The following is a 52,846-nucleotide window of genomic DNA, read 5'->3' as shown; positions in this document are numbered from 1 at the left end:
TTCTGGAGCGACTGGATCGACAGGCCGGGACGGCCGCCGATCGATCCGCGGATTGCGCTGGCGGCTGCGTCGCTCGATGCACGCCTGGCCGGCGGCGCCGTCCGGCTTGCGGATATCGCTGGGCCGACCGGCCTGTCCGAAGGGCGGCTGCGGCATCTTTTTGCCGCCGAGATCGGCGCGCCCTTCCGGCGCTATGTGCTGTGGCGACGCCTTCGCGCGGCGATCATGGCGCTGCAGACCGGCGAGGGATTGACCGGCGCGGCACATGATGCGGGGTTCGCCGACGCCGCGCATCTGGCGCGCACGATCAAGCGAATGTTCGGGATCCGGGCCGGCGACGCCTTTTAGCGATATCCACAGCCGCTTCGTTCAATCGCCGCTCGCCTTGTGCCGCTAGATCGAATCCATGACGACAACTTCGAAGGATTTCGTGCCCGCGCTTGGCAGGGCTGGCAATATCGATCGCTATGATCGGGTCATCGCGCTGATGACGCGGGAGAGGCGGTGGCGCGGCGCGTTGATCGATCTGATAGACCCGCAGCCCGGCGAGCGGATCGTCGATATCGGCTGCGGAACGGGGACGCTGGCGATCGCGCTCTGGCAGAAGATGCCCGACGCGGTGGTGACCGGCGTCGACCCTGACCCCGCCGTGCTGGCGATCGCCCGGGCAAAGGCCGCGGCGGAGGCCGCGCCGATCAGTTGGGTCCATGCGATGGGCGATGCACTCGACGATATTCCACATCTCGCCGGGTGCGACCGCATCACGTCCAGTCTTGTGCTCCATCAGTGTCCGGTCGCAGTGAAAGCATCGATCCTTCGCCAGAAATGGCGACTGCTTCGGCCCGGCGGGCAAATGTTCATTGCCGATTATGGCGAGCAGCGCTCCGTCCTGATGCGCGTCCTGTTCCGTCAGGTGCAGATGATCGACGGCTTCGATCTGACCGAGCCCAATGCGAAGGGCTGTTTGCCGGGGCTGATCGAAGCAGCAGGCTTCGATACGGTCACCGAACGGGCGGTGATCGCGACGCCGACAGGCTCGATTTCGCTCTACAGCGCCGTAAAGCCCGGCTGACGAAGAAATAGCTTGGCAAGATGCGGCGCTTCGCCTTAGGGGAAGCGCCGCGCTTTTCGCGCCTGTGATTATGTGCCCCTGTGGTGAAATTGGTAGACGCGCTCGACTCAAAATCGAGTTCCGCAAGGAGTGCTGGTTCGAGTCCGGCCAGGGGCACCACCCACCCTGAGACAATCGTGAGCCCGCGCGGCTAGCGCGATATTTTCTGATATCGCGGGTCGAGGTTGATCGCGCGGCTTTCGTCGGCGTTCGCGCGTCGAAGGTCGCCATTCTCGCGCAGGATGAGGCTGCGGTTATAATAAGCGCGCGCCGATTTCGGGGCATGTTTCACCGCCTGGTCGAGGTCCGCGATTGCGCGTGCACGGTCGCCCTGCCGTTCGTAGGCGATCCCGCGGTTGAGATAGGCGGCCGACAAATCGGGCGCGACGGCGATCGCGCGATCGAATGCGGCGATCGCTTCGTCGAGATTGCCGGCCCACGCCTGCTTCAGGCCGTCGGCAAGATGGGCGTCGGCGCGGCTTCGGACATCCTTTGTGCCCTTGTTCGCCATCTTCCGGCACCGCGTCAGCGTCTGGCTGGGGTCATTGACGGTACAGGCGTTCCAGTCGCCGCGCGCCGGTTTGCCCCGCGGCGCCATCATGGCGCCGGTAACGACGATGGACCCAGCTTCGTCGCGCGGCGCCTCTTCGGCCGAGAAGGCGGTAACGGGGGAGGCCTGTTCGAGCGCTGGGCGCGCGACACGGGCGCCGGTCACCACCAGTTCGCCGTCGGACCGGGCCGCGCGCCCGGCGACCATCGGCGAAGGCGGAGGGGGCGGCGGCGCGGGCGGGGCGAGCCGGGCGGGTTTCGCGGGACCGGGTGCGGGGGCGGTTCCTGCCTCGGGCGCCGCGGCGGGCGTCGAAACCGCGCGGGCGACAGCGGGCGGCGGTGAAGGCGCCGTCGCGGTATCGGCTCGGGCGGTCGCTTCGGCGGTAGCGGGACGCACGACATCGCGCGCGGCAGGGGCGGCCTGTTCGGCGGGGGCGTCGGGCCGGAAATCGATCGTCCACGCGACGGGAAGGCCAATCGCGGCGACGAGCGCGGCGGTGACCAGCGCGGTCGCCTGCGGACGGCGTATGTTCGCCCACCAGCCGCTGGGCCGCGCGGCCGGCTGTGCCGTGCGACCGGGCGCGGCCTCGCCGATGCCGCCGAAACGCGCCATCGCTTCGCCGATCGCCGCCTCGCGGCGCTTCGGCGACGGCGGAGGCGGATGCGGCAGCGCAGCCATGATATCGTCGTCGGGCATCGGCATGTCTTATACGCACAAAATCGAGCCGGTCGAATGGCACGATGATGTCCTGCGATATTGAGCGGCGGGACGGCTGCGCGGTGTTGGCGCACCGCCGTCCCGCCGCGCGGGTTCAGCGGTTCAGCCGGGCCATCGCACCCGCGCTTTTCGCGGCGCGGACAAGTTGCACCAGTTCGTTGCGATAGCCGAAATCGTCGGAGCCGCGCGATGCGCCGACGATCGTCAGCACATCGTCATAGGTCATCGACCCGTTGTAGCGTCCGCCGCGAAGCAGCTCGGCAAAGGCCGCGACCCCGGTCGCGAAGCGCGCATCCTGCGGCGCGTCGGCAAAGCGCGCGAACTCGACGCGGCGGTCGATCAGCGTCGAGATCAGTTCGCTGCGATCCGATTTCGGCAATTTGTACCGGATCTTCACAAAGCCATATTCGCTCGACAGCGCCGCTCCGCCCGCGCGCGGCGTCGGGGTGCTGTAGCGGAGGTCGCCCATCGTGCGAGCGCCGCCGACCGGGACGATCTCGTACAATGCCGTGACGGTCTGTCCCGATCCGACATCGCCCGCATCGACCTTGTCATTGTCGAAGTCGTCGCGGTTGAGCATCCGCGTTTCATAGCCGATCAGCCGGTATTCGGCGACCGTCGCGGGGTTGAACTCGACCTGGATCTTCACGTCCTTCGCGATCGGGAACAGCGTCGAGGTCGCTTCGGTGACCAGCGTCTTGCGCGCCTCGCCCAGCGTGTCGATGTACGCTGCGGCGCCATTGCCATTCTGCGCCAGCGTCTGCATCAGCGCGTCATTGTAATTGCCCATGCCGAAGCCGAGGACCGAGAGGAAAATGCCCTTGCCGCGCTGGCGCTCGATATAGCCCTTGAGCTCGTCCTGGTTGGTGATGCCGACGTTGAAGTCGCCGTCGGTCGCCAGCACGACGCGGTTGACGCCGTTCGGGTCGAGATTCTGCTCGGCCAGCGCATAGGCCTGACGAATGCCCTCGGCGCCCGCGGTGCTGCCGCCCGCGCCGAGCTGGTCGATCACCGATAAAATCTTGCTCTTCTGGCTGGCCGGCGTCGGTTCGAGCGCGGTGCCGGCGCTGCCCGCGTAGGTCACGATCGCCACCCGGTCGTTGCCGTCGAGTTGGTCGAGCAGCAGCGCCAGCGACTGCTTGACCAGCGGCAGCTTGTTCGGCGCGTCCATCGAACCCGACGTGTCGATCAGGAAAACGAGGTTGGCGCGCGACCGCGCCGCACGCTCGACCGAATAGCCCTTGATCCCGACGCGGACGAGCTTGCGCCCCGCCGACCAGGGGCTGGGGAAGACCGCGACGTTCGATGTGAAAGGCTGTTGCGCGGTACGCGGCGCCGCATAGTCATAGGGGAAATAGTTGATCAGCTCTTCGGTCCGTACCGCGGCAGGTTGCGGCAGGACATTGCGGTTCAGCGAAGCGCGGACGAAGGAATAGGAGGCGGTGTCGACGTCGATCGAAAAGGTCGAAACCGGCTCGTCGCGCGCGATCCGGAACGGGTTTTCCTGCGTCGCGGTAAATTTGTCGCGGCCGACATCCTGATAATAGGGGCGCTGGAGGTCGGGGTGCGGCGCGCGAACGAGGGTTCCCGTGACGACCCTCGGCGAGGGCGGCGGCGGCGGTGCGGCGATCTCGTCCGAGCTGAACGCGGTGATCGCCAGCGGCGTGTCATACTGCGGCTGGGGAACGCGTGTTGCGGTGACAACGATCGACGAATCCGCCTCGGCGGCTTCGGCGCGTTGCCCGGTCGCACCGGTTTCGGACGATGGCGATGCAACATCGGGGCTGGCCGGCTGCGAACAGGCGGCGACGAGGGTGATCGACAGCCCTGTGGTGAGCGTCAGGCAGAAACGGGACATGGAGGCCTCCTTGGAAAACAGCGGTGCAAGATCGCCCGCATGTTACTGGGATGCGCGTCGCGGGATTTTCCTTGGCGGCCTTGCGAAAAAAAGTTCACGCAGGCCGATCGTCAATCGCCTGTCGCCGTTCTGGAGCCGAGCAAGCGGCGCACCTCGTACATCCGCCACGACACGGTCGCTTCGGCGATGCCCAATATTTCGGCGGCTTCGGCGTGGGTCAGCTGCTGGCCCGCGACGAGGATCGCGGTGTCGCGCAGGTCGGGCTTCAGCCGCGATATCGCGCTCCTGATCCAGACTTCGTCGTAAAGGTCGCGGCCGTCGGGTACCCGCATCAGTCCCGCCATCACCGCCAGCCGGTCGGTGAAGCCCGAAAAGGCGCGGCGACGGCGACGGGTAGCGCGGCAGGCGTTGAAGACGATGCTGCAAAGCCAGGTTGAGAATTTGGCGTCGCCGCGAAAGTCTGCGAGCCTTTCGGCAAGGATACAGCAGACATCCTGCGCGATGTCGTCGGCGTCGGTCCGCGATCCCGTCATCTGCCAGGCCAGACCGTGGATGCGATCATAGTGCCGCCTCAAAAGCCGTTCGAATGCGCCGCGATCGCCGGCGAGCGCTGCCCGAATATCGGCTTGGTCATCGTCGGCCATCGGTCAGGATCGGGCGCGCGTGGTATCGGGAAACTCTTGCGGCCGGGGCGTGCGCAGAATGTCCTTCCCCCGACAAGCCGATCCTCCATATCCCGCCATTGCGATGGTTTGTGCCTCATTTGATCGGGGAACACCATCGCATAGTGCCGCGGATCGCGGGCGGCAGTGCCCGCTTTCCGGCACCCTCTGCCATCGGTTCGATTTCATCCTTAATGCCGGCGCTACGACGTCGTTAAATTACGCAAAATACGAAACTTGTCCGCGCTTCGCCCGAAGCTGGCCGAGGGTTCGCGAAGCGACGGTTGAGGCCATGTTAACGATCGCGTGCGACATGATTGAATAATAAGCATAATTCTGCTATCCGGTTTGAATAGATTTTGAGTATTTTGCAGTATTTTTCGGGACATACTGCTCCGTACGACGCTGCTTCGATAAGGTAGACGACATGAACCAACATCGCCTCTCCGATCCGGCAGGGGAGCAGGGAGCCGCCGCCGATCGCCGCGGCGGTGATCGGTATCGGACCGTATGGCGGATCGCCAAGGTCGTGCGGAACGGCGATGCGGGCCTGTGGCGCGTACGCAATATGTCCGACCGCGGCATGATGCTTGCGGCCGATGTCCCGATCACCGTCGGCGAAAAGCTGGAGATCGCGCTGTCCGATACCGTGGTGATCCGCGGCGAGGTCGTGTGGTCCGAGGCGGGACGGTGCGGCGTGGCGTTCGAAGAGGAAGTCGATGTCGCCGATGTTCTGAAGCAGCTTGCGGCCGAGCAGCGCGCTACGGGTTATCGCCAGCCGCGGCTGCCCGTCCGGACGCAGGCGCAGGCGGTGACGGACGAAAGCACGAGCAATATCGAACTCGTCGACATGTCACAGAACGGCGCGGGCTTCATTCACGACGGCCATCTGGAAGTCGGGAAAGAATTCGACCTTGTCCTCGCGGGCGGGATCAAGCGCCGGGCGATCGTACGCTGGTCGCGTGCCGGGCGCGGCGGCCTGTGGCTGACCCAGCCGCTCGATCGTGCCGACCTCGAAAGCATCCACCGCTTCGAAAGCTGACCCTTATGATGCGCCGCGGACGATCTTTGCCCAGGGGTTGAGATCGGGTTCGGCGATTTTCGTCAGCCGGTTGTGGTCGCGGTGTTGGAACAATTCGTCGCGGCCCTTCACCATCAGCATGGTGTCGGAGACATAGCTCCACGATCCGTCGTCGTGGAAGTCGACCGTCAATTCGTAACTGTCGGTGCGGAAGGCGAGGTCGAGGAAGGTCGTCGAGCAGATGCCATATTCGGTTTGCCCGCGCTCCGCCTTCACGACGAGCTGTTTGTCGCCGGGTTTCGCGTGCCCTGCCGCAATCGCGATCTGTCCGCGCGGGATCGCCAGCGTTTGCAGGATCAGTCCGGTCGCGGCTTCATAGAGCCAGTAGCCGACCTGGTCGTGGAAGGTGATATCTTCCTCGCGCGTGTTGATGTGGACGTGATAGCGCAGCCCGTAGAATAGCTGCGGCCCGTTCGCTTGCGGGTCGATCGGCTGCATTTCGATCCGCTCGTAATATTTGCGCGTTTCGGGGCCGTCGGCCTTCGGGTTCACATCGACGCCGCGCGTCCCTTCCCAAACACCGGCGAGGCGCAGCAGCGGGCCGAGGTTGGCGAGCGTTTCGGGATCGACGTCTTCGGGTTCGGTGAAGATGTCGTCGGGTAGTTCCATGTTTCGCCCCCAGTTTCCTGTCAGATGTCCTCGACCAGCCGCCCGTATAGCTGCGGCCGGCGATCGCGAAAGAAGCCCATGCCGGCGCGGTGCTTGGCCGCGCGATCGAGGTCGATCGTCGCGACGAGCACCCCCGTTTCGCCTGCGCCGAACGCCTGCGTCATATCGCCCCATTCGTCCGTGATGAAGCTGTGGCCATAGAAATTGGCGTCGCCCTCGATCCCGATGCGGTTCGCGGCGATCACCGGCATGCAGTTCGACACGGCATGTCCCTGCATCGCGCGGCGCCACATGCGGCTCGTGTCGAGGTCGGCATCATAGGGCTCGCTGCCGATCGCGGTCGGGTAGAAAAGCAGTTCGGCGCCCATCAGCGCCATCGCGCGCGCGCATTCGGGATACCATTGATCCCAGCAGACGCCGACGCCGATCCGCGTCCCGAACATATCCCAGACCTTGAAGCCGGTGTTGCCGGGGCGGAAATAATATTTCTCTTCATAGCCGGGGCCGTCGGGAATGTGGCTCTTGCGATACGTCCCCATGATCGCCCCGTCGGGGCCGATCATCGCAAGCGTGTTATAATAATGCGGCCCGTCCTTCTCGAAATAGCTCGTCGGGATCGCGACTTTCAGCTTCGCGGCGAGCGCCTGCATCGCGATGACACTCGGATGCTCAACAGTCGGGCGCGCCGACGCGAACAATTCCTCATCCTCGACCTGACAGAAATAGGGGCCTTCGAAGAGTTCGGGAGGCAGGATGACCTGCGCGCCCTTCGAGGCGGCTTCCTCGACGAGCGCGGTGACGGCATCGATATTCGGCTGAACAGGGCCGGGCAGGGGAAGCTGCAACGCGGCGACGGTGATGGTGCGGGTCATGGCGCGCCTCATGCCACGCGCATTGCGCCGAGAAAAGGCGCTATCGGCATAGCGCCGAAGTCCAGCCGGCGCTTTCGGGGTGTAGCGGGCCTATTCGCTTCCGCTTTTGCTCGTCTTGTCTTTGGATGTCCGCCGAGGAATTTCCCACCTTACCGATTGTACCGATATGAGCGGCCTGACGATGCCGTCCGTATCTGCCTTGGGCCGAAATCCGACCATCCCCATCAGGAGGTTGCACGTCGCTTGATCGAGGTCGGGATGGCCTGCCGACTGAAGCAGTTTGCAGGATTTTGGCGTGCCCGCTGCGTCGATTGCCAGTTCGACCTTTGATACGCCCTCGATCCCGAGCGCCAACGCCGCCGGCGGATATTCATCGTCCTGCCGATATCGGGTTTGCGGGGTCGGGGCTGTCGACGAATCCAGGCGCCATTGCGCGGTATCCGAATAGGCAAATTCTTTCGGATCGCCTTCGGGCGTTCTCATCGGTCGCCATTTCCCTTTGGCCATCATCAGCTTGCAGGTTTCGGCATCGAGGGCGGGGTGTCCCGATGACGAGGTTATTTTGCAGCTTACGGGTCGCCCTTCCTTATCGACCCATATTTCGAATTTTGCATCGCCTTCGGCATTGGCCTGCAAGGCGGTAAGCGGATAGGCGAGACGGAAATAATGCTCGGGCTCTTGCGAGGATTCCATCCGGACAATGTAAGCGTTGCTGCCCGAAAACAGGAAAGACAGGGCGAAAAGACTCGCGATCATCGTGGCACTTGCTGGCTCGAGCAATGGAAGCTGCCGCCGCCGACGATGATCCCGCGCGCGGGCACGCTGACCGCCCGGCGATCGGGGAAGAGCGCGGCGAGCGTATCGACCGCCGCCTGATCGTTCGCGGCGCCATAGGTCGGGACGACGATCGTGCTGTTGCCGATATAGAAGTTCATATAGCTCGCGGCCGCGATCTCTCCGTCGATTTCCACCCGGCCGGGCGAGGGCAGGTCGACGATCTCGACCCCGCCGAACGCCGCGGTGCGCGCGCGGGCGTCGGCATAGATATGCGCATTGGGATCGTCCGGACCATCTGCGACGGGAAGCGCAAGGCGGCCTTCGCCGACGAAGCGCGCGAGATTGTCGACATGGCCGTCGGTATGGTCGCCGACGAGCCCGTTGCCGAGCCACAGCAGCCGGTCGATGCCGAGCGACTGGTGGAGCCGCACCGCGATATCCTCGCGCGTCAGCGTCGGATTGCGGTTCGTGTTGAGCAGGCACTCTTCGGTGGTGACGCAGAGGCCGGTGCCGTCGACGTCGATGCCGCCGCCTTCGAGTACCCAGTCCTGGTCGTCGACCGGCAGGCCGCTGCTCCGCGCGAGTGCGGCGCCGACTTCCTGATCGCCCGGCATGACGAATTTCTCGCCCCACCAGTTGAATTCGAAATTGCGCGCGCGGCGGGCGGCGCCCGTCCCGGCGATGATCGGTCCGGTATCGCGCAGCCAGATATCGCCGAACGGCTGGACGAGGATGCGCACGCCGGGGTCGACGAGCTTCGCGGCGACGTCGGCCTGCCGTTCATCGTTGACGACAAGCCGCACTTCTTCGCCGCGACCGCCGTCATGGACGGCGTTGGCGAAAGCGGCGACGTCGCGCCGTCCGGCATCGATCTGTCCCGACCATTCCTCGGCGAGGTGCGGGAAACCGATCCAGACGGCGTCGTGCGGCGCCCATTCTGCGGGCATTCTAAGCGTCATGGGCGCCGTTCCGGTTACTTTGCGGCGCGCGACTTGTCGCGGGCGGCGCGGAATTCGTCGCCCTCGTTCCAGTTCGGCCACGCGTCGGTCATCGCGAGCATGCGGCCCGCGGCGTAATAGAGGCGCAGGTCGGACATCATGCCGCCCCAGTTGGTGATCGCCTCATATTCGTCGCCGGGCGCGTGATAGCGGTTCTTTTCATAGTCTTCGGCCGCCTTCTTGCCCGCTTCGACGCCGCCCTCGACCAGGTCGTCGCCGCTGCCGAAGTTGAACATCGGGACGCCGAGCTTGGCGAAGCTGAAGTGATCCGAGCGATAGTAGAAACCCTTTTCGGGGGTCGGTTCGTCCTTGATCACGCGCTTTTCCATCTGGGCGAGCTTCGCGACATAGGCGTCGAGTTCGGACTTGCCGCGGCCGACGACGACGATGTCCTTCGCCGGACCGATCGCGTTCAGCGCGTCCATGTTCACGCCGCCGACCGTCTGCGCGAGCGGGAAGACCGGGTTTTCGGCGTAATATTTCGAACCGAGCAGGCCCGATTCCTCGGCGGTGACGGCGAGGAAGACGATGCTGCGGTCGGGGGCGCCCGCCTTGTGGAAGGCTTGCGCCAGCGTCACGAGACCGGCGATGCCGCTCGCATTGTCAACCGCGCCGTTGCAGATGTCGTCGCCAGCAACGGGCGTGCAGCGGCCGAGGTGATCCCAGTGGCCGGTGTAGAGCACATATTCGTCGGGACGCTTGGCGCCCGGCAGAACGCCGATGACGTTGCGCGACATCTTCTTCGAGATTTCATTGTCGAAGCCGAAATTCGCCTTCACGCCGGCCAGCGCGACGGGCTTGAAACCCTTCTTTTTCGCGGCATCGCGGAGCTTGTCGAAATCCTGACCCGCGCTGGCGAAAAGTTCCTTTGCCTTGGGAAGCTGGATCCAGCCGTTGGCGACGGTTTCCTTGGCACCGCCATCCTTGGTTTCGGCGAGGTAATTGGTGCCGGTGTTGCTCGATTCGACGACGTTCCAGCCATAGGCGGCGGGTTCGGTGTCGTGGACGATCAGCACGGCGGCAGCGCCCTGGCGCGCGGCTTCCTCATATTTATACGACCAGCGGCCATAATAGGTCATCGCACGGCCGTTGAATTCGCCCTTGGCTTCCTTCGTCTGCCAGTCGGGGTCGTTGACGAGGACGACGACGGTCTTCCCCTTCACATCGAGCCCGGCATAGTCGTTCCAGCCCTTTTCGGGGGCGTTGATGCCGTAACCGACGAAGACGACGTCGCTGTCCTTGACCTCGGTCTTCGGCTGGACGCGGTAGCTGAACGCGACATAGTCCTTCGCATATTGCGCGGTGACCGGCGTCTTGCCGCCGGTGAAGGTGAGCGGCGTCGCATTCTTCGCGGTGATTTCGACCAGCGGCACGTCCTGCGTCCACTTGCCGTTGTTGCCGGGCTTCAGCCCCGCTTCCTCGTACTTCTTGATGATATAGGCGACGGTCTTTTCCTCGCCCGGGGTGCCGGGCGCGCGACCCTCATAGGCGTCCGACGACAGTTCCTTCGTGACTTCCTGAAGCGTCGCGAGCGACAGTTCGGGGATCTGGACGTCGGGAATGGCGGTCGCGGACGTCGCGGCCTTGTCGGACGTGTTGCACGCGGCAACGGTCAAAAGGACCGCAAGGGCTGCGGTAGTGCGGGGGAAACGAAGCATGGGAATTCCTCGGATTATCGTATTCGACCGCGGGCTTGTGCCAGCCGCGGCGGGCCGATGCAAGAAGGGCGGCCCTTGCGGACCGCCCTTCTGAAATCGTTTCGGTGGAAACCGGATCAGCGCGAATAGAATTCGACGACCAGGTTCGGTTCCATCTTCACCGGATAGGGGACTTCGTCGAGCGTGGGCACGCGGACGTAGGTCGTCTTGGTGCCGTCGACCGCGAGATATTCGGGCAGGTCGCGCTCGGGCAGGCTCTGCGCTTCGGCGACCAGCGCCATTTCCTGCGCCTTCTTGCCGAGGGTGATTTCGTCGCCCGGCTTTACGAGGCGGCTGGCGACGTTGCACTTCACGCCGTTCACATAGACGTGACCGTGGCTGACGAGCTGGCGTGCCGAGAAGATCGTCGGGGTGAATTTCGAGCGGTAGACGACGGCGTCGAGGCGGCGCTCGAGCAGGCCGATCAGGTTCTGGCCGGTGTCACCCTTCATGCGCGACGCTTCGAAATAGTTCTTCTTGAACTGCTTTTCGGTGATGTCGCCGTAATAGCCCTTCAGCTTCTGCTTCGCGCGGAGCTGGATGCCGAAGTCCGACATCTTGCCCTTGCGGCGCTGGCCGTGCTGGCCGGGGCCATATTCGCGGCGGTTGACCGGGCTCTTCGGGCGACCCCAGATGTTTTCGCCCATCCGGCGGTCGAGTTTATACTTGGCGCTCTGGCGCTTCGACATATGTCGTCTCCAATATGCTGTGTGCCGAAGGATTTCGGCTTGTTCCCGGGTCGCACCATATGGAGATTTCCATATGCGACCGCCGCTTCACCGGGGTGCGGGGTCCATTGCGAAGGCGCGCGGTTAGACGGCGAGGGGCGGAAAGTCAAGCGCCCAAGCCCCGGCTCGACAGAATGGAAAAAGCCGCTAAAGGCTGCGCGCATGACCGCTGTCAAAATCCCCGAACAATGCCAGACGATGACCGAGGTGCGTGCCGGGGTCGACCAGGTCGACCGCGAACTGGTGGCGCTGCTCGTCCGCCGTTTCGGCTATATGGACGCCGCCGCGCGCATCAAGAGCGATCGCGGCACCGTCCGCGACGAAGTGCGCAAGGCCGAAGTGCTCGACAATGTCGCGCGCGAAGCCGAGGCCGCCGGACTCGTGTCCGAGCGACTTCGCGCCGTGTGGAACGAACTGGTCGAGCAATCGATCGCCTATGAAGCGGTCCAGTGGGACCGCCTGCGCGCCGACGGCTGATCGTTTATTTTAGTTGGTGGCGTCCGCCGCCGGCTTTTCGGTGGCGGCTTGCGTCGCTTCGTCTTTCGGCTTTGCGGGCTCGGCCACCGTCCGGCATACGCGCTTCGGCACCGTGCTGCCGGTGACTTCGACCTTTTCGCAGACCTTCTTGGGCTTGGCAGGCTTCGCCGGGGTGTCCGCAGCCATGTTCGCGGACGTTGCCGCGAGGGCCAGGGAAAGTATCGCAGAGATCATAACAATATTCGCTCCTTGGAGGGTGCGGCTTTCTAGGGATGTTTCCCCCGATAGCCAAGTGGGTGGCGAAACCGCACCGTCCTTGTCTTGGCCAGATCGTCGAGTGCCTGTTCGACCAACGTCTCAGGCACGCCGACGAACAATATTATTTCGCGCTATTCATCCTTTTGCCGATGCTATCCGCCTGCCGATTCCAGTCTTCCTGGGTGCGGCACTCGCGTTCGGGAAGGCGGCTGCCGGTGTCGGCGATGCGGCGGCAAATCAGCTTCGGCTTGGCTTTTTCGGGCTTGGCCGCGGTTTCGGTCGCAGGCTGGGTGTTGGCGGCGGCGTCGGTTCCGGACGCCGCGAGGGCGAGCGAAAGCAGTAGGCTCATCATGAAATCGGACTCCCGGGGAATGCAGCCAGCCCGGCCGTCATGACCGGGGCAAGCGATGATTTGACATGCAGCATGTCAAAAATCGATTGTCAATTCCTGTCTCGATCCATCGACTTACGGGCATCGGCGGCCAGCGGAGCGACGTCGTTATCGCGCCCGGGGAGTGCGACCCAGCGACGTGATGATGCCGTGCATCATCCGGATATCATTATACGACCAACCCGTCTTGGTGAGCGCGGTGCGCAGCGTCCGCAGCGTCATTTCTTTCCGTTCGGGCGGGAAGAAATAGCCGCTGGCGTCGAGGTCGCGGACCAGGTGTCCGATCAGTTCTTCCATCTCGGCGTGCGGTGCCGGGGGGGCGAGCGGCACTTCGGGCGGGCTCGCAAGGGCGACGCCCTTCGACCATTCATAGGCGAGCAGGATCACCGCCTGCGCGAGGTTGAGCGACGCGAAGGCGGGGTTGATCGGCACGGTGACGATCTTGTGCGCGAGTGTCACATCGTCGGTCTCGAGGCCCGAGCGTTCGGCACCGAAGACATAAGCCGAGCGGCCCGCGCTCGCATGGACTTCTTTCGCGGCCGCTTCGGGCGTCAGCACCGGCTTGGTCACGCCGCGCTTGCGCACGGTCGTTGCATAGATTGTGGTGCAGTCGGCGACGGCATCGGCGAGCGTGTCGAAAATGCGCGCTTCGGCCAGCACGATGTCGGCGCCGGAAGCCGCCGGACCTGCGTCGGGATTGGGCCAGCCGTCGCGCGGGGCGACGAGGCGCAGTTCGGTCAGCCCGAAATTGAGCATCGCGCGCGCCGCCTTGCCGATATTCTCACCAAGCTGCGGACGGACGAGGACGATGACGGGAGGCGGAGCGGCCGCGGTCATTTGATCGGCCGTGCCGCCTCGGTGATGGAGGAGGCGAACTCCTCGAAATCCTTGGCTTCGGTAAATTCGCGATAGACGCTGGCGAAACGGATATAGGCGACATTGTCGAAGCCCTTCAGCGCTTCCATCACCATCGCGCCGATCTGCTGCGCCTTGACCTCATTCTCGCCCGAGGTTTCGAGCTGGCGCTGGATACCCGACACCAGCCGCTCGATGCGCGCGCCGTCGATCGGCCGTTTGCGGCACGCGATCTGGATGCTGCGCATCAGCTTTTCGCGGTCGAAGGGTTCGCGGCCGCCGTCGGCCTTGAGAACGCCGACTTCGCGAAGCTGGATCCGCTCGAAGGTCGTGAAGCGCGCGCCGCAATCCTCGCACTGCCGCCTACGGCGAATTGCCGCGCCGTCCTCGGTCGGACGGCTGTCCTTCACCTGACTGTCTTCATGGCCGCAGTACGGACAACGCATGGGTCAGCGTTTCACCCGCGAATAGAGTGCGATCGCGGCGCCGGCGAGCAGGCCGACCGGCCACGAGACGACGGGCAGCACGGCGCCGACGACGGCACCGACCGCGCCACCGGTCAGCACCGGGCGCGTCGAGGGATGGGCCAGCCCTTGCTTGCCCATCGCCTTGACCTCCTCGATCGTCACTTCGACCAGCGTCGGTTCCTCGGGATGTTGGCGCGCCATCCTTATCAGCCTTGATAGATGGGGAAGCGTTCGCACAGCGCGCGCACGCGGCCGCGAACATCGGCTTCGACATCGGCATCGCCATGTTCGCCCTTGTCGCGCAGCGCTTCGAGTACGTCGGCGACCATATCGCCGATTTCCTCGAATTCGGCGATGCCGAAGCCGCGCGTGGTGCCGGCGGGCGAGCCGACACGGATGCCGCTGGTCTTCACCGGCGGCAGCGGGTCGAAGGGAACGCCGTTCTTGTTACAGGTGATCGCGCTGCGTTCCAGCGCCTCGTCGGCGTCGCGGCCGGTGATGCCGAGCGGGCGCAGGTCGATGAGCGCGAGGTGCGTGTCGGTGCCCCCCGCGACGACATCGGCACCGCGTGCCTTCAGCCGGTTCGCGAGCGCCTGGGCATTGGCGATCGTCGCCTTCGCATAATCCTTGAATTCAGGGCGCAGCGCTTCGCCGAAGGCCACGGCTTTCGCGGCGATGACGTGCATCAGCGGGCCGCCCTGAAGGCCCGGGAAGACCGCCGAATTGATGCGCTTGGCGATCGCTTCGTCATTGGTCAGGATCATGCCGCCGCGCGGGCCGCGCAGCGTCTTGTGCGTCGTCGTGGTGACGACATGTGCATGTTCCATCGGCGACGGGTGCGCGCCGCCAGCGACGAGGCCGGCAAAGTGAGCCATGTCGACCATCAGCAGCGCGCCGACATCGTCGGCGATCTTGCGGAAGCGCGCGAAGTCGAGGGTGCGCGGATAGGCCGAGCCGCCCGCGATGATCAATGTCGGGCGATGTTCCTTCGCCAGCGCCTCGACCTGGTCGAAATCGACGAGATGATCGTCGGGCCGCACGCCATATTGCACCGCATTATACCATTTGCCCGACATCGCCGGCGCCGCGCCGTGGGTCAGGTGGCCGCCGGCATCGAGGCTCATGCCCATGATCGTCGCGCCGGGCTTGGTCAGCGCGAGCATGACCGCGCCGTTCGCCTGTGCGCCCGAATGCGGCTGGACATTGGCATAGCCGCAGTCGAACAGCTGCTTCGCGCGGTCGATCGCGAGCGTCTCGACCTCGTCCGACGGGGCGCAGCCCTGATAATAGCGGCGGCCGGGATAGCCTTCGGCATATTTGTTGGTGAAGACCGAACCCTGCGCCTCGAGCACCGCCTTCGAGACGATGTTTTCCGACGCGATCAGCTCGATCTGGTAGCGTTCGCGTTCCAGCTCATGCTTCATCGCCGCAGCGACGGCGGGGTCGACCGTGTCGACGCCGTCGGTAAAATAGCCGGCCGATTTGATGGGCTTGTCGAGCGTGTCTGTGGTCATCGGCTGGTCTCCAGTTGGGGCGGGTTGGAAAGCTTGTCGACGCGGCGCGCGTGGCGGTCGCCGGCGAATTCGGTGGTCAGGAACGCATCGAGGCACGCCTTGGCCATGTCGATGCCGGTCAGGCGCGCGCCCATCGCGATGACGTTCGCGTCATTATGCTCGCGCGACAGCTTCGCCGACAGCGGTTCGGATACGAGCGCGCAGCGCGCGGCCGGGTTGCGATTCACCGAAATCGAGATGCCGATCCCCGATCCGCAGAGCGCGACACCGCGCGTCGCGCGGCCTTCGGCGATCGCTTCGGCAAGGCGGTAGCCATAATCGGGGTAATCGACGCTGTCGGGGCCGTTGGTGCCGAGATCCTCGACTTCATGGCCCGCTTCGCGCAGCCAGTCGGCGAGCGCGGCTTTCAGCTCGTAAGCGGCGTGATCGGAGGCGATGGCGATGCGCATGGTGCGGCTCCCGCGGCGTCTAAGGGAATCGATGTCGGCCCTTTAGGCGAAGCCGCACGGATTGGCCATAAGCGAGGTGGCAAATTTGTGACGGCGCCGATAAAGCCGCGCCATGTCCGACACGATCATGTCCATCCTGATGCTCACCGGCGTGCTTTTGACCGGCGGTGCCGTTATTATCTTTCGCAAGGGAGATCGCCGCCGCGCGTTGCTGATGCTCGTCGCCGCGCTCGTGATGTTCGCGAATGTCGCGATCTGGCTGGTGCCGGTGAAATAATCCTCCCCGCCGCTTGGCGACAGGGAGGATGGTTTCGTCAGCGGATCGGCGAATCGGGCGCGAGCCGCATATCCAGATAATTGTCGAGCGACTTCATCAACTGGTCGAGCTCATGTTCGAAGAAGTGGTTCGCGCGCGGGATTTCGTCGTGATGGATCGTGATGCCCTTTTGCGTGCGCAGCTTGTCGACCAGCTTCTGCACCGCGCTCGGCGGCACGATTTCGTCCTGCCCGCCCGCGACGATGATGCCCGACGAGGGGCAGGGAGCGAGGAAGCTGAAGTCGTACATGTTCGCCGGGGGCGCGACCGACAGGAAGCCGCGGATTTCGGGGCGGCGCATCAAGAGCTGCATGCCGATCCACGCGCCGAAGCTGAAGCCCGCGATCCAGGTCGTCTGCGCTTCGGGATGGATCGACTGAACCCAGTCGAGCGCCGAAGCGGCATCGCTGAGTTCGCCGATACCGTTATCGAACGTGCCCTGGCTGCGGCCGACGCCGCGGAAGTTGAAGCGCAGCACCGCGAAACCGCGCGCGACGAAGCTCTTGTACATCGCTTGCGTGATGCGGTCGTTCATCGTGCCGCCGCCCTGCGGGTGCGGGTGGAGGATCAGCGCGACGGGCGCGCGCGGGCGCGGCGGGGGCGAGAAACGGCCTTCGATGCGGCCCTCGGGGCCGGGGAAAATGACGTCGGGCATGGGCGCACCTTTATGTTTCTGGGGCTTGCCACCGATTCGCCGGAGCGGCGGGGTGGCGGAGCGAGGATGGCGCCTATATAGAAAATAGGTCTCAACATGCAACTTTTGCGAATCGTTCGCAATAAGGACTTCCGCACCGGATGATTTACCTCGACTATCAAGCCACTACGCCGCTCGCTCCCGAGGCGCGCGAGGCGATGCTGCGCTGGCTTGAAGGGCCGGGGGAGGGCGCCAATGATTTGGGGGGCTTTGCCAATCCTTCGAGCACGCACAAGGCCGGGCGCGCCGCCGCTGCCGCAGTCGAGGTCGCGCGCGATCAGGTTGCGGAGCTGCTACCCAAGGGCGGACGCGTCTTCTTCACCTCGGGCGCGACCGAGGCGCTCAACTGGGCGTTGCTGCGCGGCGCCGAGGCGATGCCCGGCGGGGTTGCGGGGCTCAGCATCGAACATGCGGCGTCGCTGCAATGCCTCGAGCGGCTGAACGCGACGATTTTGCCGGTCGATTGCCAAGGGGTTGCGCTGCCGCCCGACGACGCGCTGATACCCGAAGGCGGGATCGTCGCGACGATGCTGGTGAACAACGAGGTCGGGACGATCCAGCCCGTCGCCCATTTCGCCGCCGCGGCGCACGCGAAGAACAGCTTGCTGCTCTGCGACGCGGTGCAGGGCTATGGCCGCGTCGCGATTCCCGAGGGTGCCGACCTGATCGCATTGTCGGCGCACAAGATCCACGGGCCGAAGGGGATTGGCGCGCTGTGGGTCCGGGATGGGGTCGACCTGCCGCCGCTGATGTTCGGAGGCGCGCAGGAACAGGGGATGCGTTCGGGCACCGTCTCGCCCGCACTCTGCGCGGGCTTCGGCGCGGCCGCAGCGCTCGCGGCCGAATGCTTCGACGCCGACGCGGAGCATGTCGAGCGCCTCTGGTCGCTCGCGCTCGACCTGCTACCCGAATGGACGATCAACGGCGACGCGAACCGGCGCTATCATGGTAATCTCAATATCCGGCGCGAGGGGGTGAACGGGCTGCGCCTGATGTCCGACGCGCGCAATGTCGCCTTCTCGCTCGGCAGCGCGTGCGGCAGCGGGTCGGGCAAGGTCAGCCATGTGCTCCGCGCGATGGGGGTGAGTGAGGCCGACGCGCGCGCCTCGATCCGCCTCGGCTGGGGGCGCTATACGTCCGAACAGGAACTCCGCGACGGGCTGCAGGCGATCAGGGACGCCGCGCGATTGCAGGGAGTGAACTGATGCGCGTGACCTTCGTCCACGCCGACGGCAAGGAGCGCACCGAGGCCGAGGCCGAGCCGGGCTCGATCCTGCTCGACGTGGCGCAGGCGCACATGATGCCGCTCGAAGGCACATGCGAGGGCCAGATGGCGTGCTCGACCTGCCATGTCATCGTCGCGAAAGAGGATTTCGATCGCCTGCCGCCGGCAAGCGAGATGGAAGAGGATATGCTCGACCTTGCGGCGGGCGTGCGGCGGACGAGCCGGCTGTCGTGCCAGATCATACTGACCGCGGACCTTGACGGGCTGACCGTGCATATCCCGGCTGAAAGCCGCAACATGCAGGGGCCGCGCTGATGCGGATGCTGCTTGCGGCCGCGCTGCTCGCAACTTCCGCCTGCGCGACGTCGCCGCGCGAGGCAACGGGCGATTCGGTGATCCTCGCGAAGGCGGTGACGGCGATCGAGCGGCGTAGCGGCGGCCGGCTCGGCGTTGCAGTCACCGATGCGCGCGGCGCTTTGCTGTTCGGCCACCGCGCCGACGAACGCTTCGCGATGTGCTCGACCTTCAAGCTGCTGCTCGCGGGACAGGTGCTTGCGCGCGCTGCCGACGGCGTGTCGCTGCGCACGCCGTTGCCGTTCACGCACGCCGACCTCGTGACCTATTCGCCCGGCACCGAAAAGCTGCTCGGCGCGAACGGGCACGGCGAACAGCGGCTCAGCTTCGCGGCACGCGACGCGGTGGTGCTGAGCGACAACACGGCCGCCAACCTGATCCTCGCGCATATCGGCGGTCCATCGGCGTTCACCGCCGAAGCCCACCGGCGCGGCGACCGGGTCACCCGGCTCGACCGCAACGAGCCGACACTCAACGAAAATGCCCCCCGCGACGTGCGCGACACGACGAGCCCGGCGGCGATCGCGAAGAGCGCGGCGGGCTATGTCTATGGCGACTGGCTGGCCGCCGCGCATCGCGAAACGCTGCGCGGCTGGATGATCGAGAGCGAGACCGGGCTGAAGCGCATCCGCGGTGGTCTGCCGCAGGGCTGGGTCGCCGGCGACAAGACGGGGACATGCGGCACCGCCTATAACGACGTCGCGTTCGTCGAAGAGCCCGGCGGTGCAAAATATATGATCGCGGTCTATCTCGACCGCCCCGCGGTCAAGGGCGATGAGGCCAGCGCGGTGATCGCCGACGTCGCGCGGGCGGTGGTGCAGGACCTGCCCTAGGCGCCCTTGCATTTCGGCTTCGTCCCCGCCATATGCGCGGCGGGAGTCGGGCGGACGCAGTCTTCGCCAACCCGGTCAGGTCCGGAAGGAAGCAGCCGCAACGAATTCGCTGCGGGTCGTTCCGGCTCCCACCCATTTCCCCCTTCGACAACGGCGCGAGTGGCCTCTAAGACGGGCGCATGAGCGATTCCGCCGACGACGAAACCCCGATGCTGGAAATGGACCTGCCCGAGACCGCGCCGCAGCCGTCATCCGGCCCGTACCGCGTCCTTGCCCGCAAATATCGCCCGCAAACCTTTGCCGAACTGATCGGGCAGGATGCGATGGTGCGTACGCTCGGCAACGCGATCGCGCGCGACCGGCTGGCGCATGCCTTTTTGATGACCGGGGTGCGCGGGGTCGGCAAGACGTCGACCGCGCGCCTGATCGCGAAAGCGCTCAACTGCATCGCCCCCGACGGGCAGGGCGGGCCGACGATCGATCCGTGCGGGGTGTGCGAACCGTGCCGCGCGATCACCGAGGGGCGCCACATCGACGTGATCGAAATGGACGCCGCGTCGAACACCGGCGTCGACGATGTGCGCGAGATTATCGAGGCGGTGCGTTACGCTGCCGTGTCGGCGCGCTACAAGATATACATCATCGACGAAGTGCACATGTTGTCGCGTAACGCGTTCAACGCGCTGCTGAAAACGCTCGAAGAGCCGCCGCCGCACGTCAAATTCCTGTTCGCGACGACCGAGGTCAACAAGGTGCCCGTGACGGTGCTGTCGCGCTGCCAGCGCTTCGACCTGCGCCGTATCACCCCCGACATGCTGTTCGCGCATTTCAGCGCGATCCTGCAGAAGGAAGGCGTCGAGGCCGAAGCGCCCGCGATCTGGCTGATCGCCAATGCCGCCGAAGGATCGGTGCGCGACGGCCTGTCGATCCTCGATCAGGCGATCGCGCATGCCGACCTTGACGGCGGCGGCCGGATCGGCGCCGACCAGGTCCGCGTGATGCTTGGCCTTTCGGACCGCACCTCGATCGCGCAATTGATGGCGACGGTCCTCGAAGGCGATGCGGGCGCGGCGATCGACCTCGCCCGCGCGCAATATGCACTCGGGATCGAGCCTGTCGCGATGGTGCGCGGGCTGATGGACCTGACGCACGCGATCACCCTCGCCAAAGTGTCGCGCCACGACGACCCCGCGCTCGCCGACGCCGACCGCGAGCGCATCGGCGACTGGGCGCAGAAGCTCGGTTTCGCGCCGCTCAACCGGCTGTGGCAGTTGCTGCTCAAGGGGCATGACGAGGTGCTCCGCGCGAACAATCCGCTCGAACATCTCGAAATGCTGCTGCTGCGCGTTATCTATGCCGCGTCGATGCCCGACCCCGGCGAGCTTGCGAAGCTGCTCGAAAAAGGCGGGGTGCCGACGATGCCGCTCGCCGCGCCGGTGGCGCCCGCCGGGCAGGAAAGCATGGCGGCGGCGCCGGCCGCCGCAGTCGAAGCGCCGGCTGCGACCGGCGCCGAAACGCCCGCGTCGGCGCTGACGGTCGCGCAGATCCACCAGCTCCTCGAAAGCACGGGAAATCATCGGCTTGCGGTCGATGTCTACGATCATATGCGAATCATCGAACTGGAGCCCGGCAATCTCGTTTTCGCGCCGGTCGCCGCGCTTGGCGCGTCCTTCGCGCGCGATCTGGGCGATGCGCTGCTCGCGCAAACCGGCAGCCGCTGGCAAGTGCGGGCGGGCGAGGGCGAAGGGCGGCCGAGCCTCGGCCAGATCCGCGCCGCGACGCTCGCCGACAATGACGCGCGAATCCGCGAACTGCCCGTCGTGAAGGCCGCTCTGGCGGCTTTTCCTGACGCGAGGCTTGTCGAGGGCGACGACAATCGCCATAGGTCCAACCCATGAAATCGATCGAAGAAATGATGAAGGCGGCGCAGGAAGCCGCTGCCACCGTGCAGGCCCAGATGCAGGAGGCGCAGGCGAAGCTCGACAGCGTCGAGGTCGAGGGCGTGTCGGGCGGGGGGCTGGTGAAGATCACCGCGACCGCGAAGGGCCGGATCAAGGCGATCCAGATCGACGACAGCCTCATGGTTCCCTCGGACAAGCAGATGCTCGAAGATTTGCTCGCCGCCGCGTTCAACGACGCGCGCGAAAAGGCCGATGCGGCGAGCAACGAGGAAATGGGCAAGATGACGAGCGGCCTGCCGCTTCCCCCGGGCTTCAAGCTGCCGTTCTGAGTCGGCCCCAACCCCGGCTCCGGCCCCGCTGTTCAGCACAGCGACATTGAATGCGTGCGAAGTTACGCCATATTAGCGAAGAACCACCTATAAGAAGGGCGGTGCGCCCGGTCGCGGCGCCCGTCCAGGAGCCGTAATGACGCAATCTTATCCCCTTCTTCCGCTGCGTGACATCGTCGTTTTCCCGCACATGATCGTGCCGCTGTTCGTCGGCCGCGACCGTTCGGTCGCCGCGCTCGAAACCGCGATGGAAAGCGACAAGGAAATCTTCCTCGTCGCGCAGCTCGATCCGGGCGAGGACGATCCGCAGCGCGACGATCTGTACGACGTCGGCGTGATCGCCACCGTGCTCCAGCTCCTGAAGCTGCCCGACGGCACCGTCCGCGTGCTCGTCGAGGGCAAGGAGCGCGCAAAGCTGCTCGCGCTCACCAATGAAGACAAGACGGTGATGGCGAGCGTGAAGCCGATCGGCGACACGGTCGACGACAGCGTCGATACCGCCGCGCTGATGCGCTCGGTCGTCGATCAGTTCGAAAATTACGCCAAGCTCAACAAGAAGATGCCCGCCGAAACCGCGGTGCAGCTGTCACAGATCGAGGATGCCTCGCGCCTCGCCGACTCGGTCGCGGGCAATCTCAACATCAAGGTCTCCGACAAGCAGGCGCTGCTCGTCGAGGATGCGCCGTCGAAGCGACTCGAAATGGTCTTCGCTTTCATGGAAGGCGAACTCGGCGTGCTGCAGGTCGAAAAGAAGATCCGCGGCCGCGTGAAGCGCCAGATGGAAAAGAGCCAGCGCGAATATTATCTCAACGAACAGTTGAAGGCGATCCAGCGCGAACTCGGCAACGATAACGGCGAGGGCGGCGACGACCTCGCCGAGCTGCAGCTCAAGATCGACAGCCTCAAAATGTCGAAGGAAGCCAAGGCGAAGGCGAACGCCGAGCTCAAGAAACTGCGCGCGATGGCGCCGATGTCGGCCGAGGCGACCGTCGTGCGCAACTATCTCGACACGCTGATCGGCCTGCCGTGGGGCAAGAAGTCGAAGCTCAAGAAGGACATCGCCAAAGCGCAAGCCGTCCTCGACGACGACCATTATGCGCTCGAAAAGGTCAAGGACCGGATCGTCGAATATCTCGCGGTGCAGGCGCGCACGAACAAGCTGAAGGGGCCGATCCTCTGCCTCGTCGGCCCTCCGGGCGTCGGCAAGACCTCGCTCGGCCGTAGCATCGCCAAGGCGACGGGGCGTGAATTCGTGCGCCAGTCCTTGGGCGGCGTACGCGACGAGGCCGAAATCCGCGGCCACCGCCGGACGTACATCGGCTCGCTGCCGGGCAAGATCGTGACCAACCTCAAAAAGGCCGGCACGATGAACCCGCTGTTCCTGCTCGACGAGATCGACAAGCTGGGCCAGGATTTCCGCGGCGATCCGGCGTCGGCGCTGCTCGAGGTGCTCGACCCCGAACAGAATGGCAAGTTCCAGGACCATTATCTGGAAGTCGATGTCGACCTCAGCGACGTCATGTTCGTCACCACCGCGAACTCGCTCAACCTGCCGCAGCCGTTGCTCGACCGCATGGAAATCATCCGGCTCGAAGGCTATACCGAGGACGAGAAAGTCGAGATCGCCAAGCTGCACCTGATTGCGAAGCAGGTCGAAGCGCATGGGCTGAAGGCCGGCGAGTTCGAGCTGACCGAGGAAGGCCTGCGCGACCTCATCCGTTATTACACCCGCGAAGCCGGCGTCCGCACGCTCGAACGCGAGATTGCGCGCCTCGCACGCAAGGCGCTGCGCCGCATCCTCGAGGGCAAGGCGGAAAGCGTCACCGTGACGCCGGAGAATCTTGCCGAATTCGCGGGCGTGCGCAAGTTCCGCCACGGCATGGGCGATCTGGAAGACCAGGTCGGCGCCGTTACCGGGCTCGCGTGGACCGAGGTCGGCGGCGAATTGCTGACGATCGAGGCGGTCACCGCGTCGGGCAAGGGGCAGGTCCGCACCACCGGCAAGCTCGGCGAAGTGATGACCGAATCGGTGCAGGCGGCGCTATCGTTCGTGAAGGCGCGCGCGCCTGCCTATGGCATCAAGCCCAGCCTGTTCGCGCGCAAGGACATCCACATTCACCTGCCCGAAGGCGCGGTGCCGAAGGATGGTCCGTCGGCGGGCGTCGGCATGGTCACCGCGATGATTTCGACGCTGACCGGGATAGCGGTGCGCCGCGATGTCGCGATGACCGGCGAAGTCACGCTACGCGGCCGCGTTCTCGCGATCGGGGGCCTCAAGGAAAAGCTGCTTGCGGCGCTGCGCGGCGGCATCAAGACCGTGCTCATCCCGGAAGAAAATGAGAAGGACCTCGTTGAAATCCCGGCGAATATCACGAGCGGATTGAAGATCATCCCGGTCAGCCACGTTGACCAGGTGCTCGCCGAGGCGCTGGTCTCGCCGGTCGTCCCGATCGAATGGACCGAAGCCGACGAGCTGGCTGCATCGCCCCCGATCGCGGCCGGAAACGACCCCGAAACGACGATTCGTCACTGAGTCCGACCCGCTTCACGGCAATTCGCCCCAAATTCGTCGCAAAATCGACGTTTTGGGGCGTTTTTCTCCCTTTTTTGCTTTGACAAGCCGGGGCGAAACATCGTTAGTGGCGCGCCATGGCTTCGGGCCATGAGAATCATTAAACCAACCACATTGCAGGGGTTCCTTAGGCATGAACAAACAAGACCTGATCGCCGCCGTCGCTGACTCGAGCGGCCTGACCAAGGGTGATGCGAGCAAGGCGGTTGAAGCCGTGTTCGACGCGATCACTGGTTCGCTGAAGAAGGGCGGCGAAGTCCGTCTCGTCGGTTTCGGCACCTTCGCGGTCAGCAAGCGCAAGGCATCGACCGGCCGCAACCCGCGCACCGGCGAAACGATGACCATCGCGGCGTCGAACCAGCCGAAGTTCAAGGCCGGCAAGGCCCTCAAGGACGCCGTCAACTAAGTTCGACGGCACCTTTTGGTGAAAAACATCTCGGGCCGCGGTGAAAGCCGCGGCCCGATTTGTTTAAGCCGGTCATTTCGATGAAATGTCCGTTGCAATCACCGTCGCAACGGCTATGGACGTCCGGCTTTCGGACGCCGGGCTTCGGCCCGTACCGGAACGGGCGCGTAGCTCAGCGGTAGAGCACACCCTTCACACGGGTGGGGTCACAGGTTCAATCCCTGTCGCGCCCACCATCCGCCGGCCGGTCGACGGTCAATAGGCGGGTGGATTGACCGGATTCAGGATGCGCCACGGCTCCTGCCGGTACCATTTCGTGATGATATGTTTGACTCCGCGCTTCACCGGCATGCCGGCGTGCAGCGTGTTGAGGTTCGGTCGCCCGTTGGCGTCCATATTGTTCCACAGGATCAGCGTCCCCGCCTGTTGGCGCAGCGCGATGCCGAGCCGCGGGAAATCCGTCTCGCCGCCCTCTCCGGGTTCGGTGAGCGACACCATCGCGGTCCAGGTCCGCTGCCCGCCGCGTACCGCCTCATGCTGCCAATAGCCTTCGCCCGTCGGGAAGAAGTCGTAGTGATGGCGATATTGCTGGCCGACCTGGTATCGCTGGCCCTGCATCGCTTCCGAATAATCATTGTCGATCCCGATCAGCTCGGAAATATAGGCCTCGACATCGACCGTCAGCGGATCGTCGCGGTCGAAATGATGCGTAAAGCTGGTGCGCATGCCCGGCCGGTCGGCGCCGCGATATAAGGTCGAAGGAACGGCGCGGCTGTTGATGACCTGTGCGATCGCCTTGCAGTCGCGGCGGGTCAGGAAGCCTGGGACGATGAACATGTCGGCGCCCGGCACGTCGACGCGATCGACGCCGGGCATGGCGGAAAGCCGCTGACGCACCATCATCCCGACATAGGCGAGGGTTTTCGGGTCGCAATATCGGTCGAGCGGCCCGCCGGCCGCGTCTTTGAGTTCTTCGTCGCTCATCGTCCGCCGCGATAGCATATCGCGATTAAAATTGGATATCTTGCGCCCGCCAGGCGCTATGTGCAAACGCGGGGGGCTGGATAAACGAAGGTTGACCCGGCTATTCATCGGTTATTCAATGCGCGGGGCCTATCGTTCGACCATGATCCGCACGACCATCTTTGCTTTGACCGCCGCGCTGCTCGTCGCCGCGCCCGCGGCCGCCCGCGGCGACCGCGACCAGGACAATCTCCGCGAAGCCGCGGCGCAGGGGCAGGTGATCCCGCTCAACCGGCTGGTCGCCGACATTCGTTCGCGCCCGCCATACAACGAGATGACTTATCTCGGCGGGCCACAGTTCGACGCGGGCCGTATGATCTATGCGCTGAAATTCATGGACGGCAACCAGGTGGTCGTCGTCTATGTCGATGCCCGCACCGGCCGGATTGTCGGACGTAAACCCTGACATTCCCGTGAACCGGGCTTTCGTCGCAACGAGATTTTGCGATGATCGTCCGGACTCGATACACAGTCGAAACATGCGGCCGGCCACGCCCGGCGCGCAACGGAAAGGCGCCTGAATGCGGATTTTGATTGTCGAAGACGAACCCACGCTGGGACCGCAGCTCAAGGCGACGCTGGAGGGGGCGGGCTATGCCGTCGACCTCGCGACCGACGGCGAGGACGGTCATTTCCTCGGCTCGACCGAAAATTACGACGCCGCGATCCTCGACCTCGGCCTGCCCGAAATCGACGGGCTGACGGTGCTCGACCGCTGGCGCCGCGAAAAGCGCAATTTCCCGGTGCTCGTCCTGACCGCGCGCGACAGCTGGTCCGACAAGGTCGCGGGGCTCGATGCCGGTGCCGACGATTATCTTGCCAAGCCGTTCCAGACCGAAGAACTGATCGCACGCCTCCGCGCGCTGATCCGCCGCGCGGCGGGCAATGCGTCGAGCGAGCTGACGGCGGGGCCGGTGCGGCTCGACACGCGGTCGGGCCGCGTCACGCTCGCCGGCGAGCCGGTCAAGCTGACCGCGCAGGAATATAAATTGCTGTCGTACCTGCTCCATCACAAGGGCAAGGTCGTGTCGCGTACCGAGCTGATCGAGCATATCTACGATCAGGATTTCGATCGCGATTCGAACACGATCGAGGTGTTCGTGACGCGCATCCGCAAGAAGCTCGGCGCAGACATCATCACCACCATCCGCGGTCTCGGCTACCAGCTCGACGATCCGCAGGGCTAGGGGCCAGCTCGGCATGGCCGAAGCGGATATCCCTCCCGTTGACGGAACCGGCGCGGACGACACGATCAAGCCCGCGGCGCTGACGAGCCGCATCACGGGTTCGCTCGCGCGGCGCATGATCGCGATCGCGGCGCTGTGGATTTCGGTGCTGCTGATCGGCGGCGGCTTCGCGCTCGACCGTGTGCTGACCGGGGCGATCACGCGCAATTTCGATTCGAGTCTCGAATATGTGCTGATCGCGATGATCCGCTCGTCCGAAATCGGTCCCGACGGCGAGGTGCGGCTGGTCGAACCGCTCGGCGACCAGCGCTTCCTCGAGCCGTATAGCGGGCTTTACTGGCAGATCAGCGGCGGCAATCAGGAGCCCTATCGCTCGCGCTCGCTGTGGGAACGCTCGTTGAAGGCGCCGGTGCCGCATATCGACAATCAGATCCACACCTATGACAGCAACCAGTTCCCCGACGAGGAGCTGCGCATCCTCGAACGCAACGTCATCCTGCCGGGCAGCAAGACCAATTGGCGGTACCAGATCGCGCAATCGCGCGAAGCGCTCGACGCGCAGGTCGGCGCGGTGCGGCAGACGCTGATTCCCAGCCTCGCGCTGCTCGGCCTCGGCCTCATCATTCTCGCCGCGCTCCAGACCTTCTATGGCCTGTGGCCGCTGCGCCACATCCGGCGGGCGATCGCGGCGATGCGCGGCGGGCAGCACCGCCGCGTCACCGCGCCGCTGCCGCTCGAGGTGCAGCCGATGGTCGACGAGCTCAACGCACTGCTCGCGCATAACGAGAAACAGGCCGAGGAGGCGCGGCTGCACGCGGGCAATCTCGCGCACGCGCTCAAGACGCCGCTCACCGTGCTCGTCAACAGCGCGACCAGCTCCGATTCGGAACTCGCCGATACGGTGCGGCGCGAGGCGGCGACGATGCAGCGGCAGGTCGATCACCATCTCGCGCGCGCCCGCGCGGTCGGGCGGCGCGGTGCGGCGCAGGCGCGCGCCGTGGTGTGGGACAGCGTGAACAGCGTCTCGCGCGCAGTCGCGGCGCTCTATCCCGATGCGCGGCTCGACGCAGCGGGCGACAAGGAACTGGTGGTGCGCGTCGAGCGGCAGGATCTCGACGAACTGGTCGGCAACCTGCTCGAAAATGCCGCCAAATATGGCGGCGGCAGCGTCTTCGTCACGATCCAGCGCGACGGTGCGATGGCCGAAATCCTGATCGAGGACGATGGCGCGGGCATTTCGCCCGCCGACCGCGACCGCGTCATCGATCGCGGCGTGCGCCTCGACAGCGGCAAGCCGGGCACCGGCCTCGGCCTCGCGATCGTGCGCGACGTCGCCGAAATCTATGGTGGCAGTATCGCGCTCGAGGAGAGCGAGGATCTGGGCGGATTGCTCGTACGCCTCAGACTGCCGGCGGGGTAGGGGCCGAACGACTGCTTTGCGGTGGGAGGCCGACGTTCAGCAGGGAGTGTCTGCGAACGGATATGCAGCGATTTGATATTCGTCTTCGAACACAATGTAACCTGGTCGCGTTGTCCGAAGCATCTCGACTGGGATATCGTAAGCATCGAGAATTCTTTGATACTCACGGATGCGATCGATGTGCTCGATGGCCGAATCGCGAAACCAACTCAGGGCTTGCGCTTTTGCATGAGGCCGCCTCGACACGGCAAAACGCGTGGGCACTGGCAAATGCAGCCTAAACCAACGGTACGTCTGCTCAAGGTGCTCTTGATCAAACGGGTTCATGCGTCCGCTTTGAACAAGAGCTTCACCAGCTTGAAAAAGACCTTGCCGTCGCCCGGAATCGGCATCGAGATCGGCAATCACGAATCTGATGAACATCTGGCGAGGTTAGCAAATCCAGCCGACCGCAGAAACGTCCGCAAACGGTCGAACATTGCCCATCGCTCTTACGCTGCCGTCACTTCCAGCCCGCGCTGCACAGCGGGCCGCGCCAGCCCGGCATCGAGCCAGCGCTGGACATGGGCAAAGCGATCGAAACCGACGATCTCGCGGGCGTCGTAAAAACCGATCAGGTTCCGCACCCAGCCGAGCAGCGAAATGTCGGCGATGCTGTATTCTTCGCCCATGACCCATTCGCGGTCCGCGAGCCGCGCATCGAGCACGCCGAGCAGGCGCGCGGATTCGGCGGCGTAGCGGTCGCGCGGGCGTTTGTCCTCATAGTCGCGGCCGGCGAATTTGTGGAAGAAGCCGAGTTGGCCGAACATCGGGCCGACGCCGCCCATCTGCCACATCAACCACTGGATCGTCTCGTAACGCGCGTTCGGATCGGAGGGCAGGAATTGGCCGCTCTTGTCGGCGAGATAGATCAGGATCGCACCCGATTCGAAAAGCGCGAGCGGCTTGCCGCTCGGGCCTTCGGGGTCATAGATCGCCGGGATCTTCCCGTTGGGGTTGAGCGCGAGGAAGGCGGGGTCATGGCTTTCGTTCGCCATGATGTCGATCCGGTGCGCTTCATAGGGAAGGCCGGTTTCCTCGAGCATGATCCCGACCTTCACGCCATTGGGCGTCGGGGCGGAGAAAAGCTGGAGCCGGTCGGGATGCTGCGCGGGCCAGCGTGCGAAAATGGGGTGGGCCGCGGTCATGCGCCCTGCTCGCGCTTCGCTTGCTGGTGATGGCGGATCACCTCGTCGATGATAAAGCGCAGGAATTTCTCGGTGAAATCGGGGTCGAGGTCGGCGTCGCGGGCGAGTTCGCGCAGCCGTTCGATCTGCCGTTCCTCGCGGCCGGGATCGGCGGGGGGCAGGCCTTCGCGCGCCTTGAGCTCGCCGACCGCCTTGGTCACCTTGAACCGCTCGGCGAGCATATAGACGAGCGCCGCGTCGATATTGTCGATGCTCTGGCGAAAGCGGCTCAGTTGGTCGTCCATGGGTGCGCGGCTCCTCTTGTGCCCGGCACGCTTGGCACCGGGCGGGGCCTCAAAGCAAGCCGAAAGTCGTTGCAAAATCGTGGGCACGGCGCCAAGGCTCGCCGCGTTATGACTGCGGAAATTCATCAGCTCCACGGCGACCGGCCGCCCTCGCTCGACCCGATGATGGCGCTCGTTGCCGCCGACATGAACGAGGTGAATTCGGTCATTCTCGACCGGATGCAGTCCGAAGTGCCGCTGATCCCCGAACTCGCCGGTCACCTGATCGCGGGCGGGGGTAAACGTATGCGCCCGATGCTGACGCTCGCGTGCGGCAAGCTGCTCGACTATCCGGGCCGCCGTCATTGCAAGCTCGCCGCGGCGGTGGAATTTATCCACACCGCGACCTTGCTTCACGACGATGTCGTCGACAAATCGGACCTGCGCCGCGGCCGCAAGACCGCGAACATGATCTGGGGCAACAGCGCCTCGGTGCTCGTCGGCGATTTCCTGTTCAGCCGCGCGTTCGAGGTGATGGTCGAGGACGGCTCGCTCAAGGTGCTCAAAATCCTGTCGCGCGCTTCGGCGGTGATCGCCGAGGGCGAGGTCAACCAGCTTTCCGCGCAGCGCCGGATCGAGACTAGCGAGGACCAGTATCTCGCGATCATCAACGCCAAGACCGCCGAGCTGTTCGCCGCGGCGTGCAAGATCGCTGCGGTCGTCGCCGAGCGCGACGACGCGACCGAAGCCGCGCTCGACGCCTATGGCCGCAACCTCGGCATCGCGTTCCAGCTCGTCGACGATGCGATCGACTATGTTTCGGACGCCGAAACGATGGGCAAAGGCGTCGGTGACGACTTTCGCGATGGCAAGGTCACGCTGCCCGTGATCCTCGCCTATGCGCGCGGCAGCGCCGAAGAACGCGACTTCTGGAAGCAGGCGATCGTCGGGCACCGCACGTCGGACGAGGATCTCGCCTATGCGACCTCGCTGCTCCATAAGCATGACACGATCGCCGACACGCTGGCGCGTGCGCGCCACTATGGCCAGCGCGCGGTCGACGCGATCGGCGGCTTCCGCGCGAGCCAGGCAAAATCGGCGCTGACCGAAGCGGTCGCCTTCGCGGTCGCGCGCGCCTATTGAGGGGAACAGGCCATGGCGATGATGGGGCCGGCCGCCGAGAACCCCGACGCCTATATCGCCGCGCTTTCGGGCTGGCAGCGCGAACGCTGTGCGATGATGCGCGCCGCGATCATGGCTGCGGCGTCGTTTGACGAAACCATCAAATGGACCAACCTCGTCTTCATCGCGAACGGTCCGTGCATCCTGATCCGCGCCGAGGAGCATCGCGTGCTGCTCGGCTTCTGGCGCGGCAAAAGGCTGCGCGAGGTCGATCCGCGCATCAAGGCGAGCGGCAAATATGAACTGGGAAATCTGGTGATGACCGAGGCGACCGAGGTGACGGCCGAAGAGGTGTCGCGCCTTGCCGCCGAAGCCTTTCGCCTCAACCTCGAACTGGGCAATCCCGCGGCGCGGACATGATGCAGCCGCTGCCGATCGATGCCGTGCTGCCCGATATCATGGCGGCGCTGCTGCTGAAGCCCAACGCCGTGGTCGTCGCGCCGCCGGGGGCGGGCAAGACGACGCGTGTCGCGCCCGAAATATTGAAGCAGCCGTGGTGCAAGGGCGCGGTGTGGCTGCTGTCGCCTCGCCGCCTCGCGGCGCGCGGCGCAGCCGAGCGGATCGCCGAGGAGATGGGCGAAGCGGTTGGCGGGCGCGTAGGCTATGCGACGCGCCTCGACAGCAAGCAATCGGCGGCGACGCGGCTGCTGGTGATGACACCCGGCCTGTTTCGCAACCGCATCCTCGCCGACCCCGAATTGTCCGGCGTGTCAGCGGTACTGTTCGACGAAGTGCACGAGCGCAGTCTCGATGGCGATTTCGCGCTCGCGCTGGCGATCGACGCGCAGCAGGGCCTCCGCGACGACCTTCGCCTCGTTGCGATGTCGGCGACGCTCGACGGGGCACGCTTCGGGGCGTTGCTCGGCAACGCGCCGGTGGTGAAGAGCGAGGGCAAGATCTGGCCGCTCGACCTCCGCCATATCGGCCGCCGCGCCGAGGATCGGCTCGAGGCGTCGGTGCTCGGCGCGGTGCGGCAGGCGCTGGCCGACGAACCCGAAGGCGACATGCTCGCCTTTCTGCCCGGCGCCGCCGACATCGAACGCGCCGCAGCCGGCGTCGAAGATGCGCGCCTGCCGCTGGCGGTCCACCGGCTGCATGGTCAGATCGATCCGGCCCTCCAGCGCAGGGCGCTCGTCCGCGATCCCGACGGGCGGCGCAAGCTGATCCTCGCGACGAGCATCGCCGAAACCAGCCTGACGATCGACGGCGTGCGCATCGTCATCGACGCCGGGCTGTCGCGCCGCCCGCGCTTCGACAAGGCGGCGGGGATCGCGCGGCTGGTCACCGAGCGTGCGAGCCAGGCGTCGGCGACGCAGCGCGCGGGGCGCGCGGCGCGGCAGGGACCAGGGGTCGCTTACCGATTGTGGGAAGCTGCGGCGACTGCGGGCATGCCGCCGTTCGATCCGCCCGAGATTCACGAGAACGACCTGATGCCCGTCGTGCTCGATTGCGCGAGCTGGGGTATCATCGACCCGCGCCAATTGGGCTGGCTCGACCCGCCGTCACCCGCGGCAATTGCCGAGGCGAAGACGCGGTTGCAGGCGATCGGAGCGCTTGCCGACGACGGCCGCATCACTGCGCACGGCAAAGCGCTCGCGGCGATCCCGCTGCCGGTGCCGCTCGCGCATATGCTGCTCGACGCGGCGCGCGCGGGGGAGGCCGAGATGGCGGGGCGGCTCGCGGTATTGCTCACCGAACCCGGTCTCGGCGGGCGCGGCGTCGATGTCGAGGCGCGGCTGGGGCGCTGGCGCGGGCAGAAGGGCGACCGCTCCGAAGGCGCGGGACGCCTTGCGCGGCGGCTGGCGACCGTCGGCGAAAAACTGGCGGCGGGCGCGGGCGACCTTGCACCGCGTTCGATCGGCGGCTGGATCGCGACCGCCTGGCCCGATCGCGTTGCCCGCCAGCGCGCCGGGCAGCGCGGCGAATATCTGAGCGTCGGCGGCCGCGCCTATCGCATCGACCCGGTCGATCCGCTCGCGAACAGCGAATGGCTCGCGATCGCCGATGCACAGGGCCACGCCGCGGGGGTGCGCATCCTCGCCGCAGCGCCGATCGCGCAGGCCGAGGTCGAGGCGCTGTTCGAAGGGCGCATCGTCCAGCATTCGGCGAGCCGTTATGACAGCGCGAACGACCGCGTCGACCATCGCCGCGAACGGCGGCTTGGCGCGATCGCGCTGGCGAGCGGGCAGGCGGGGCGCGGCGACAACGTCGGGGACGACGTTGCGGTTCGAATGGCGGCGGTGCGCGACAAGGGGCTCGGGCTCATCGGCTGGGGACCGGCGTCGCAGGCGCTGCGCCAGCGCGCCTCCTTCGCTGGCATCGATACGCTGTCGACCGGCGCGCTCGCCGACAGCCTCGAGATATGGCTCGAACCTTTGCTACCTGCGTGCCGCGGGCTTCGCCACATCGGCGACCGCAGGCTGGCCGATGCGCTGATGGGGCTGCTCGACTGGCCGGCGCGGCAGCTGCTCGAAAAGCATGCGCCCGCGGATTATACGACGCTCGTCGGCAGCCGCCATGCGATCGACTATGGCGCCGATGGCGGGCCGACGGTCAGCGTGCGCGTGCAGGAATTGTTCGGGCTCGCGCGTCATCCGACGATCGGCGATCCGCCTGTCCCGTTGGTGCTCGCGTTGACCTCGCCCGCGCACCGCCCCATTCAGACGACGCGCGACCTCGTGTCCTTCTGGGGCGGGAGCTGGCACGACGTCGCTCGCGAGATGCGCGGGCGCTACCCTAAGCACAACTGGCCCGACGATCCGGCGAACGCCCGCCCAAGCTTGATGACCAAAGCGGCACAAGCGCGGCGCGATGCGCAATAGACCTCTTTCCGCACGCCTCGCTTGGCGCTAAGGCGGCGGCACAGGCCCCGGTTACACAGGACGACCCCGATGAAAGCGCGTATTTTCCAGAAGCCCAAGAATGCCATGCAGTCGGGGCGCGCCGGGACGCAGCGCTGGGTGCTGGAGTTCGCGCCCGCCGAGGCGCGCAAGGCCGATCCGCTGATGGGCTGGGCGGGCAGCGGCGACACGCAGCGCCAGCTTCGCCTTGGCTTTGCGAGCCGCGAAGAAGCGGTCGCCTATGCGGAGCGCGAAGGGATCGAGGTTGAGATTACGCCGACGCCGGTGCGCACGCTGAAGATCCAGGCCTACGCCGACAACTTCCGCTGACAAAAAGACGGCCCCGAAGGGCCGTCGAATCCGGATTATTCCGCGTCGGGCTGCAGCAGCTTGTGCAGGTGGACGACGACATATTTCATTTCGGCGTCGTCGACGGTGCGCTGCGCCGCGCTGCGCCAGGCCTTTTCGGCCGCCTTATAGTCGGGGAACAGGCCGACGACGTCGAGATTGTGCAGGTCGACGAAGTCGAGACCCTGCGGATCGGCGACGCGTCCGCCGAACACGAGATGCAATTTGCTCATGGCTGCTTTCCTTGCGGGCTAGCACTGGGGAGGGGAGAAGCCGCGCCCCCTACCAGCGCTTGGCCCTTACGGCAAGTGCGGCTCAATCCTCGTCCTTGCGTCCCTTCGGCAGCAGCGATCCGAACAGCGCGCCGATCGCGACCGCGCCTGCGACGAGCGCCAGCGGCTGCTTTTCTGCAACATCCTTGAGCTTGCTGTTCGCGCGCTTGGCCTGCGCCTTGCCCTTTTCGAACGCTTCGCCGGAAGCTTCACGCGCGACGCCTGCCTGTTCGCTCGCCTTCGCGGCGAGGTCTTCGGTCGCGGCGCGCGCGCGGCCATAGCCGTCCTGGATGCGCGCCTTCGCCGCCTCGGCGGTCAGTCGCGCATTTTCGGCGGTTTTCTCCGCAAGTTCACTCGCTTTGGCGCGCGTCTCGCGCGCGGTTTCACCGAACGGCTTCATCATCTTCCTCCAATATTTCGATTTCGTCGTCTTCGTCCGTCGGTTCTTCGGCGGAGCGGAAATGATCGGCGACGTCCGCCGCCAGGTCCTGGATCTTCTGCACCAGACGCGGCGCATGTTCCTTGATCGGTTCGCGCAAGAGCCAGGCGATTCCCGCTGCCGCCGCGATCGCGATCGGCAGGCGGTTGTTGCGAAACTGCTCCTGAACCACATGCGCGGCGTCGTCGACCTTCTCCCCGATCCGGTATTTGCCGCGGTCGACGAGCGCGCCGGGCCTGAGCGCAGCTTTCGCGACGTCGAGCCGGCGGTGGAGTTCGGCGCGCTGGAGCATCGAGCGGCGCGCCGCAGCGATCAGGCGATTACGCGTCCGCGGCATCGGGATCGATTCCTTCGTTCGTCAGGTCGCGCCGCAGCGCTGTGCGGATGTCGCCATAGCTGCGCTGCGCACGCCATCCGGCAAAGCCCGCAACGGCGAGCAGCACGGCCACGACGATCAGCGTCGCGATGAAAGGCCCGACATGCGGCGCCAGCGCGAGGATCGCTCCGAAGGCGAGCGCGAGCATTGCGATACCGACGGCACACGCCGCGATCGTCCCCCATGCCGCCGCCCAGCTCGCGCCGTGCAGCGCCAGTTCGCCGCGCGCTTCGAGCAGTGCCAGTTCCGCCCGCGCGGTCGCCGAAAGATTGTCGACGACATCGCCGACAATCTTGTCGAGCGGAACCGGCGGCGCGGTCTCGGCGCGCCCGCCCGGCGCGTAGCCGTGGCTTACGCCGTCAAAGCTGCGCCCGTCGGGCGCGGGGGTGTTCGGATCGGGCGATGACAAGGTCCGGTCAATCGTTCGAGCTGCCCTTGAGCATACGGGCGAGCACGAAACCGATCACCGTGGCGGCGCCGACGGCGATCGCCGGGTTCTTCTTGACCATGTCGCGGGTCGAGGCGGCGAGCTCGTCGAGATCCTTCTTGTCGAGCGTCGTCGCAAGGCCGGCAACGGTCGTCGCGGCCGAACGGGCATAGTCGCCATATTGCTTGCCGAACTTGCTGTCGACGGTACCGGCGCTGTCCTCGAGCAGCTTGGCCAGGCTGCCGACGGCTTCGGCGGCCTTGTCCTTGCCCTTGGTCGCGGCGTCGCGCGCCTTGGCCGACGCCTGATTCTTCAGCGTCGTCGCTTCGTCCTTCAACGAGGCGGCCTTTTTCGAGGCTTCGGATTTGATCGTGTCGCGCGTCGCGGCGAGCTGGTCGCGGATCGGGTGATCCTTGGCGGCCTTCGCAGCCGCGGGCTTGCGCGCGGGCGCCGCCTTGGTGGCGGCGGCCTTTGCGGGCGCCTTGGGACGGGGAGCGGCAACTTTCTTCGTCGCGGGAGTAGCGGCTTTGGCCATCGGCGTTGTCCTCTTCTTCTTTTGTCGGGCGCCGCATCAGCGAACGTCCCCTTTGGTCCTGCAAGAATATATAGCAAGGCGAGCCGAATGGTTCCATCCCTCCGCAAAATTCCTATGCAGCGGTTGCACTAACGTCACCCTCTCGATAACAGGCGGGCGCCTTTCCCTACCGCCCTGCCGACAGGGCTTCAGCAGGACAAAATCCATGACCGCCATCATCGACATTCACGGCCGCGAAATCCTCGACAGCCGCGGCAATCCGACCGTCGAAGTCGATGTCCTGCTCGAAGACGGCAGCTTCGGCCGCGCCGCGGTTCCTTCGGGTGCTTCGACCGGCGCGCACGAAGCGGTCGAACTGCGCGACGGCGACAAGAGCCGTTACCTCGGCAAGGGCGTGACGAAAGCGGTGGCGGCGGTGAACGGCGATATCGCCGACGCGCTGATCGGCCTTGATGCCGAGGACCAGCGCGAACTCGACCAGGCGATGATCGACCTCGACGGCACGCCGAACAAGAGCCGCCTCGGCGCCAACGCGATCCTCGGCGTCAGCCTTGCCGCCGCAAAAGCAGCAGCCGACGCGCGCGGCCTGCCGCTCTATCGTTATGTCGGCGGCGTCTCGGCGCGCACCTTGCCCGTTCCGATGATGAACATCATCAACGGCGGCGAGCACGCCGACAACCCGATCGACGTGCAGGAATTCATGATCATGCCCGTCGGCGCCGGCAGCATCGCCGAAGCGGTGCGCTGGGGCAGCGAAATCTTCCACACGCTGAAGAAGGGCCTGTCGGCGAAGGGTCTCGCGACCGCAGTCGGCGACGAAGGCGGCTTTGCTCCGAACCTCGCTTCGACGCGCGCTGCATTGGACTTCATCGCCGCGTCGGTCGATCAGGCGGGCTTCAAGCTCGGCACCGACGTCGTCCTCGCGCTCGATTGCGCCGCGACCGAATTCTTCAAGAACGGCAAGTACGAAATCAGCGGCGAGGGCCTGTCGCTCAGCCCCGAGCAGATGGCCGAATATCTCGCCGCGCTCGTGAACGACTATCCGATCAAATCGATCGAGGACGGGATGAGCGAAGATGATTTTGTGGGCTGGAAGGCGCTCACCGACCTCGTCGGCGACAAGTGCCAGCTCGTCGGCGACGACCTGTTCGTGACCAACCCGCTGCGCCTTGAACAGGGGATCAAGGACGGCCTCGCCAACTCGCTGCTCGTCAAGGTCAACCAGATCGGTACGCTCAGTGAAACGCTCGACGCGGTCGATATGGCGCACCGCGCGCGTTACACCGCCGTCATGTCGCACCGTTCGGGCGAGACCGAGGATTCGACGATCGCCGACCTTGCGGTCGCAACCAACTGCGGCCAGATCAAGACCGGTAGCCTCGCGCGCTCGGACCGGCTCGCGAAATACAATCAGCTCATCCGCATCGAGGAAGAACTGGGCGACATGGCGCGTTATCCGGGCGCGTCGATTTTCGGGTGATCGCAAAGCTGCGGAAAACAGTGCGCTGACGCCTTGACGCCGTGAATCAACTCTGATTCAAGGGCCGGGATGACGCAGCGCCACAAATTTCGCAAATCGATGAGCCGGGCGACCGGTCCGGCGCTCGCGGTGATCGCGGTGCTGGCGATGCTCGGCTATGCGATCTTCGGGCCGACCGGGCTTTACGCGTGGGGCGAATATGGCCAGTCGGTCGAGAAGAAGCGCGTCGTGCTGAGCGAGCTGGCGAAGAAGGAGCATGAGCTCCAGAATCGCGTCAACCTGCTCGACCGCCAGCGCGTCGATCCCGACCTTGCCGAGGAATATGTCCGCGAGAAGCTCGGCGCTTATCACCCCGACGAGGTGATCATCCCGATGGAGCCCGAAGCGAAGCGCTGAGCGCCGTTCGGTGCGGCGTTGCTGCGCCTTTTGCTGCATACGTAGCTTGGTCGGCGCGATGCCGATGGTGGGCGTTGCCAAGTGCGGCGCGGCTCTCCTATAGGGGGCCTTGCCGTAACGGCTAAATGCAAAGGAAACCTCCCTTGGCCAAAGCTCCCGCGCGCGCATCCGCCGCGCCGAAAAAGACTGCTTCCACCCCGGCCGCCGCGACCAACCGCGAGCAACCGCGCGATCCCGTTCCCTATGACGCGACGCCCGAAGAGCTGGAAAAATTCTATCGCGAGATGCTGCTCATCCGCCGCTTCGAGGAAAAGGCCGGGCAGCTTTATGGCCTCGGCCTGATCGGCGGTTTCTGCCACCTCTACATCGGTCAGGAAGCCGTTGCGGTGGGTCTCCAGTCGGCGCTCGACGGCGACAAGGACAGCGTCATCACCGGTTATCGCGACCATGGCCACATGCTCGCTTACGGCATCGACCCGAAGGTCATCATGGCCGAACTCACCGGCCGCGCTGCGGGCATCTCGCGCGGCAAGGGCGGGTCGATGCATATGTTCAGCGTCGAGCATAAATTCTATGGCGGCCACGGCATCGTCGGCGCGCAGGTGTCGCTCGGTACCGGGTTGGCCTTCGCGCACAAATATCGCGGCGACGGCGGCGTGGCGATGGCCTATTTCGGCGATGGCGCCTCGAACCAGGGGCAGGTCTACGAAAGCTTCAACATGGCCGAGCTGTGGAAGCTGCCGATCATCTTCGTGATCGAGAACAACCAGTACGCGATGGGGACCTCGGTCAACCGCTCGTCGGCTGAGGATCAGCTCTATCGTCGCGGCGAAAGCTTCCGCATCCCGGGGATGCAGGTCGACGGTATGGATGTGCTCGCGGTGCGCGGCGCCGCCGAAGCAGCGCTCGAATGGGTGCGCGCGGGCAAGGGCCCCGTGTTGATGGAACTCAAGACCTATCGCTACCGTGGCCACTCGATGTCCGACCCCGCCAAATATCGCAGCCGCGAGGAAGTGCAGGCTGTGCGCGACAAGTCGGACGCGATCGAGCACCTCAAGAAGCTGATGGAAGACGCCGGGATCGGCGAGGACAAGATCAAGGATATCGACAAGGAAATCCGTCAGATCGTTGCGGAATCGGCCGACTTTGCGGAAAGCGCGCCTGAACCCGAACTTCATGAACTGTATACCGACGTGCTGGTGGAGCAATATTGAGATGGCCATCGAATTGAAGATGCCGGCGCTGTCGCCGACGATGGAAGAGGGCACGCTCGCCAAGTGGCTCGTCAAGGAAGGCGACACGGTGAAGTCGGGCGACATCCTTGCCGAGATCGAAACCGACAAGGCGACGATGGAATTCGAAGCCATTGATGAGGGCACGATCGGCCAGATCCTCGTTGCCGAGGGCACCGACAATGTGAAGGTCGGCACTGTGATCGCGACGATCACGGGCGAGGGCGAAGAAGCGGCCGCTCCGGCGCCTGCGCCTGCGCCCGCCGCGGCGCCCGAACCCAAGGCGGAAGCACCGGCACCGGCGCCTGCTGCTGCCCCGGCTGCCGCCCCTGCAGCTGCCGAGCGCGCATCGGACCCCGCGATCCCCGAAGGCACCGCGATGGTCCGCCTGACGGTGCGCGAGGCGCTGCGCGACGCGATGGCCGAGGAAATGCGCGCCGACGACCGCGTTTTCGTGATGGGCGAGGAAGTCGCCGAATATCAGGGCGCGTACAAGGTGACGCAGGGCCTGCTCGAGGAATTCGGCGCGCAGCGCGTCGTCGACACGCCGATCACCGAATATGGTTTCGCCGGTCTCGGCGCGGGCGCGGCGATGGGCGGGCTGAAGCCGATCATCGAGTTCATGACCTTCAACTTCGCGATGCAGGCGATCGACCACATCATCAACTCGGCGGCGAAGACCAACTATATGTCGGGCGGTCAGATGCGCTGTCCGATCGTGTTCCGCGGCCCGAACGGCGCCGCGGCGCGCGTCGGCGCGCAGCACAGCCAGAATTACGCGCCCTGGTATGCGAACGTCCCCGGCCTGATCGTGATCGCGCCCTATGACGCCGCCGATGCCAAGGGGCTGATGAAGGCCGCGATCCGCACCGAAGATCCTGTCGTATTCCTCGAAAACGAGCTGCTTTACGGCCGCAGTTTCGACGTACCCGACCTTGCCGACCATGTCCTGCCGATCGGCAAGGCGCGCGTCATGCGTCAGGGTAGCGACGTCACGATCGTCAGCTATTCGATTGGCGTCGGGCTCGCGCTCGAAGCCGCCGACCAGCTTGCCGGTGAAGGCATCGATGCCGAGGTCATCGACCTGCGCACCTTGCGTCCGCTCGACACCGCGACGGTGCTCGCCAGCCTCAAGAAGACGAACCATCTCGTCGTCGTCGAGGAAGGCTGGCCGGTCTGCTCGATCGCCAGCGAACTTGCGATGGTCGCGATGGAGCATGGCTTCGACGATCTCGATGCGCCCGTCATGCGCGTGTGCAACGAGGATGTGCCGCTGCCCTATGCGCATAATCTCGAAAAGGCCGCGCTCGTCGATACGCCGCGCGTCGTGAAGGCGGTGAAGGCGGTCCTCAATCGCGCCTGACGATCCGGAGACGGCTTTCTATCCCGACATGCGCGATCCGCGCGTCATGGTCGCCGTGCCGCAATCGCGGCGCGCGGCCATGGCGGCGCTGTGGGGTCTCGCCGCGCGGCTGACCAAGCTGCTGATCGACGCGCGCGAGCCGCTGATCGGGCAGATCAAGCTCGCCTGGTGGCGCGACATGGCGGGGATGATCGCGAGCGATCCCGGCGCGCTGCCCAAGGGCGAGCCGCTGCTCGCCGAGCTCCAGGCGACATGGGCCGGGCAGGGCGGTCTCGACGCGCTCGTCTATGCCGCCGAAGCGATGCTGCTTGCGGACAGCGATGACGAGCGTCGTACGGCTTCCGAAAGCTTCGGCGATCAGCTCTTTGCGCTGTCGGGCGGCGATGCGGCGGGCGGGAAGCGCTGGGGGCTTGTCTGGGGTGCCGGCGTCGTCGAGGCCGAACCCGAAGCGCGCCGCCTGCTGGGCGACGCGAAAAATTCCGCTGTGCCGCCCCGCGGTGATTTCGGCGGAACCCGGGCGCTTTTGATGCTCGACCGCTGGGCGGGAGCGATCGCGGCGAGCGACGGCGAGCGGCATCTGCGCAGCGAAGGCCTGTTGTTGCTGCGCATCGGCCTTTTCGGCCGCTGACGACTAAATATGCGCCGGGGGTGGAAATGGCGCGCCCGAGCATCTATCTTGCGCAGAACAAACGGGGTCGCAGGGGACAATGCGATGTTCAACGGGCTGGTCGCCTATCTCGATTCGATCAAGGCGCGCGATCCGGCGCCGCGGTCGCGCTGGGAAATTCTGCTCTATCCGGGTCTGCTCGCGGTCGGCATGCACCGCATCGCACACTGGCTGTTCGAGGCGCGGCTGTTCTTCCTTGCGCGCTTCGTCAATCACCTGTCGCGTTTCCTGACCGCGATCGACATTCACCCCGGCGCGACGATCGGCCGGCACCTGTTCATCGACCATGGCTTCGGCGTCGTGATCGGAGAGACCGCCGAGATCGGTGACAATGTTTCCATCTATCAGGGCGTTACGCTTGGCGGCACCGACCCCGCGAACGGCATCGGCGGCAAGCGCCACCCGACACTGGCCGACGATGTCATCGTCGGTTCGGGCGCCCAGATCCTCGGTCCCGTTACCGTCAATGCGCGCGCGCGCGTCGGCGCCAATGCGGTGGTGACGAAGGATGTCCCCGAAGGCGCGGTGATGGTCGGCATCCCGGCGCGCTCGACCTTGCTCGACGCGACCGAATATGCGCGCGAGTTTGTGCCCTATGGCACGCCGTGCAGCGAGACTTTCGACCCGGCGACGCAAAAGGTCGAACTGCTGCAATGCCAGCTCGAACAGATGCAGAAGCAGCTGAAGGCGCTGCTCGACGAACGCGAACTCGCCGCCGTCGACGATGAAGCGCCGCGGCGCAAGGGGAGCCGGACCGGCGCCTGATGGGCACCGTGACGCCCTTGCCGTTCGGAGGCCGGACGGTACCGCAGCAAACCGGTTTCGAGCGCCCCGAACTGATGCGCATCCTCGACCTTTACGGCCGGATGGTCGCGGCGGGGCATTGGCGCGACTATGCGATGGATTTTCACCGCGACGCCGCGATCTTCTCGGCCTTTCGCCGCGCCGCCGAGCGTCCCGAATATCGCATAGAAAAACGCCCCGCCTTGCGGAGCCGGCAGGGCATGTGGGCCCTTGTCTCCGAAGCCGGGGCGATCCTGAAACGCGGGGACGAGCTTTCGAATGTGCTCGCCCCCGTCGAACGCAAGCTTATGAAGCTGGTTGGGGACTGATCGCCCGCACCGTCGCCGGCAGCTGGTCGGCGACATTCGGCGGCAGGAAACCGACGACCACCGCCCGGGCATTTTGCCAAAAGGCCGAGAGCAGCAGCAGCGCCGAACCGATCACGAACGCCGTCAGCGCGACATTGAGCTCGACCGCGCCGAAGGTGTTGAAGAGCTGCGTCATCGCGAACAGCACATAGGCGAGCGCCGAGACGAGCAGCGCGCGGCGGTCGATCGCGAGTGCGATCAGCCCGAAGACGACATAGATGCCGACGACCATCAGGGCGGCACCGCTGCCGATATCGTCGCCGCGCGTAACGCCGAGCAGGTGGAAGACGGGGTGCGCGATCATCGGCGCCGCGAGCAGGTGAAGCCAGAAGGCGACGTCGCTGCGGCGCGTCTGGCGCACGCGGTCGCTGCGGTCCCACCACATCGCGAGGGTGAAGACGCCGAGTCCGGCGATCAGCACGAGGATCATCGGCAGCGTCCCGTCGGGGCTGGGCATTCCGGTGATCGCGAGGACGAGCGCCACCGCGGTCGCGGCGAGCGCGGCGGTTCCGGCGGCGACGGTGATCGGCACCATGAAGCGCTTCCAGTGCGCCCAGGTCGCCGCGGCGGTGACCAGCGCCATCGATCCGATCAGGATCGCGCCGGCCGTTTCGCCCGGATCGCTGCCGAAGATCGACTCGCCATGCTTGACGAGGAAGCCGACCATCGTCGCGAACACGCCGCCCGAAAAGGCGAGGACGAGGACGATGCTGGGCAGCGCCATGCGGCGCCTCCGCGTGAAATACTCGGCGAGGAACCACGCCGACGCGGCGACGAAAGCGCCGCCGAGCGCGGGATGGATCGAGGCGCCGATCCAGCCGACCGCGACGAGCAGGATCACCGCCGCGATGCTGACGAAAATATCGTTGAAACCGGTGATGAGGCGGAAGGATTCCTCATCCGCTCCGGGGGCGGCGCGCACCGATGCGATATGCGAGCGGAAAGCCAGTGCGGCCTCCGGCGTCAGTACCTTTGCATCGACCGCTGCTTGCAGGTCGCTTTCACTATACATCGGGGTCGTCCTTCTGTCCGATCCCCTTGCCCCGCACCGCTTCTAGCAGGGCTGTATTGGTGATGCAATACAATAAGTCAGGAGAAGATTTGCGCCGAGATTAGCCGCTCGCGCTGCGCGGTCGTGATGCGATCGACGAGCCGATACGCCGCGGGATAGAGTGCAAGGCTGATCAGTGCCGCAAAGATGCCGATCTGGAGGCCGGTCTGGAGCTCTTCGGGCGAGGCGGGGTTGAAGGTGAGGCGGACCGAGATGTTCGACGCGATGTTCGAGAGAAGCCAGGTACCCCACCATATCGCGAGCAGCCCTTCGGGTTGTTCGAGCTGGTCGCCCTGTCCGCCATGGCTGGCATTCCAGATTTGCCGCATCGCGGCAAAAGGTTTGAAAAGGTTGGCAATGGGGATGAAGAACCAGCCGACCGCCCAGCCGGGCGTATAGTCGAAGCCGACGGTCCCCGCGGCGACGATATTTGCGGCCGCGCGATAGATCCACATGCTGAAGAAGATGATCGTGACGAGCGTGAGCAAGACGTCGGTGAGCCCGACGGCGGCATAGAGCGCCGCCGCGCCGGTCAGTTCTGCGCTCTCGTCGAGCGAAACGGCACCTTGCAGTTCGGCGACTTGTCCGGCCAGCGTCGCCATGATCACCACGAATCCGGCGATCAGCAATATCTTCACGAGCTTCGCCCGCTGTCCCAACAGATCGATGCCCTCGGCCAGGCCCATTTCCGCCATGATATGCTCCCCCTTTTCGGGGACGCCGCCCCGGCGTCCCCGTCAGGGTGATGCTATCAGGGTCAGCCCAGTGCCATCAACGCTTTCATGACGTTCATCGACTGCTCGCTGCCCGACTGCGGGACGGTTTCGCCGTTGCGGTCGATGATCTTTTCCCACGCCGCGGCGACGCCTTCGGGCGTGCGCTCGCCTTCGGGCAGCGCGACGCCGGGGGTCATCGTCACATAGGCGGCGTGGAACGCGCCCGCGCCCGCGCCGACGATCATGTTCGTCGGGGCGTCTTCGCTGACGAGGTAAAGCGCCGCCGGAACGACATTCTCGGGCGTGAACTTTTCGAACAGTTCGGCGGGGAAGATATCCTCGGTCATGCGCGTGCCGGCGACCGGCGCGATCGTGTTGCAGCGGATATTATATTTCGCGCCTTCGAGGTGCAGCGTCTTGGTCAGACCCGCGAGGCCCAGCTTCGCCGCGCCATAATTGGCCTGCCCGAAATTGCCGTAGAGGCCGGTCGACGACGCGGTCATCAGGATGCGGCCATAGGCCTGTTCGCGCATCAGGTCCCAGCACGCCTTGGTGACGTTGGCGCTGCCGCTGACATGCACCTTCAGCACCAGATCGAAATCGGCAGGCTCCATCTTGGCGAAGCTCTTGTCGCGCAGGATGCCGGCGTTGTTGATCAGGACGTGGACGCCGCCCCATTCTTCCTTGGCCTTGGCAACCATTTCCACCATCTGGTCATATTCGGTGACGCTGCCGCCGTTCGACATGGCGGTGCCGCCCGCCGCGCGGATTTCCTCGACGACCTGCAATGCGGCGTCCGAATGGCCGGTGCCGTCGCGCGATCCGCCGAGATCGTTAACGACGACCTTGGCGCCGCGTCGCGCGAGTTCGAGCGCATAGGCGCGGCCGAGGCCGCCGCCGGCGCCGGTGACAATAGCAACGCGGCCGTCAAATTTGATCGTCATGATGGTCTCCCGGAAAGGGCCGCCCTCGCAAGAAAGGTTGCCCGAAAAAACTGGAACGTCCTTAGCCGTTCGCGCCTTGCTGGCAAGGGGGTGAAAAAATGACGGTTGAAACAAAAATGTAACGCAAATGACGTGCATCTGTCACGCAAGCGTCATAGCAGCGCCCCGAGCTTGTCACCTTTCGCAACGGAGCAAATCCCTCATGCGCCATGCCCTGACCGCCGCCCTGCTGGCGACGTCGATGTTCAGCCTGCCGACCGCCGCACGCGCACAGGCGATGACGGCCGAAGAGGCTGCGCAACTCCGCGCCGAACTTGCGGCGCTGAAGGCGAAGGTGCAGACGCTCGAAACGCGGCTCGACGCCGCCACGGCGCAGCCGGTGCCTGCATCAGCGCCGATGCCGACGCCGGCACCGCCGTCGGTCACTGCCAAGCCAGCGACCGAAATCAGCTGGAAGGGCGCGCCCGAGGTCAAGACCGCCGACGGCTGGAGCTTCAAGCCGCGCGGGCGCATCCAGCTCGACGTGGCGGGCATCGACGCCCCCGCGGGCGCCACCGGTATCCGCGGCGGCACCGCGACCGAGTTCCGCCGCGTCTATCTCGGCGTCGACGGCAAGATCCCGGGAGGCTTTTCCTATCGCGTCGAGGCCGATATCGCGAACAGCGAGGTCGAACTGACCGATATCTACATGACCTATGGCACCGGGCCGTTTTCGGTCACCGCGGGTCAGATCAAGCCCTTTTGGTCGCTCGACGACATGACGAGCGACTTGTTCACCAGCTTTACCGAGCGCGCGGCCTTTACACAGGCGTTCGGCTTCGAACGGCGCGTCGGCCTGTCAGCGCAATATAAGGGCAAGGCGCTGCTGGTGCAGGGCGGGGTGTTCGGTGACAACGCCCGCGACCTGACCGACAGCAACCACAGCCTCAGCGTCGACGGCCGCGTCGTGTTCATGCCCAAGTTCGGCGACACGCAGCTTCACCTCGGCGCGTCGGCGCACTACCGCGACCCGAACGACCCAGCGGCGACGAACCGTTACCGCGCGCGGCCCTTCGTCCACACGACCGACGTCCGGCTCGTCGATACCGGGTTGCTCGACATCTCGAGCGAGCGCGGTCTTGGCCTCGAAGGCGCGGTGCTCGCCGGGCCGTTCCACGCCGCGGGCGAAGCCTATTGGCAGACGGTCAAGCGCAGTGCGTCGGCCGACCCGACCTTCTTCGGCGGTTATGCCGAGGTCGGCATGGTGCTGACCCCCGGCGACATGCGCGGCTACAAGGATGGTGCGTTCGACCGGCTGAAGCCGTCGGAGCCGATCGACGCCGGCGGGATCGGCGCGATCGAGGTCAATGCGCGCTACGACTATCTCGACCTCAACGATGCGGGCATCGTCGGCGGGCAACAGAAGACCGCACTGATCGGCCTCGTTTGGGCGCCGATCGACTATATCCGGATCACCGCCAATTACGGCAAGGTCTGGGTCGACGATGCGCGCGTCGCGGCGGCGAACGGCGATCGCAACTATTCGGCCGATACCTTCGGGTTGCGCACGCAGGTCGATTTCTGACCCGACGTCCACTGCGTCGAGCTATCAGTGCGCGGTGCTATTCGAAAAGCCGTTCATCACCACCACGCCTGCGATGATGAGCGCCATGCCGACCATGGCGGGCGTGTCGAGCTTCTGCCCCTGGAACACCCACGCGATGGCGGCGATCAGGACGATCCCGACGCCCGACCAGATCGCGTAGGCGATTCCCGTGGGCAGGGTTTTGAGCGTCAGCGACAGGAAATAGAAGGCGATGATATATCCGCCGGCGGTGACTAGCGACGGGACGAGCTTCGTGAAGCCTTCCGACTGTTTCATGAAGCTGGTCGCGATAACCTCTGCAACGATGGCGATGGTAAGATAGATATATTGCACGGGCGTACTCCGTCGTCGGGAGCGACGGGGCGGCGGCTGTCGTTCCAGCGCCTCCCGCCGCAAGGGCTGGTCGGCGCCGTGGCGGAGAAGAACCCGCGGGGGCGGGCGCAGGAGATACCAGCCTGCTACTCTATTCTCGGCAGGCCGGACCTATCCGGCCTGCCGGTGAAATTCAACTTCGACGGGATTTTCGTCAGACGCTCTTGCCCGCATCGAGCGCATATCCCGCCGAGCGCACGGTGCGGATGATGTCGCTCGTGCCCGGCAGGTTGATCGCCTTGCGCAGGCGGCGGATATGGACATCGACGGTCCGCAGTTCGATGTCGCTGTCCTGGCCCCACACGCTGTCGAGCAATTGCCCGCGCGAGAAAACGCGGCCCGGATGCTCCATGAAATGGCGCAGCAGACGGAATTCGGTCGGACCCATCGCGACGGTCTGGCTGCCCCGCACGACCTTGTGCGCGACCGAATCGAGTTCGATGTCGGCATAGGTCAGCATCTCGCCCGCGAGCGCGGGGCGCAGGCGGCGGAGGACGGCCTGGACGCGCGCGACGAGTTCGCGCGGGCTGAACGGCTTGGTGACATAATCGTCGGCGCCGGTTTCGAGTCCGCGGATACGGTCCTCCTCCTCGCCGCGCGCGGTGAGCATGATGATCGGGACGTTCGCCGACTTGGGGTTGCGGCGGAGGCGCCGGCAGACCTCGATGCCGGGCAGGCTCTCGATCATCCAGTCGAGCAGGACGATATCGGGGACGCGTTCCTCGACGAGGACGAGCGCCTGCTCGCCGTCGGGGGTCTGGCGGACCGAAAAGCCTTCGCGTGCGAAATGCCAGACGATGAGCTCGGCGATCGCCTCGTCATCCTCGATCAGCAGCAAATCGGGCTGCGGCATCAGCCTTGCTCCTGCTCCGCGGCGCCATCTTCGGGCTGTTCGCCGCGCTCGCGTTCCTCCATCCGTTCGCCGGTCACGACATAATAGACCATCTCGGCGATGTTCGTCGCATGGTCGCCCATCCGTTCGAGATTCTTCGCGACGAACAGCAGGTGCGCGCTTTCCGAGATATATTTCGGATTTTCCATCATGAAGGTGACGAGCGTGCGGAAGATGCTGTTGTAGAAATCGTCGACATTCTTGTCGCGGACGGTCACCCTTACCGCGAGTTCGGCGTCGCGCGCGGCGAAGCTGTCGAGTGCGTCGTGGATCAATTCCACAACGATATTCGACATCGACATGAGGAGGGGGATCGCCTCGATCGAGCGCGTCTGGTCCATCAGCGCAACGCGTTTCGCGATATTCTTCGCATAGTCGCCGATCCGCTCGACGACCGAGACGATCTTCAATGCCGCGATCATCTCGCGCAGATCGTCGGCCATCGGGGCGCGGAGCGCGATCGTCTGGACCGCGAGCTGTTCGACTTCGGCTTCGAGCGCGTCGATCTTCTTGTCGTCGCGCACGACCTGCGCCGCGAGGTCGAGGTCGCCCTTGCTGAGCGCGGTCATCGCCTGGAGCAGCGCCTGTTCGGCGCGGCCGCCCATCTCGCTGATCAGCCCGCGGAGGCGGTTCAGATCCTCGTCGAAGGCCTTGACCGTATGATCGTTCGTTAGTGCCATCGTTGTCGTCCTGTTGCGCTACGGATCAACCGTAGCGGCCGGTGATATAGTCCTTGGTGCGTTCCTGCTTCGGGTTGGTGAAGATGTCGGTCGTCTTGCCGTACTCTACCAGCGTTCCGAGGTGGAAAAAGGCGGTGCGCTGCGACACGCGGGCCGCCTGCTGCATATTGTGCGTGACGATCACGATCGCATATTTGCCGCGCAGCTCGTGGATCAGCTCCTCGATTTTCGCGGTCGCGATCGGGTCGAGCGCCGAGCAGGGCTCGTCCATCAGGATGACTTCGGGGTCGACCGCGATCGCGCGCGCGATGCACAGGCGCTGCTGCTGGCCGCCCGACAGCGCGGTGCCGCTTTCGCCCAGCCGGTCCTTGACCTCGTCCCACAGGCCGGCGCGCACCAGCGCGCGCTCGACGATGACGTCGAGGTCGGCCTTCGACGGCGCGAGGCCGTGGATGCGCGGGCCGTAACCGACATTGTCATAGATCGACTTGGGGAAGGGGTTCGGTTTCTGGAACACCATGCCAACGCGCGCGCGCAGCTGCACTACGTCCATCGACGGCGCGTAGATATCCTCACCGTCGAGTTCGATCTTGCCGGTCACACGCGCACTCGCGACCGTATCGTTCATCCGGTTCAGCGAGCGCAGGAAGGTCGACTTGCCGCAGCCCGACGGGCCGATGAAGGCGGTGACGAGGTCGGTGCCGACGTCGATCGACACGTCGTTGATCGCCTGTTTCTCGCCATAGAAGACGTTGACGCCGTGCGCCTTCATCTTGGGATCGGCGATGGTAAGATCGTCTTGGGTCATTGGGGTCACCAGCGTTTTTCGAATTTGTTGCGAAGATAGATCGCAAAGGCGTTCATCGACAGCAGCACGATAAGCAGCACGATGATCGCGGCGGAGGTTTTCTCGACAAAGCCCCGGTCGACTTCGTCCGACCAGAGGAAGATCTGCATCGGCAGCACGGTCGAGGGCGAGCAGATGCCGCCCGGAACGTCGCCGATAAAGGCGCGCATGCCGACGAGGAGAAGCGGCGCGGTCTCGCCCAGCGCGCGCGCCATGCCGATGATCGTGCCGGTGAGGATGCCGGGGAGGGCGAGCGGCAGGACGTGGTGGAACACCACCTGCACGGGGCTCGCGCCGACACCCAGCGCGGCGTCGCGGATCGACGGCGGCACCGATTTGATCGCGTTGCGGCTGGCGATCACGATCACCGGCATCGTCATCAGCGCGAGGGTCAAGCCGCCGACGAGCGGGCTCGCCTGGCAGAGGCCGAACCAGTTGATGAACACCGCGAGCGCGAGCAGGCCGAAGATGATCGAGGGCACCGCGGCGAGGTTGTTGATCGACACTTCAATGAGGTCGGTCCAGCGGTTCTTCGGCGCATATTCTTCGAGATAGAGAGCGGCCAGCACCCCGGTCGGGAAGGCGATCAGGAAGGCGATGAAGATCGTCAGCACCGATCCCTTGAGCGCCCCCCAGATGCCCGCGACCGCGGGGTCGGTGGCGTCGGCGTTCTTGAAGAAGGGCCAGTGGATGCCGGTCGACAGCTTGCCGTCCTTCTCCAGCGCATCGACCTTGGCGCCGAGCGCGCCCTTCGCGCCTTCCTTGGCGGCGATGTCGACTTCGGACGCGGCGGGCAGTTCGAATACCGTCTTGCCGTTGAGCAATTCGGGGTCGTCCTTGATCGCGCTGCGCACCTCTTTCCAGGCATTCTCGGAAATCAGCTTCGATCCGTCGGCGCCCAGCGCCTCGTCGGCGGCAAAGGCGACGATGTCGGATAGACCCGCGTTCGCGATCACCTGATCGGCGTCGGCGTCGCCGAGGCGCGCCTTGTCGATCGTCAGCGGCATCGCCTTGAAATCGACGGGCACTTCGACATGCGTGTACATGAAGCCGCGCGCGCCGTTGCCGACCATCACGAAGAGCAGGAAAGCGAGGAAGGCGCCCGAGAGCAGCACCGCGCCCAGCCCCATCAGCTTGAAACGGCGTTCGGCGGCGTAGCGCTTCGCGATGCGCGTCTGCATCACGGAGCCTTTCCAGTCGGTGGGGGCGGTCTGCCTATTCATAAGCTTCACGATACTTTTTGACGATGCGCAGCGCGACGATGTTGAGCAGCAGCGTAACGATGAAGAGGACGAGGCCGAGCGCGAAGGCGGCGAGCGTTTTCGCGCTGTCGAACTCCTGGTCGCCGGTGAGCAGTTTCACGATCTGCGCGGTCACCGTGGTGACGCTGGCAAAGGGGTTGGCGGTCATGTTGGCGGAGAGGCCCGCCGCCATCACCACGATCATCGTTTCGCCGATTGCGCGGCTGACCGCGAGCAATATGCCGCCCATCACGCCCGGAAGCGCGGCGGGGATCAGCACCTGACGGATCGTCTCGTTCGGCGTCGCACCGAGCGCCAGCGATCCGTCGCGCATCGCCTGCGGCACCGCGTTGATGCTGTCGTCGGCCATCGAGGAGACGAAGGGGATGATCATCACGCCCATCACGATACCCGCGGCGAGCGCGCTTTCGGTCGAGGCGTTCGGGATGCCGAGCATCACCGCGAATTCGCGCAGCGCCGGAGCAACCGTCAGCGCGGCGAAATAGCCGTAGACGACGGTCGGCACGCCCGCGAGGATCTCGAGCAAAGGCTTCACCCATTTGCGCACCGCCGGCGCGGCATATTGGGTGAGATAGACCGCGGTCATCATCCCGATCGGGATCGCGACGATCATCGCGATGATCGCACCGATCAAGATCGTGCCCCAGAAGAGCGGGATGCCGCCAAAGGTGTCGGGCTGCGGCGCGCCGCTCGTCGGCGCCCATTCGGTGCCGAAGAGCAGTTCGGCGGGCGAGACGAGGCGGAAGAAGCGGATCGATTCAAACAGCAGCGAGAGCACGATGCCGAAGGTCGTGAGGATCGCGACGAGCGACGCGAGCAGCAGGAACAGCATCACGATCTTTTCGACGCGCGTGCGCGCGCGGAAATCGGGGCGGATGCGCGTGAAGGCGTATAGCCCGCCCGCCAGCGCCAGCGCGAGCATCGCGGCGATGCCGATCCACGCATATTTGTGGCTCGCGTCGGCATAGGGCTTCACGAGCGGCGCAGCGGCGGGCAGCCGCACCGCGGCCTGCTTGCCCTGCGCGACGGCGCGCGCGTCGGACAGGATCGCGCCGCGCTCGAACCCGAATTCGGGCAGGCTCTGCGCCGCCTCGGTCGCGACCACCTGGTTGGTGATCAGCGCGGGCGAGACCGCCGACCAGACCGCGAGGAACAGCGCCGCGGGGGCGAAGAGCCACAGCGCGACGTACCAGCCATGATATTGCGGGCGCGAATGGAGCTTTTCGCCGGCGCGGCCGGCGAGCAGGTTCGACCGCGCACGGCCGGCAAGCCAGCCGATCAGGGCCAAGCCTGCGATCAAAAGCAAAAGGGCGGCGGCGTTGAAGGTCACGTCGCTATGTCCGTCCTCAGAAAGTCGAAAAAGCGGCGGCCGGGAAGGGCGAACCCGCCCCGGCCGCTAGCGGGAGGAAACTTACTTGAGCTCGGCGCCGTTCAGCGCGGTCATCGCCTTGCCGTTCGACGCCGCGAGGTCGGCGATCGCCTTCGGCGACACGATCAGCCCCTTGGCGTTGAGGTAACCGCCGTCGCCCGCGCCCTTCAGGAACTCGGCGACATATTCGGCGAGGCCGGGGACGACGCCGACATGCGCCTTCTTGATATAGATGAACAGCGGGCGCGAGCCGGGGTAGCTGCCGTCGGCGATCGCGGCATAGGTCGGGGCGACGCCCTGCACCGGGACCGCCTTGATCTTGTCCTTGTTGGCATCGAGGTAGCTGAAACCGAAGATGCCGAGGCTCGTCGGGTTCTTGTCGAGCTTCGAGATGATGAGGTTATCATTCTCGCCCTGCTCGACATAATAGGGCGCGCCGCGCAGCGTGGTGCAGGTCGCTTCGTGCTTTTCCTTGTCGCTGTCCTTCAGCGCCTTCATCTCCGCATTGGCGTCGCAGCCCTTGCCGAGGATCAGCTCCTTGAACGCATCGTAAGTGCCGCTCGTCGACGGCGGGCCAAAGACCGAGATCGCGACCGCCGGAAGCGCGGGGTTCACGTCCTTCCACGTCTTCGCGGTGTT

The 52,846-nt window shown here is 65.4% G+C and carries 63 protein-coding genes, 2 tRNA genes and 1 other RNA gene (2 of these 66 only partly in view); 30 read left to right on the top strand and 36 right to left on the bottom strand.

Translation table 11 applies throughout. The features are described from left to right. The 3 genes from VGN62_RS01275 to VGN62_RS01265 form a co-directional block, all read left to right on the top strand. Positions 1–348 carry the 3' portion of a helix-turn-helix transcriptional regulator gene (locus tag VGN62_RS01275; protein ID WP_327450377.1) on the top strand. It extends 255 nt beyond the left edge of the window, so the window shows 348 of its 603 coding nt (coding positions 256–603); its start codon lies off the left edge, out of view; its stop codon occupies positions 346–348. 58 nt (positions 349–406) lie between these two features. Continuing rightward, on the top strand, positions 407–1,072 hold the full coding sequence (locus VGN62_RS01270; RefSeq protein WP_327450375.1) for a class I SAM-dependent methyltransferase: 666 nt from the start codon (positions 407–409) through the stop codon (positions 1,070–1,072). A 74-nt stretch (positions 1,073–1,146) separates the two neighbouring features. Beyond that, positions 1,147–1,231, top strand: a tRNA-Leu gene (locus tag VGN62_RS01265). A 31-nt stretch (positions 1,232–1,262) separates the two neighbouring features. Here VGN62_RS01265 and VGN62_RS01260 read toward each other — a convergent pair. The 3 genes from VGN62_RS01260 to VGN62_RS01250 all read right to left on the bottom strand — a co-directional run bounded on the left by VGN62_RS01260 (position 1,263) and on the right by VGN62_RS01250 (position 4,880). Beyond that, on the bottom strand, positions 1,263–2,357 hold the full coding sequence (locus VGN62_RS01260) for a tetratricopeptide repeat protein (RefSeq protein ID WP_327450373.1): 1,095 nt from the start codon (positions 2,355–2,357) through the stop codon (positions 1,263–1,265). 115 nt (positions 2,358–2,472) lie between these two features. Next, positions 2,473–4,236: a VWA domain-containing protein gene (locus VGN62_RS01255; protein WP_327450370.1), complete on the bottom strand. Its 1,764-nt coding sequence runs from the start codon at positions 4,234–4,236 to the stop codon at positions 2,473–2,475. A 110-nt stretch (positions 4,237–4,346) separates the two neighbouring features. Further along, positions 4,347–4,880 carry a sigma-70 family RNA polymerase sigma factor gene (locus VGN62_RS01250; protein ID WP_327450368.1) on the bottom strand — a complete coding sequence of 178 codons (534 nt, stop codon included), beginning with the start codon at positions 4,878–4,880 and terminating at the stop codon, positions 4,347–4,349. A 445-nt stretch (positions 4,881–5,325) separates the two neighbouring features. On the opposite strand from VGN62_RS01250, the gene VGN62_RS01245 reads away from it, so the two are divergent. Next, positions 5,326–5,940, top strand: a complete 615-nt coding sequence (locus VGN62_RS01245) for a PilZ domain-containing protein (protein WP_327450366.1) — start codon at positions 5,326–5,328, stop codon at positions 5,938–5,940. A 3-nt stretch (positions 5,941–5,943) separates the two neighbouring features. Here the strand turns inward: VGN62_RS01245 and VGN62_RS01240 are convergent, their stop codons facing one another. From VGN62_RS01240 to rpsD, 6 genes are all read right to left on the bottom strand, one after another. Continuing rightward, positions 5,944–6,588: an FABP family protein gene (locus VGN62_RS01240; RefSeq protein WP_327450364.1), complete on the bottom strand. Its 645-nt coding sequence runs from the start codon at positions 6,586–6,588 to the stop codon at positions 5,944–5,946. Positions 6,589–6,608: 20 nt separating this feature from the next. Further along, a complete protein-coding gene (gene aguB / locus VGN62_RS01235) occupies positions 6,609–7,460 on the bottom strand; it encodes an N-carbamoylputrescine amidase (RefSeq protein ID WP_327450362.1) in 852 nt (283 codons plus the stop codon). A gap of 90 nt (positions 7,461–7,550) precedes the next feature. Beyond that, the gene (locus tag VGN62_RS01230) at positions 7,551–8,216 is read right to left on the bottom strand and encodes an energy transducer TonB (RefSeq protein ID WP_327450360.1); all 666 of its coding nucleotides are present in this window, start codon (positions 8,214–8,216) and stop codon (positions 7,551–7,553) included. After that, positions 8,213–9,196 (bottom strand): agmatine deiminase family protein, encoded by a 984-nt coding sequence (locus VGN62_RS01225; protein ID WP_327450358.1) that lies wholly within the window; start codon positions 9,194–9,196, stop codon positions 8,213–8,215. The genes VGN62_RS01230 and VGN62_RS01225 overlap by 4 nt, the downstream gene beginning before the upstream one ends. A gap of 14 nt (positions 9,197–9,210) precedes the next feature. Next, a complete protein-coding gene (locus tag VGN62_RS01220; RefSeq protein ID WP_327450356.1) occupies positions 9,211–10,893 on the bottom strand; it encodes a M28 family metallopeptidase in 1,683 nt (560 codons plus the stop codon). Positions 10,894–11,009: 116 nt separating this feature from the next. Continuing rightward, positions 11,010–11,621, bottom strand: a complete 612-nt coding sequence (gene rpsD, locus VGN62_RS01215) for a 30S ribosomal protein S4 (protein ID WP_058803739.1) — start codon at positions 11,619–11,621, stop codon at positions 11,010–11,012. A 201-nt stretch (positions 11,622–11,822) separates the two neighbouring features. On the opposite strand from rpsD, the gene VGN62_RS01210 reads away from it, so the two are divergent. After that, positions 11,823–12,137 (top strand): chorismate mutase, encoded by a 315-nt coding sequence (locus VGN62_RS01210; RefSeq protein WP_327450353.1) that lies wholly within the window; start codon positions 11,823–11,825, stop codon positions 12,135–12,137. A gap of 9 nt (positions 12,138–12,146) precedes the next feature. Here the strand turns inward: VGN62_RS01210 and VGN62_RS01205 are convergent, their stop codons facing one another. The 7 genes from VGN62_RS01205 to rpiB all read right to left on the bottom strand — a co-directional run bounded on the left by VGN62_RS01205 (position 12,147) and on the right by rpiB (position 16,071). Then, complete coding sequence (locus VGN62_RS01205) at positions 12,147–12,323, bottom strand: hypothetical protein (RefSeq protein ID WP_327450351.1); 177 nt, start codon at positions 12,321–12,323, stop codon at positions 12,147–12,149. Positions 12,324–12,516: 193 nt separating this feature from the next. Next, entirely contained in the window at positions 12,517–12,747 is a 231-nt protein-coding gene (locus tag VGN62_RS01200; RefSeq protein ID WP_327450349.1) for a hypothetical protein, read from the bottom strand. A gap of 147 nt (positions 12,748–12,894) precedes the next feature. Further along, positions 12,895–13,623 carry an RNA methyltransferase gene (locus VGN62_RS01195; protein ID WP_327450347.1) on the bottom strand — a complete coding sequence of 243 codons (729 nt, stop codon included), beginning with the start codon at positions 13,621–13,623 and terminating at the stop codon, positions 12,895–12,897. Further along, the gene (nrdR, locus tag VGN62_RS01190) at positions 13,620–14,087 is read right to left on the bottom strand and encodes a transcriptional regulator NrdR (protein WP_327450345.1); all 468 of its coding nucleotides are present in this window, start codon (positions 14,085–14,087) and stop codon (positions 13,620–13,622) included. The genes VGN62_RS01195 and nrdR overlap by 4 nt, the downstream gene beginning before the upstream one ends. A gap of 3 nt (positions 14,088–14,090) precedes the next feature. Beyond that, the gene (locus VGN62_RS01185; RefSeq protein ID WP_327450343.1) at positions 14,091–14,309 is read right to left on the bottom strand and encodes a hypothetical protein; all 219 of its coding nucleotides are present in this window, start codon (positions 14,307–14,309) and stop codon (positions 14,091–14,093) included. A 5-nt stretch (positions 14,310–14,314) separates the two neighbouring features. Beyond that, a complete protein-coding gene (gene glyA, locus VGN62_RS01180) occupies positions 14,315–15,622 on the bottom strand; it encodes a serine hydroxymethyltransferase (RefSeq protein WP_327450341.1) in 1,308 nt (435 codons plus the stop codon). Then, the gene (gene rpiB, locus VGN62_RS01175) at positions 15,619–16,071 is read right to left on the bottom strand and encodes a ribose 5-phosphate isomerase B (protein WP_327450339.1); all 453 of its coding nucleotides are present in this window, start codon (positions 16,069–16,071) and stop codon (positions 15,619–15,621) included. Before rpiB ends, glyA begins: the two co-directional genes overlap by 4 nt. 112 nt (positions 16,072–16,183) lie before the next feature. Between rpiB and VGN62_RS01170 the strand changes: the two genes are divergently transcribed. Beyond that, positions 16,184–16,348 carry a hypothetical protein gene (locus VGN62_RS01170; protein WP_171013324.1) on the top strand — a complete coding sequence of 55 codons (165 nt, stop codon included), beginning with the start codon at positions 16,184–16,186 and terminating at the stop codon, positions 16,346–16,348. Between the two features lie 37 nt (positions 16,349–16,385). Here the strand turns inward: VGN62_RS01170 and VGN62_RS01165 are convergent, their stop codons facing one another. Further along, the gene (locus VGN62_RS01165; protein ID WP_037510410.1) at positions 16,386–17,042 is read right to left on the bottom strand and encodes an alpha/beta hydrolase; all 657 of its coding nucleotides are present in this window, start codon (positions 17,040–17,042) and stop codon (positions 16,386–16,388) included. A 140-nt stretch (positions 17,043–17,182) separates the two neighbouring features. Here VGN62_RS01165 and VGN62_RS01160 point away from each other — a divergent pair, with 140 nt between their 5' ends. From VGN62_RS01160 to VGN62_RS01120, 9 genes are all read left to right on the top strand, one after another. Beyond that, positions 17,183–18,286: a cysteine desulfurase family protein gene (locus tag VGN62_RS01160; protein WP_327450335.1), complete on the top strand. Its 1,104-nt coding sequence runs from the start codon at positions 17,183–17,185 to the stop codon at positions 18,284–18,286. After that, positions 18,283–18,621, top strand: coding sequence for a 2Fe-2S iron-sulfur cluster-binding protein (locus VGN62_RS01155; RefSeq protein WP_327450455.1), 339 nt, complete (start codon positions 18,283–18,285; stop codon positions 18,619–18,621). Before VGN62_RS01160 ends, VGN62_RS01155 begins: the two co-directional genes overlap by 4 nt. Further along, entirely contained in the window at positions 18,621–19,493 is an 873-nt protein-coding gene (bla, locus tag VGN62_RS01150) for a class A beta-lactamase (protein WP_327450333.1), read from the top strand. The genes VGN62_RS01155 and bla overlap by 1 nt, the downstream gene beginning before the upstream one ends. Positions 19,494–19,531: 38 nt before the next feature. Beyond that, positions 19,532–19,629, top strand: an RNA gene (gene ffs / locus VGN62_RS01145) — signal recognition particle sRNA small type. 43 nt (positions 19,630–19,672) lie between these two features. Further along, the gene (locus VGN62_RS01140; protein WP_327450331.1) at positions 19,673–21,391 is read left to right on the top strand and encodes a DNA polymerase III subunit gamma/tau; all 1,719 of its coding nucleotides are present in this window, start codon (positions 19,673–19,675) and stop codon (positions 21,389–21,391) included. Continuing rightward, positions 21,388–21,723 (top strand): YbaB/EbfC family nucleoid-associated protein, encoded by a 336-nt coding sequence (locus tag VGN62_RS01135; RefSeq protein ID WP_327450329.1) that lies wholly within the window; start codon positions 21,388–21,390, stop codon positions 21,721–21,723. Before VGN62_RS01140 ends, VGN62_RS01135 begins: the two co-directional genes overlap by 4 nt. A gap of 136 nt (positions 21,724–21,859) precedes the next feature. After that, positions 21,860–24,256 carry an endopeptidase La gene (gene lon, locus VGN62_RS01130; RefSeq protein WP_327450327.1) on the top strand — a complete coding sequence of 799 codons (2,397 nt, stop codon included), beginning with the start codon at positions 21,860–21,862 and terminating at the stop codon, positions 24,254–24,256. 172 nt (positions 24,257–24,428) lie between these two features. After that, the gene (locus VGN62_RS01125; RefSeq protein WP_037510426.1) at positions 24,429–24,701 is read left to right on the top strand and encodes an HU family DNA-binding protein; all 273 of its coding nucleotides are present in this window, start codon (positions 24,429–24,431) and stop codon (positions 24,699–24,701) included. A 161-nt stretch (positions 24,702–24,862) separates the two neighbouring features. Beyond that, a tRNA-Val gene (locus VGN62_RS01120) sits at positions 24,863–24,937 on the top strand. A 19-nt stretch (positions 24,938–24,956) separates the two neighbouring features. Here VGN62_RS01120 and VGN62_RS01115 read toward each other — a convergent pair. After that, a complete protein-coding gene (locus VGN62_RS01115; protein ID WP_327450325.1) occupies positions 24,957–25,685 on the bottom strand; it encodes a 2OG-Fe(II) oxygenase in 729 nt (242 codons plus the stop codon). Between the two features lie 142 nt (positions 25,686–25,827). On the opposite strand from VGN62_RS01115, the gene VGN62_RS01110 reads away from it, so the two are divergent. The 3 genes from VGN62_RS01110 to VGN62_RS01100 all read left to right on the top strand — a co-directional run bounded on the left by VGN62_RS01110 (position 25,828) and on the right by VGN62_RS01100 (position 28,331). After that, positions 25,828–26,130, top strand: coding sequence for a hypothetical protein (locus tag VGN62_RS01110; protein ID WP_327450323.1), 303 nt, complete (start codon positions 25,828–25,830; stop codon positions 26,128–26,130). 115 nt (positions 26,131–26,245) lie between these two features. Further along, positions 26,246–26,911 (top strand): response regulator transcription factor, encoded by a 666-nt coding sequence (locus VGN62_RS01105; protein WP_327450321.1) that lies wholly within the window; start codon positions 26,246–26,248, stop codon positions 26,909–26,911. A 115-nt stretch (positions 26,912–27,026) separates the two neighbouring features. Further along, complete coding sequence (locus VGN62_RS01100; RefSeq protein WP_327450453.1) at positions 27,027–28,331, top strand: HAMP domain-containing sensor histidine kinase; 1,305 nt, start codon at positions 27,027–27,029, stop codon at positions 28,329–28,331. 36 nt (positions 28,332–28,367) lie between these two features. Here the strand turns inward: VGN62_RS01100 and VGN62_RS01095 are convergent, their stop codons facing one another. The 3 genes from VGN62_RS01095 to VGN62_RS01085 form a co-directional block, all read right to left on the bottom strand. Further along, complete coding sequence (locus VGN62_RS01095) at positions 28,368–28,754, bottom strand: hypothetical protein (RefSeq protein WP_327450319.1); 387 nt, start codon at positions 28,752–28,754, stop codon at positions 28,368–28,370. A gap of 68 nt (positions 28,755–28,822) precedes the next feature. After that, on the bottom strand, positions 28,823–29,518 hold the full coding sequence (locus VGN62_RS01090; protein ID WP_327450317.1) for a glutathione S-transferase N-terminal domain-containing protein: 696 nt from the start codon (positions 29,516–29,518) through the stop codon (positions 28,823–28,825). Further along, positions 29,515–29,802 (bottom strand): chorismate mutase, encoded by a 288-nt coding sequence (locus VGN62_RS01085; RefSeq protein WP_327450315.1) that lies wholly within the window; start codon positions 29,800–29,802, stop codon positions 29,515–29,517. The genes VGN62_RS01090 and VGN62_RS01085 overlap by 4 nt, the downstream gene beginning before the upstream one ends. A gap of 108 nt (positions 29,803–29,910) precedes the next feature. Between VGN62_RS01085 and VGN62_RS01080 the strand changes: the two genes are divergently transcribed. The 4 genes from VGN62_RS01080 (at position 29,911) to VGN62_RS01065 (ending at position 34,133) form a co-directional block, all read left to right on the top strand. Further along, complete coding sequence (locus tag VGN62_RS01080) at positions 29,911–30,924, top strand: polyprenyl synthetase family protein (RefSeq protein WP_327450313.1); 1,014 nt, start codon at positions 29,911–29,913, stop codon at positions 30,922–30,924. A gap of 12 nt (positions 30,925–30,936) precedes the next feature. Next, on the top strand, positions 30,937–31,323 hold the full coding sequence (locus tag VGN62_RS01075) for a DUF1801 domain-containing protein (protein ID WP_327450311.1): 387 nt from the start codon (positions 30,937–30,939) through the stop codon (positions 31,321–31,323). Continuing rightward, positions 31,323–33,785, top strand: a complete 2,463-nt coding sequence (gene hrpB, locus VGN62_RS01070; protein ID WP_414713237.1) for an ATP-dependent helicase HrpB — start codon at positions 31,323–31,325, stop codon at positions 33,783–33,785. The genes VGN62_RS01075 and hrpB overlap by 1 nt, the downstream gene beginning before the upstream one ends. Before the next feature lie 69 nt (positions 33,786–33,854). Beyond that, positions 33,855–34,133 carry an ETC complex I subunit gene (locus tag VGN62_RS01065; RefSeq protein WP_327450307.1) on the top strand — a complete coding sequence of 93 codons (279 nt, stop codon included), beginning with the start codon at positions 33,855–33,857 and terminating at the stop codon, positions 34,131–34,133. Between the two features lie 35 nt (positions 34,134–34,168). On the opposite strand, the gene VGN62_RS01060 is transcribed toward VGN62_RS01065, so the two are convergent. From VGN62_RS01060 to VGN62_RS01040, 5 genes are all read right to left on the bottom strand, one after another. Beyond that, complete coding sequence (locus VGN62_RS01060) at positions 34,169–34,384, bottom strand: DUF4170 domain-containing protein (RefSeq protein ID WP_327450305.1); 216 nt, start codon at positions 34,382–34,384, stop codon at positions 34,169–34,171. 82 nt (positions 34,385–34,466) lie between these two features. Beyond that, a complete protein-coding gene (locus tag VGN62_RS01055; RefSeq protein ID WP_327450303.1) occupies positions 34,467–34,823 on the bottom strand; it encodes a hypothetical protein in 357 nt (118 codons plus the stop codon). Next, positions 34,807–35,199, bottom strand: a complete 393-nt coding sequence (locus tag VGN62_RS01050) for a hypothetical protein (protein ID WP_327450301.1) — start codon at positions 35,197–35,199, stop codon at positions 34,807–34,809. The genes VGN62_RS01055 and VGN62_RS01050 overlap by 17 nt, the downstream gene beginning before the upstream one ends. After that, complete coding sequence (locus tag VGN62_RS01045) at positions 35,183–35,647, bottom strand: phage holin family protein (RefSeq protein ID WP_327450300.1); 465 nt, start codon at positions 35,645–35,647, stop codon at positions 35,183–35,185. Before VGN62_RS01045 ends, VGN62_RS01050 begins: the two co-directional genes overlap by 17 nt. Before the next feature lie 7 nt (positions 35,648–35,654). After that, the gene (locus VGN62_RS01040; protein ID WP_327450298.1) at positions 35,655–36,200 is read right to left on the bottom strand and encodes a hypothetical protein; all 546 of its coding nucleotides are present in this window, start codon (positions 36,198–36,200) and stop codon (positions 35,655–35,657) included. 205 nt (positions 36,201–36,405) lie between these two features. Here VGN62_RS01040 and eno point away from each other — a divergent pair, with 205 nt between their 5' ends. The 7 genes from eno (at position 36,406) to VGN62_RS01005 (ending at position 42,450) form a co-directional block, all read left to right on the top strand. Further along, on the top strand, positions 36,406–37,680 hold the full coding sequence (gene eno, locus VGN62_RS01035) for a phosphopyruvate hydratase (RefSeq protein WP_327450297.1): 1,275 nt from the start codon (positions 36,406–36,408) through the stop codon (positions 37,678–37,680). Positions 37,681–37,749: 69 nt separating this feature from the next. Continuing rightward, the gene (locus VGN62_RS01030) at positions 37,750–38,076 is read left to right on the top strand and encodes an FtsB family cell division protein (RefSeq protein ID WP_327450295.1); all 327 of its coding nucleotides are present in this window, start codon (positions 37,750–37,752) and stop codon (positions 38,074–38,076) included. A 125-nt stretch (positions 38,077–38,201) separates the two neighbouring features. Further along, positions 38,202–39,290, top strand: coding sequence for a pyruvate dehydrogenase (acetyl-transferring) E1 component subunit alpha (gene pdhA, locus VGN62_RS01025; RefSeq protein ID WP_414713236.1), 1,089 nt, complete (start codon positions 38,202–38,204; stop codon positions 39,288–39,290). A 1-nt stretch (position 39,291) separates the two neighbouring features. After that, complete coding sequence (locus VGN62_RS01020) at positions 39,292–40,671, top strand: pyruvate dehydrogenase complex E1 component subunit beta (protein WP_327450291.1); 1,380 nt, start codon at positions 39,292–39,294, stop codon at positions 40,669–40,671. Between the two features lie 28 nt (positions 40,672–40,699). Further along, on the top strand, positions 40,700–41,299 hold the full coding sequence (locus VGN62_RS01015) for a hypothetical protein (RefSeq protein WP_327450289.1): 600 nt from the start codon (positions 40,700–40,702) through the stop codon (positions 41,297–41,299). An 84-nt stretch (positions 41,300–41,383) separates the two neighbouring features. Next, positions 41,384–42,103, top strand: coding sequence for a serine O-acetyltransferase (cysE, locus tag VGN62_RS01010; protein WP_327450287.1), 720 nt, complete (start codon positions 41,384–41,386; stop codon positions 42,101–42,103). After that, positions 42,103–42,450, top strand: coding sequence for a DUF2794 domain-containing protein (locus tag VGN62_RS01005; protein ID WP_327450285.1), 348 nt, complete (start codon positions 42,103–42,105; stop codon positions 42,448–42,450). The genes cysE and VGN62_RS01005 overlap by 1 nt, the downstream gene beginning before the upstream one ends. Here VGN62_RS01005 and VGN62_RS01000 read toward each other — a convergent pair. The 3 genes from VGN62_RS01000 to VGN62_RS00990 all read right to left on the bottom strand — a co-directional run bounded on the left by VGN62_RS01000 (position 42,428) and on the right by VGN62_RS00990 (position 45,200). Beyond that, positions 42,428–43,501 carry a hypothetical protein gene (locus tag VGN62_RS01000; protein WP_327450283.1) on the bottom strand — a complete coding sequence of 358 codons (1,074 nt, stop codon included), beginning with the start codon at positions 43,499–43,501 and terminating at the stop codon, positions 42,428–42,430. The genes VGN62_RS01005 and VGN62_RS01000 overlap by 23 nt on opposite strands. A 77-nt stretch (positions 43,502–43,578) precedes the next feature. Beyond that, a complete protein-coding gene (locus VGN62_RS00995; RefSeq protein ID WP_327450281.1) occupies positions 43,579–44,235 on the bottom strand; it encodes a DUF4328 domain-containing protein in 657 nt (218 codons plus the stop codon). Between the two features lie 62 nt (positions 44,236–44,297). After that, a complete protein-coding gene (locus VGN62_RS00990) occupies positions 44,298–45,200 on the bottom strand; it encodes an SDR family oxidoreductase (protein ID WP_327450279.1) in 903 nt (300 codons plus the stop codon). Positions 45,201–45,402: 202 nt separating this feature from the next. Here VGN62_RS00990 and VGN62_RS00985 point away from each other — a divergent pair, with 202 nt between their 5' ends. Next, positions 45,403–46,764 carry an OprO/OprP family phosphate-selective porin gene (locus VGN62_RS00985; RefSeq protein WP_327450276.1) on the top strand — a complete coding sequence of 454 codons (1,362 nt, stop codon included), beginning with the start codon at positions 45,403–45,405 and terminating at the stop codon, positions 46,762–46,764. Positions 46,765–46,788: 24 nt separating this feature from the next. Here VGN62_RS00985 and VGN62_RS00980 read toward each other — a convergent pair whose 3' ends face one another. The 7 genes from VGN62_RS00980 to VGN62_RS00950 form a co-directional block, all read right to left on the bottom strand. Beyond that, a complete protein-coding gene (locus tag VGN62_RS00980; RefSeq protein ID WP_327450274.1) occupies positions 46,789–47,118 on the bottom strand; it encodes a DMT family transporter in 330 nt (109 codons plus the stop codon). A gap of 193 nt (positions 47,119–47,311) precedes the next feature. Further along, positions 47,312–48,010 (bottom strand): phosphate regulon transcriptional regulator PhoB, encoded by a 699-nt coding sequence (gene phoB / locus VGN62_RS00975; protein WP_327450272.1) that lies wholly within the window; start codon positions 48,008–48,010, stop codon positions 47,312–47,314. Next, positions 48,010–48,729 (bottom strand): phosphate signaling complex protein PhoU, encoded by a 720-nt coding sequence (gene phoU, locus VGN62_RS00970; RefSeq protein WP_327450270.1) that lies wholly within the window; start codon positions 48,727–48,729, stop codon positions 48,010–48,012. The genes phoB and phoU overlap by 1 nt, the downstream gene beginning before the upstream one ends. A 25-nt stretch (positions 48,730–48,754) precedes the next feature. Further along, positions 48,755–49,537 (bottom strand): phosphate ABC transporter ATP-binding protein PstB, encoded by a 783-nt coding sequence (gene pstB, locus VGN62_RS00965; protein ID WP_327450268.1) that lies wholly within the window; start codon positions 49,535–49,537, stop codon positions 48,755–48,757. Between the two features lie 5 nt (positions 49,538–49,542). Continuing rightward, entirely contained in the window at positions 49,543–50,799 is a 1,257-nt protein-coding gene (gene pstA, locus VGN62_RS00960) for a phosphate ABC transporter permease PstA (RefSeq protein ID WP_327450266.1), read from the bottom strand. Then, positions 50,792–52,168 (bottom strand): phosphate ABC transporter permease subunit PstC, encoded by a 1,377-nt coding sequence (pstC, locus tag VGN62_RS00955; protein ID WP_327450264.1) that lies wholly within the window; start codon positions 52,166–52,168, stop codon positions 50,792–50,794. The genes pstA and pstC overlap by 8 nt, the downstream gene beginning before the upstream one ends. 81 nt (positions 52,169–52,249) lie before the next feature. Beyond that, positions 52,250–52,846 carry the 3' portion of a substrate-binding domain-containing protein gene (locus tag VGN62_RS00950; protein WP_327450262.1) on the bottom strand. The gene runs 453 nt beyond the window's last position, so only the last 597 of its 1,050 coding nucleotides appear in the window; its start codon lies beyond the right edge, outside the window; it ends in the stop codon at positions 52,250–52,252.

The sequence above is a fragment of the Sphingopyxis sp. genome (assembly GCF_035998905.1).
Lineage (GTDB): Bacteria > Pseudomonadota > Alphaproteobacteria > Sphingomonadales > Sphingomonadaceae > Sphingopyxis.
This window is presented reverse-complemented; position numbering and strand designations above follow the sequence as displayed.

What these genes read in the sequence shown, in the direction of transcription:
- VGN62_RS01270 (WP_327450375.1), top strand. Translation starts at nt 407, where the DNA reads ATGACGACAACTTCGAAGGATTTCGTGCCCGCGCTTGGCAGGGCTGGC.
- VGN62_RS01260 (WP_327450373.1), bottom strand. Translation starts at nt 2,357, where the DNA reads ATGCCCGACGACGATATCATGGCTGCGCTGCCGCATCCGCCTCCGCCG.
- VGN62_RS01255 (WP_327450370.1), bottom strand. Translation starts at nt 4,236, where the DNA reads ATGTCCCGTTTCTGCCTGACGCTCACCACAGGGCTGTCGATCACCCTC.
- VGN62_RS01250 (WP_327450368.1), bottom strand. Translation starts at nt 4,880, where the DNA reads ATGGCCGACGATGACCAAGCCGATATTCGGGCAGCGCTCGCCGGCGAT.
- VGN62_RS01245 (WP_327450366.1), top strand. Translation starts at nt 5,326, where the DNA reads ATGAACCAACATCGCCTCTCCGATCCGGCAGGGGAGCAGGGAGCCGCC.
- VGN62_RS01240 (WP_327450364.1), bottom strand. Translation starts at nt 6,588, where the DNA reads ATGGAACTACCCGACGACATCTTCACCGAACCCGAAGACGTCGATCCC.
- aguB (WP_327450362.1), bottom strand. Translation starts at nt 7,460, where the DNA reads ATGACCCGCACCATCACCGTCGCCGCGTTGCAGCTTCCCCTGCCCGGC.
- VGN62_RS01230 (WP_327450360.1), bottom strand. Translation starts at nt 8,216, where the DNA reads ATGATCGCGAGTCTTTTCGCCCTGTCTTTCCTGTTTTCGGGCAGCAAC.
- VGN62_RS01225 (WP_327450358.1), bottom strand. Translation starts at nt 9,196, where the DNA reads ATGACGCTTAGAATGCCCGCAGAATGGGCGCCGCACGACGCCGTCTGG.
- VGN62_RS01220 (WP_327450356.1), bottom strand. Translation starts at nt 10,893, where the DNA reads ATGCTTCGTTTCCCCCGCACTACCGCAGCCCTTGCGGTCCTTTTGACC.
- rpsD (WP_058803739.1), bottom strand. Translation starts at nt 11,621, where the DNA reads ATGTCGAAGCGCCAGAGCGCCAAGTATAAACTCGACCGCCGGATGGGC.
- VGN62_RS01210 (WP_327450353.1), top strand. Translation starts at nt 11,823, where the DNA reads ATGACCGCTGTCAAAATCCCCGAACAATGCCAGACGATGACCGAGGTG.
- VGN62_RS01205 (WP_327450351.1), bottom strand. Translation starts at nt 12,323, where the DNA reads ATGGCTGCGGACACCCCGGCGAAGCCTGCCAAGCCCAAGAAGGTCTGC.
- VGN62_RS01200 (WP_327450349.1), bottom strand. Translation starts at nt 12,747, where the DNA reads ATGATGAGCCTACTGCTTTCGCTCGCCCTCGCGGCGTCCGGAACCGAC.
- VGN62_RS01195 (WP_327450347.1), bottom strand. Translation starts at nt 13,623, where the DNA reads ATGACCGCGGCCGCTCCGCCTCCCGTCATCGTCCTCGTCCGTCCGCAG.
- nrdR (WP_327450345.1), bottom strand. Translation starts at nt 14,087, where the DNA reads ATGCGTTGTCCGTACTGCGGCCATGAAGACAGTCAGGTGAAGGACAGC.
- VGN62_RS01185 (WP_327450343.1), bottom strand. Translation starts at nt 14,309, where the DNA reads ATGGCGCGCCAACATCCCGAGGAACCGACGCTGGTCGAAGTGACGATC.
- glyA (WP_327450341.1), bottom strand. Translation starts at nt 15,622, where the DNA reads ATGACCACAGACACGCTCGACAAGCCCATCAAATCGGCCGGCTATTTT.
- rpiB (WP_327450339.1), bottom strand. Translation starts at nt 16,071, where the DNA reads ATGCGCATCGCCATCGCCTCCGATCACGCCGCTTACGAGCTGAAAGCC.
- VGN62_RS01170 (WP_171013324.1), top strand. Translation starts at nt 16,184, where the DNA reads ATGTCCGACACGATCATGTCCATCCTGATGCTCACCGGCGTGCTTTTG.
- VGN62_RS01165 (WP_037510410.1), bottom strand. Translation starts at nt 17,042, where the DNA reads ATGCCCGACGTCATTTTCCCCGGCCCCGAGGGCCGCATCGAAGGCCGT.
- VGN62_RS01160 (WP_327450335.1), top strand. Translation starts at nt 17,183, where the DNA reads ATGATTTACCTCGACTATCAAGCCACTACGCCGCTCGCTCCCGAGGCG.
- bla (WP_327450333.1), top strand. Translation starts at nt 18,621, where the DNA reads ATGCGGATGCTGCTTGCGGCCGCGCTGCTCGCAACTTCCGCCTGCGCG.
- VGN62_RS01140 (WP_327450331.1), top strand. Translation starts at nt 19,673, where the DNA reads ATGAGCGATTCCGCCGACGACGAAACCCCGATGCTGGAAATGGACCTG.
- VGN62_RS01135 (WP_327450329.1), top strand. Translation starts at nt 21,388, where the DNA reads ATGAAATCGATCGAAGAAATGATGAAGGCGGCGCAGGAAGCCGCTGCC.
- lon (WP_327450327.1), top strand. Translation starts at nt 21,860, where the DNA reads ATGACGCAATCTTATCCCCTTCTTCCGCTGCGTGACATCGTCGTTTTC.
- VGN62_RS01125 (WP_037510426.1), top strand. Translation starts at nt 24,429, where the DNA reads ATGAACAAACAAGACCTGATCGCCGCCGTCGCTGACTCGAGCGGCCTG.
- VGN62_RS01115 (WP_327450325.1), bottom strand. Translation starts at nt 25,685, where the DNA reads ATGAGCGACGAAGAACTCAAAGACGCGGCCGGCGGGCCGCTCGACCGA.
- VGN62_RS01110 (WP_327450323.1), top strand. Translation starts at nt 25,828, where the DNA reads ATGATCCGCACGACCATCTTTGCTTTGACCGCCGCGCTGCTCGTCGCC.
- VGN62_RS01105 (WP_327450321.1), top strand. Translation starts at nt 26,246, where the DNA reads ATGCGGATTTTGATTGTCGAAGACGAACCCACGCTGGGACCGCAGCTC.
- VGN62_RS01100 (WP_327450453.1), top strand. Translation starts at nt 27,027, where the DNA reads ATGATCGCGATCGCGGCGCTGTGGATTTCGGTGCTGCTGATCGGCGGC.
- VGN62_RS01095 (WP_327450319.1), bottom strand. Translation starts at nt 28,754, where the DNA reads ATGTTCATCAGATTCGTGATTGCCGATCTCGATGCCGATTCCGGGCGA.
- VGN62_RS01090 (WP_327450317.1), bottom strand. Translation starts at nt 29,518, where the DNA reads ATGACCGCGGCCCACCCCATTTTCGCACGCTGGCCCGCGCAGCATCCC.
- VGN62_RS01085 (WP_327450315.1), bottom strand. Translation starts at nt 29,802, where the DNA reads ATGGACGACCAACTGAGCCGCTTTCGCCAGAGCATCGACAATATCGAC.
- VGN62_RS01080 (WP_327450313.1), top strand. Translation starts at nt 29,911, where the DNA reads ATGACTGCGGAAATTCATCAGCTCCACGGCGACCGGCCGCCCTCGCTC.
- VGN62_RS01075 (WP_327450311.1), top strand. Translation starts at nt 30,937, where the DNA reads ATGGCGATGATGGGGCCGGCCGCCGAGAACCCCGACGCCTATATCGCC.
- hrpB (WP_414713237.1), top strand. Translation starts at nt 31,323, where the DNA reads ATGCAGCCGCTGCCGATCGATGCCGTGCTGCCCGATATCATGGCGGCG.
- VGN62_RS01065 (WP_327450307.1), top strand. Translation starts at nt 33,855, where the DNA reads ATGAAAGCGCGTATTTTCCAGAAGCCCAAGAATGCCATGCAGTCGGGG.
- VGN62_RS01060 (WP_327450305.1), bottom strand. Translation starts at nt 34,384, where the DNA reads ATGAGCAAATTGCATCTCGTGTTCGGCGGACGCGTCGCCGATCCGCAG.
- VGN62_RS01055 (WP_327450303.1), bottom strand. Translation starts at nt 34,823, where the DNA reads ATGAAGCCGTTCGGTGAAACCGCGCGCGAGACGCGCGCCAAAGCGAGT.
- VGN62_RS01050 (WP_327450301.1), bottom strand. Translation starts at nt 35,199, where the DNA reads ATGCCGCGGACGCGTAATCGCCTGATCGCTGCGGCGCGCCGCTCGATG.
- VGN62_RS01040 (WP_327450298.1), bottom strand. Translation starts at nt 36,200, where the DNA reads ATGGCCAAAGCCGCTACTCCCGCGACGAAGAAAGTTGCCGCTCCCCGT.
- eno (WP_327450297.1), top strand. Translation starts at nt 36,406, where the DNA reads ATGACCGCCATCATCGACATTCACGGCCGCGAAATCCTCGACAGCCGC.
- VGN62_RS01030 (WP_327450295.1), top strand. Translation starts at nt 37,750, where the DNA reads ATGACGCAGCGCCACAAATTTCGCAAATCGATGAGCCGGGCGACCGGT.
- pdhA (WP_414713236.1), top strand. Translation starts at nt 38,202, where the DNA reads ATGCAAAGGAAACCTCCCTTGGCCAAAGCTCCCGCGCGCGCATCCGCC.
- VGN62_RS01020 (WP_327450291.1), top strand. Translation starts at nt 39,292, where the DNA reads ATGGCCATCGAATTGAAGATGCCGGCGCTGTCGCCGACGATGGAAGAG.
- VGN62_RS01015 (WP_327450289.1), top strand. Translation starts at nt 40,700, where the DNA reads ATGCGCGATCCGCGCGTCATGGTCGCCGTGCCGCAATCGCGGCGCGCG.
- cysE (WP_327450287.1), top strand. Translation starts at nt 41,384, where the DNA reads ATGTTCAACGGGCTGGTCGCCTATCTCGATTCGATCAAGGCGCGCGAT.
- VGN62_RS01005 (WP_327450285.1), top strand. Translation starts at nt 42,103, where the DNA reads ATGGGCACCGTGACGCCCTTGCCGTTCGGAGGCCGGACGGTACCGCAG.
- VGN62_RS01000 (WP_327450283.1), bottom strand. Translation starts at nt 43,501, where the DNA reads ATGTATAGTGAAAGCGACCTGCAAGCAGCGGTCGATGCAAAGGTACTG.
- VGN62_RS00995 (WP_327450281.1), bottom strand. Translation starts at nt 44,235, where the DNA reads ATGGCGGAAATGGGCCTGGCCGAGGGCATCGATCTGTTGGGACAGCGG.
- VGN62_RS00990 (WP_327450279.1), bottom strand. Translation starts at nt 45,200, where the DNA reads ATGACGATCAAATTTGACGGCCGCGTTGCTATTGTCACCGGCGCCGGC.
- VGN62_RS00985 (WP_327450276.1), top strand. Translation starts at nt 45,403, where the DNA reads ATGCGCCATGCCCTGACCGCCGCCCTGCTGGCGACGTCGATGTTCAGC.
- phoB (WP_327450272.1), bottom strand. Translation starts at nt 48,010, where the DNA reads ATGCCGCAGCCCGATTTGCTGCTGATCGAGGATGACGAGGCGATCGCC.
- phoU (WP_327450270.1), bottom strand. Translation starts at nt 48,729, where the DNA reads ATGGCACTAACGAACGATCATACGGTCAAGGCCTTCGACGAGGATCTG.
- pstB (WP_327450268.1), bottom strand. Translation starts at nt 49,537, where the DNA reads ATGACCCAAGACGATCTTACCATCGCCGATCCCAAGATGAAGGCGCAC.
- pstA (WP_327450266.1), bottom strand. Translation starts at nt 50,799, where the DNA reads ATGAATAGGCAGACCGCCCCCACCGACTGGAAAGGCTCCGTGATGCAG.